This is a genomic window from Streptomyces sp. NBC_00536 (assembly GCF_036346295.1).
In the GTDB taxonomy this organism is placed as follows: Bacteria; Actinomycetota; Actinomycetes; order Streptomycetales; family Streptomycetaceae; genus Streptomyces.
Genome location: NZ_CP107821.1, coordinates 57,672 through 110,614 on the forward strand (window position 1 = coordinate 57,672; position 52,943 = coordinate 110,614).

A 52,943-nucleotide genomic window follows, 5' to 3' on the forward strand; every position below is an offset into this window, starting at 1 on the left:
CGCTTGCGGTACGCCTTCTCCACGGCCGCGCCGGTCTCCGGGTCCGTGGACTTCCGCTTGGCCCACTCGAACCGGTTCAGCGACCCGAACTTGGCGTGGTACTTGTCGTAGCGGGCCTTCAGGTCCCCGCGGAGCGTCTCGATGAGCTGCTCGTCGGCGTCCGCCCGGCCTTCCTCGGCGACCAGGGCCTTGAACGAGTCGCGCAGGCCCAGGAGCTGGCGCGCCTCCTCCGCCTGGGTGCTCGGCACGTCGTAGGGGCGGATCATGCCGTCGCGAACCTGCGTGAACGTGCCGTCGGGGGCGACCTCTACGTGCCCGTCGATGCGGTTGGACCCCTCGGGCAGCAGCTCGACCTTGCGGCGCTCACCGGTCTCCGGGGTGTACGACAGCCCGGAAGCCTTTGCCCGGCTGACTGCCTTCTTGAGGGCCTTGTCGAGGGAGGCGTCCAGGTCACCATCGCCGACGACGCGCAGCTCGCCCGGCCCGTACATGCCGTGGCCGACTTCCATCTCGCCGAGCACGTTCTGCGGGTTGTCCAGGAAGTACGGGTTGACGTGGACGTCCGGCGCGAGGAGCTTCTCGGCCTCATCGTCCGGCTGGCCGGGGAGGTCTTCGACCTTCACCGAGTGGACCCAGACCGGCGGGTCGTCCTTCTTGCGCTGCTCGGGCGGCTTCACCTCGCCGTTCCGCAGGCGGCCCGACGTGTACTCCTTGTCCTTCTCCCGGCGCCGGAAGATGAGCAGGTCGGTGACCACGTCGGTGCCGGCCGTGCGACGGTGCGCGCCGGTAGGCAGGCGGATCGCGCCGACCAGGTCGGCCTTACGGGCCATCTCCATGCGGGCGTCTTCGGCACGGGGCGTCGAGCCGTCCATGGTGTAGCGGGAGGTGACGACGGCGACCAGGCCGCCGGGGCGGGTCAAATCCAGGGACTTCAGGATGAAGTGGTTGTGGATGTTGTGGCCGCCCTTGTTGTGGCGGAGGTCCACGACCTGGTAGTCGCCGAAGGGGACATTTCCGATGGTGAGGTCGAACGTGCCGTCGGCGGCCCGGGTCTTCTCGAAGCCCTCATTGCGGACGTCCGCCTGCGGGTAGAGCGCCTTCGCGATGCCCGCGGTGATCGGGTCCAGCTCGATGCCGGTCATGTGCGCGCCCTCAGGCGCGTGACCGATGAAGTTGCCGGAACCGCTGCCCGGCTCCAGCACGTTGCCGCCGTCAAAGCCGAGCTCGCGCACGGCCTTCCACACGGCCTGCACCATGGACGGGTCGGTGTAGTGGGCGTTGAGGGTGTTGCCCTCGGCGGCTTCCCACTCGTCGTCGGTGAGAAGGGCGCGGAGCTTCTTCTGGAGCGGCTCGAACTCCGGCTTCGGGTTCGGGACGAAGACCTGCGGGGTCGCGCCCCAGCCCGACCAACGGGCCAGGGTCTCCTGCTCGGCGGCGGTCGCGGGCCGGTTCTCGGTCTCCAGTCGGCGCAGGACTTCGATGGCGGCGATGTTCGCCTTGACGCGAGCGGCCACGCCGGAGGGGACGAGACTGCGCCCGTCCTCCGGCGGCTGGAACTGCGGGGCGGTCTGTTCCTGCTCGCGGGAGCCGAAACCTACACGGCTGCGATCCTCGGCAGGCTCACCCTCGGCATCTCCAGATCCTCGGTCCCCGGCTCCTTCTCCAGGCTGTACACCATCTCGTGCAGCGCCTTCTCCCGCGCCCGCATCGTCGCCATGTTCACGCTGCCCATCGCCTCCCGGAAGTCCATCCCCGGAGCCGTCTCCTCCCGGAAGCCGTCCCGGTACTCCGCGATCAGCTCCTCGATCTCCGCGCTGATCTGCGCGAAGAACGTCTCCGGCGGCGTCGTCTCCGCCAGCTCGGCCAGCGCCTCCGGCCGGTACGTCGTCCAGAACGCCTTCACCAGCGCCTTGTACCCGCTCACCCTGCTCCTCCTGGTTGTCGCGCGGCTGGCCGGCGGCCTGCTGCGGGGTCACATCATCACTCGGCGCGGGGGCGCCCGCACTGTCCCGGGTGCCTTCGCGCTCTTCCGTACCGGCGGCAGGCGCGGGCCTGCCGAACCGTGCGGCCTGGCTGTCGTTCATGCCGCGCTCGCGGTCGAACTGGCCGGCGAGCAGCCAGATCGCAACGTTGGAGGGCTGCCCGTCCTTGTCACGGAAGGCGGCCAGCTCCTTCGCCACGTCCGGGCTGCCCCAGTCCAGGGTCCGGCCGTCTCCATCGCGAAGGTTGCTGCCCAGGTAGAGGGCGAAGCGGTCCGCGGTCTCCTGGTCGGGGAAGTTGCCGTAGCGGCCGAGGCGGTGGGGACCCAGCCCGGACATGCGGCGCCCAGAACCGGCCGTCATCACGGTGAAGCGCCAGTCGTCGCTGCGGCTGGTGTCCTCCACGATGGCGAAGCCGTGGTGACTGGCCAGGTGAATCCGCAGTTTCGGATCGTTCGCCATGCGGCGCAGTGCCTCGGCCTGCGCCTTCTCGGTGTCCTCCCCAGCGGGGTTCTGGTCGCCGCCGCGCTTCCAGAACTCGCGGAGCTCCTCGGAGTTGCGGGGGCGGCCGCGCTCGTCGCCGGCCGCCTGCTTCGGGCCGACGTGGCCTACGGCGACGTTCCCGGCCGGGGCGCCGGTGCGCTCGGTGACCTGCCGTGCGGCCTGTGCCTCCGGGGACGGCGAAGTTGCGGGCTTCGTCCTGGCGGTGGCCCCCTCGCGCTTCTTGGCGGCCCGCTCGGCGAACGCCTGCGAAGACTCCTTGGCCAGGCGCCCGGCCATGGCCCGGCCTTCGGGGGTGGCGAGGCGCTTGAAGGAGTCGGGGTTGTTCCAGTCGATCGGTTCGCCGTCGAGCTGGGCGTCCTCGATCCGGTTGGCGAAGTCCGCGGCCTCTGCCTTGCGTGCCGTCAGGGTCAGGCGGATGCCGGTGTCCGTGTGTATGACGCCCCAGCCGGACTGCTCGCGGCCGTTCTTCCGGATCGTCATGCGGCCGACGACAAAGTGGCCATTGCGGCTGAGCTGCGGCTTTTCGAGCTCGTCAATCAGCCCGGCCATGCGCTGGTTGTGCGAGGCCTGAGCCTTCTCGTCATCGGTGGACGGACGGAGCTTGCCGCTGGCCCAGTGCGCGCGGACGTCCTCCAGCGTCTTGAAGCGGCGCTTCGGGTCGCGGCGGGCCCGCTTGGGCGCGGGCTGCTGCTCGTCAGGCTCGTCGTCGTCCGGCTCGGGCCCGGCACCGTGGTCCTCGCCGTCGGCGTCGTCCCCGATGCCGTTGCCCTCGTCGTCCTGGGCGTGGGGGTCGTCGGGGGTGTCGCCCTGGTCACCGGCGTCCTCGGCGTCCTGGCCGGTGCCGCGCCGGCCGTCCGCCTGGCGGCGCTCGTCCTCGTCGCGGACCTTCTTCTTGCTCCGAGTCGGGGCGGTGCCGTCGGGGCGGGCAACCATCGTCAGCCGGGATGCGTGGATATTCGACCGCTCGTGGGTGCTCAGGTTCTCCACGAGTACCTGGCGGCCGCCCAGGGAGCGCAGCACGCGCGCCATGCCGCCACCCCAGAGACGGGCGATGCCGCCCGTCTCGATGAAGCGCCCCTTGCTGTCGCGGGGATGCAGATCCGCGTTCCAGGGACGACGGGCCCGCTTGGCTTCGAGGCGGGCGGCGATACGGTCAGCGGCGTTCGTGATCTGCATGCGGCGGACCATGCACACCGCAGGGGGTTAACGTCGCGGGCTCAAATTCACGGCCCGGAAACGGGCTCGGCCTGCCCCGCAGACGGGGCAGGCCGAGATCACGACCGAGGAGGTAGTCAGTCCGACGACTGACGATGTGGATCTACGCGGTTCCGTAGTGGTGCTGCGCCCGGGAGCGCAGAGATGGTGGTGCTCAGGTTGAACCGCCGTGCGGGCGTCATGTCCGCGGTGGTGCCTCGGTCGTACACCTTCACCCTGCCACGGACCGCGGGGCGGAGCGCGACAACACGCCGACTCCTACATGGTCTCGGTGAGGATGTGGAGGAGGAACCACACGGAACCGCCCGCCAGCGCAATCGTGAAGATGGCCCTTCCGGCTTTCGAGGTGCGGATGCGGAACAGCCGGCGGGTGTTCTCGCTGAGGGTGTCGTCGTCACGCCGGTTGAGCAGGGTGATCGTCTCGTAGACGACGAAGAACGCCGCCCACGCGGTCCAGAGAAGCGCGTTCATGTGGGAACGGAGGAAGCGGGCTACGCCTCTCACGAGGGTCTCCTTGCTGGTCGTGGCGGCTGGCGCGGGCGGTGGATCACGGGCGGGCGTCGAGGCGATAGCGAAGGCGGCATCGGCAGTTGATGGTCAGGTGGAGGGGGGCCAGCTGGTCGGCGGGGAACCTCATGGGGTAGCCGTCCACCTGGAATGGGGTGCCGACGGGCAGGGTGGTGCCGTCTACGGCGGCGTGTGCGGCACGAACCCGGTCGTCGCGCCGTGTGACCCAGGTGCGGACGATGTCCGGGCCGAGTGCCGCAGCGGTGGAGTCGGCTGCGCCATTGACGGTTGCGACGGCCGCGGTCTCGGCGATGGTGGCGGCGGCCCGCGGCCCCAGGTCGGTGAAGGTGGTCCGGACGAGCGCTACGAGATCGTCCACATCGTCTGCGGCAGTCTGCCCCTGCGCGAGCAGGGTGCTCAGGGCGTCGAGGAAGCTGCGGGCCGTCTGCTCTGCTGCTGCTACGGCGTCGAGCACCAGAGCAACGATGGCCCCGGACGCCGGTGTCGGCGGCTCGGTGGCGCCGAAGGCCGCAGCGGTGCGCTCGGCCGTCGTACGTGCGACTCCGGCCAGGGCCCTGGCCAGGGTGCTGTCGATCTCCTCCAGCCACCGATCCGTGCCGACGATACGGTCGACGTCGAGCGCCGCCGTGCCACCGCGGGTGTCGCTGGGGCCGTCGTCCTTCCAGAAGGGCGTGCCCTTGCGGGCCTTGGGGGAGCGCAGGCGCGCGACGATGACGCCCTCCTGGCGGTCGAAGAGCGGTGCCAGTGCGGCGGCCACGGCCGCGTTCCCTCGGTCGAAGTCGGTATCGGTGACCTCGAAGGACGGGGCTTCGGCGGCGGGCCCCGGCAGAGCCTTTGCCTGGATGCCGAGAGCCTGCGCGACGGCGGCCGCGGCTTCTCCCGGCGGTTGCACTTCGGCCTGGCGGGCAGCGGCGACAGCTGCGGTGGCCGCCGCAGGACCCTCGTTGACGGCGCTGCTGGCGCGAGCGGCATCCACAGCGGCGGCGGCGACGCCCGGTCCGGCCGTCTGGCCAGCGTCGGCGCGGGCCTGCGCGACGGCGGCCGCGGCATCACCGGAGGCGTCGGGCGCCGGCGGCAGCGCGGCGTTCGGGTCGGCGGGTGCCTGGCCGGGCGGCAACTGGCCGGGACCGCCCGGGGCGCCGGGGCCCGCGATGCCCAGGGCCGCAGCGTCCTCAGGCCGGGCGGGGACAGGCGCCTTCTGCGGGGAAATCCACAGCGCGCGGGTATGGGCGTTGTCGAAGACCGGGAGACCGGCTCGTCTGCGGTACTCGTCGACGGTGATCAGGCCGGCGTTCCACTCCTCGCGGGCCTCGGCGCGGCGCTTGCGGCGGGGCAGTTCCAGCGCCTCGACCGTGCTGGTGTCGAAGCGGATGGACAGGTCGAGGCCGCCGAGGTCGCTGGCGAACGCATCGGAGATCAGCTTGAGGTGGGGGAGCTCGGTGTGGATCCAGAACCCGTACTCCTCCTGCTCGGCGTTGTCGAAGGTCCGGCCGGACGCGTTGCCGGTGACGGACTCGGGGACGCCGAACGCGCCCAGGATCTCGATCTTGGCGTTCTGCGCGGCGGCTTCGTAGGCCATCTCGCGAGGGCGGGCGGCCAGGTCGACGTAGTTCATGCCGCCGGGCCCGGAGCCGACGACGGAGACGTGGCCGGCGAACTCGGACCCGGGCAGGAACCGGGCCTCCAGCCGGTCCATCTCCTTGTCGCTGAGGGAGGAGGTGTCGACGGCGACGATGCCGCCGGGGCGCGCGTCATTTTTGATGAACGCCACGTTGTAGAGGCGGGAGAGGTGATCCAGCTCGATGCTGATGCCCGCGGCCTCCAGCGGGGTGGTGCCGGAGAACGGGTCGGTCGGGTGCGGGTCGCGGATCCAACGGACGCGTTCGGGGTCGAGCTCGCGGACCTCCCCGTGGAGGGTGGTGAACTCGAAGTGGGCGATGTACTCACCGCGCGGGTCCGGCACGGGGATGACGCGGTCCGGGGGCAGCAGGTCCAGCCTGGTGATGGTGCCTCGGTTGGAGCGGGTGACCTCCACGAAGGCGCCCCGCTTGGACAGCAGGATCTGCGCCGAGAGCCTCTTGCGGAACTGCGGGCCGGTCTCGACCGGGTTGGCGCGCCCGTTGAGCACGCGCAGCAGGGGGTTGTCCTCGATGACCTCCTCGAACTCGCCGTCCTCGGTCAGGCCGCGACCGACTTCCAGCGGCAGCCGGGAGGCGTGCTTGCCCATGGTGTCGATGGCCTTGTAGACCCAGACGACCCGCTCGTACCCCTCGGTGACGACACGGCCGATGTCCCAGCCGTCCGCGCGGCCTTCGGTGCTCCATATATTCGAGGTGCCCGCGTAGCTGGTGGAGGTGTAGCCGCCGGACCAGGTGATCTGCTTGGTCTCGATGTCCCGGCGGCCGGAGGTGACCAGCGAGCGGAGGGAGGGAAGCCAGCGACGCTTGGCCATTTCACGCCTCCTCGCTGCTCAGGAACACGCCGATGGCGAGGAGCAGGAAGAAGAGCAGGGACCAGGGCGTGAGGTAGAAGGCGAGGCCGACGAAGATCCACAGGCCGATTGCCAGCGCGGCGTACCCGCCGATGAGGCGCACCGCCGGGTGCAGAGGCGGCGAGATGTAGAGGACTCCGCCCCCGCCGACAACGAGTACGAAGCCGGCCAGCGCGAGAGCGGCCAGCGGCGCGGCGCTGTACAGGGCCCCGAGCAGACCGACCGTACCGGTGCTGACCAGGAACAGGCCGATCAGGTCGCGGGCGATGCGACGCTTGGGCGCCCGGTGGCCGGGGGGCGGGAGCTGCGTTGGAGGGTTCACGCGGCGGACCGTAGGGTCCGGGCCCGCTTGCGTCTCGGGCTGCCGAGCAATGCCTCGGTCAGTCGGTGTCGGGCACGATGATCGTCCAGACCCGAAGCCAGGCCAGGGTTATGACGACCACAGCCACGACGGCGGCCAGTGCCCCGTCTTCGGTGACCAGGAGGGTGCCGACCCCGGAGACGGTGCCGAGGGCCAGCCCGACGATCAGGAGGGGCACGGACGGTCCCTTCACCGGGCGGGCCGGGAGACGCCGGAGACGTAGGCGCTGATTCCGCGCCGCTGCATCCGTCCGCCGGGGATGACGCGGGCGTTCGACGGCATCTCGGGGATCTTGCGCTTTGCCCGCTGGCTCTGGTCTCCGCCGATCAGGTGGCGGTTGTCGAGCTGCGCCTCGCAGTCGACGTCCGCGACGTCCTCGAAGGGCCGCCGGCAGTTGCGGCAGTAGACCTCTAGCGCGTCGATCCGGGTGCCTTCGACGGTTGTGAAAGAGCCGCGGAAGTCTGCGAGCTTCGCGATCCGTTCCTCCACCTTGATCTCCGCAGCCACGATCCAGACGTGGGCGAGCGACAGTTCGGGCTCCTCGTCCACGGTGGTGGGCGGGGTGGCGTCCAGCGGTTCGGCGAACAGGTCGGCAAACGTCTCGAAGGAGAGCTGGTCGCTGACTACAGAGGTCGACACGTGATGAATCCTCCCGGCGGCGGTACCCCATGACGTGACCCTGCGTCAACGTCTGGCCGCCTATATGGACGGAGTCACGTGCCCAAGCGTTACACCTTCAGTGAAGCCAGCTCTGGGTGGGCGGTGACTGCATCCCGCAGGAAGCTGCGCTTGGAGTAGAAGGTGCGCTGGTCTGCCAAGCCGTTCAGGGTTAGGTAGCCCAACAGCAAGCTGTCGATGCGCTCCATCTCCCTCATCACCCCCTCAGGGTCCTGGTCGACAATGCCGCGCGTCCGCCGATACTCCAGCTCGCATTGCGACAGCACCACGTGGGGTGCGCTCATGAGCGAGCAGTGGTCGAAGAAGATGCCGTACACGTGGCCCGTGGCCATCGACTCGCAGTGGACGTCGTAGCGGACACGCCGGAACGGGGGCATCGCCCGTACCTTCAGGCCGAGCTGTCCCCGCAGGTGTTCCTCGAAGCCGGATTGCGCGACGTCGAGGACCGGGGAGAGCTCCTCGCGGCGGGCGAAGGCGTCCTCGGTGTACCACTTGCGCTTGAGGACGTGGCCGCCGCTCACGGTTCGGACGAAGGAGGCGTAGCCCACTTCGGTCTCGGGGCCCATGACGTCGAACAGGTGGTTCTCGGTGAAGTTGGCCTGGAACTCATCTCGGAACTCTGGCCGGCAGCCGTCCAGGCCGCCCGTTCGCAAGGTCTTGAGCAGGTCCATGGAGGCTGCCCAGATGTCTGTTCCGGCCGTCAGGTTGTACTTGACTTCCAGCTCGGTGCCCGCGAAGTGGGTGCGGTAGTACCGCCTGTGGTTGTTGAGCTGGAGCACCGAGGCGTTGTGAGCTTCGAGTACAGGTTCCAGCCAGCGGAGATCTTCGACGGGGCCCGTCCCGACAGGGGAGGGTGTGGAGCGGACGAAGCAGGCGTCCTCGGGGAAGAAGTGGATCGGGGCGTACGCGTGATAGCCGCCCGGGGCTTCGGCCAGGTAGCAGAGCGGAACGAGGGCGGCTGTCACGGTCGTGCCGATCGTGGCGTGCAGGGCAGGACCAGCGATGCCGTGGAAGAAAAGGTCGGCGCCCGCGATCACGCGCGTCTGCGACAGCTTGTCGCCAGCGACGGTCAGCGCCTGGGCGGGACAGGCGCCGAGGTCATCCCATCGCACGATCACCGTGTTGCCCGGCACCGCGATCTCCTGAGGTTCGACTCTGACCAGGACGATCGGGTCATCGACGCGGCGGGGCGCGGTCTGATTGAGCAGGTGAACCCCTCCCAGGACGACCCAGGCGTTGCGTTCCGCGAAGCGCGCAGACATGGCAAATCTCCTTTCACGGTGCGAGTCGGCGAGGATGTGCTTCGTGCTGTCTCCGCGCCGCCGGAATCAGTTCGGGCATAGGGTGGGCGGAGTGATCCACGGTGAAACCGAAAAGACGATCTTGGACTCGGCAAGTGCCGATGTCCGGCTGGCAGCCCTGGAGTTCGATGGGGCGCGAGCATGGTGGGACCACGCGCGTCAGCTTCCTCTGGAGCCGCTGTCGGCCGATGTCTGGGTGACTGATCCGGCCTTCGAGCACGTGCTGCTGGTGAGGCACCGGTGGCGGGGCTGGGTGCCGCCGGGCGGCAAGGTCGAAGCTGGGGAAACCCCGCGTGCCGCGGCGGAGCGCGAACTGGGTGAGGAGACCGGTTTGCGGGCTGAGCTGTTGGAGGTGCCGGCGGCCGTGTCCGTTCGTTCCTACCGAGCCGACTGGTCGCCGACGCTGGGCCTGTCGTACGCCGCGATCGTACCGATGACCGTGCAGTTGGGCGGGGAGACCGGGCAGCCGCCGCAGTGGTTTGCCCTCGGTGAGGCCTGGAAGTCGGTCTTTCCGGAGGACCGCGAGCGCATCCGAACGCACGTGCGCCGGCTGGCGGCCGAGCGTGCTGTCGGGGCCCGCTGACCTGCGGAACACGGTCAGAGCACCGCCTCGATCTGGTGGAGGGTCTGGCTGGGCATCGTGATCAGTTGCAGGTCGTGGAGGAAGCGGACCCAGACCGGTTCCAGGCCCGGCAGGGCAGAAAAATCGGTGTCGCTGATCTCTCCGGCAGCGTAGGCCGCGGTGCGCCGGGCGTACTGCTGAAGCTGGTCGGGGTGAACCCAGCGAGGCGTTCGCACCTCGCGGGCCGAGGGGCGGATGTGGCCGCTGGTCTGGGCCTCGAAGATCGTCCAGTGATGGCCGACCGCGCCGTCGGTCAGGCGGCGGCACCGATTGGCTCTCCAACTCTGCTGGAGAGGATGAAGGCGGGTCACGGTGAGCCCGACTTCCTCGGCGACTTCCGCGGCGGCGGCCTTCTCCGGACTCCCGTGGGAGTCGACGTGCCCGGCCACCGGCGCAAGACCGGCCGGCGCGGTGGCCCTCTCGAAGACGAGAAGGCCAGCCGTGCCGGAGATCAGCACGCCAACGCTGGCGTGGTCGCACCGCGGGACGCTGGAGGCCGGTCTGATCACGGCCGAACCTTGGGGCGCTCGGCCACGACGACGAGCCAGCTGGTCACCGTTTGGGCGTCCGGGATGGTCTGGGCGTAGGCCTTGGCCAGCATCTCCATGCGCTGAGCGTGGGTGAAGTCGCCGTCGGGTCGGGCAAAGACGGGAATCGACAGCCACGCCATCTTCTCGGCGACCGTGCCGTGCTGGGCGACGACCTCGGCGTCGACCAAGTCCATCCCGGCGGAGGAGAGGTGCGCGGTGACCGCCTCCAGCGGCAGCTTGGGAGCAGGCGGTCGGGTCGGGGGCGGGGCGTATCCGTAGTCGCGGGCGGCGACCTGGTGGATCAGCCGGTTCAGTGACGGCCCGGGGTGGGCGCTCTTCTCGTCATCGTGTTCAACACCGGCGAACCCCCCGCCGATGTTGAACACGAACCGGCCGCCTGGACGCAGCACCGTGTGGACGGCGGTGAAGACCCGCGGCACGTCGGTCTTCCAGATAGCGGAGTTGCACACCACGGCGTCGACCTCAGCGGTCGGTGCGTGGCGGTCCAGGTCTTCGGCTGCGGCGGTGACCCAGGTCAGGCGCGGGTCGTCCAGGGTGCGCCGGCCGACGCGCTGCATGGCGGCGGCGTTGTCCAGGGAGATGACCCGCGCTGTAGCAGGGGTGAGTTCGAGGATCGCCTTCGCAGTCGCTCCGGCTCCGCCGCACAGGTCGAGGACCAGACGGCTGTCCCCGAGGCGGGCACGACGGCCCAGGTCGCGGCTGGTGGTGCCGTACATCGGGAACGCGCGTGTGAACGCCTCGTACGCCTCAGCTGTCGTGTCCTCGTCCCAGCCGAGGACGGCGTCATGGGGTGCCATTTGGGTGCCTCGCTTCGCGGAAGGGAGACCCCGGTCCGGGCCGGAGCGGGGGTGGTCAGAACAGGGACGCCTGGACGGCGGTACCCGGGGACGTGAACGGGCCGAGGACGATCCGCCGGCCTTTGAGGGCGCCGAGGTCAAGCAGGTAGCCCGTCTCGTCGTCGTTCTCCAGGACGGCGAGGACCTGGGTGCCGATGCATGAGCGGGGGGTGAAACCGTGTTCCCCTTCCCGGAGGTCGTGCGGGTACAGGACGCGTTCGGTGTCCGGAGTGCGCAGCTGGTTGCCCTCCTCGGGCGGCGTCCACTCCTCCAGTACGGCGGGGACGTTCATGTCGGCCAGGTCCGCGGCAGCTCGGGCGACAGCGTGGTCGTGGCTGGTCCGGGCAGCGGTGAGGGTGCGGAGGTCGGCCAAGGCCCGGAGTTTGGCCGCCGAGCGCACGGTCTGCGCCAGGTCCAATCGGCGGGTAAGGGCGTCTTCGAGGTGCCGTACGGCCTGGCCGTCAGGGCTCTTGGCGAGGTAGGTGGCGAAGAGGGCCCCCTGCTCGTCGAGGCGGGAACGCCGGCGCGGCTCCGCCGCCGTGCCGACCTTGGTGGTGCCGTCCGCGAAGGTGGCCAGGTACAGCCAGTGCGGCTGCGCCATGTACGCGATGAGGGTGTCGGGGGCGTGGCCGCCCTGGTGGAACTGGTGGGCGAAGCGGAACTCGTCCCTGCTCGCGCACGCGAAGCACTGGCTGTTGTGATCGGTGGTCGTACGCTCAGGGCAGGCGACGGCTTCGACGTTGACGGTGTCGGTGAAGGCGTAGCGGCCGGTGCACCACCGGCCGCTACGGCCCAGCCGGTAGCCGAGACGCTGGTTCATGACCTCGGCGTAGACCAGTGGCCCGCCAGGAAGCGGGGCGAGCAGGAGCTGGGGCTTACCGCTCGCCCAGGTGACGCCGTGGCACACGTACTCGCCATCGGTCGGTCGGGTCACTGGCATGGTGCGTTCCTCGCGGTGGGGGGCGGTCAGACGGTCAGGTGGAGGAGGTCAGACAGGGCCCCGGCCGCGGTCTTGAAGACCGCTTCCTCGTCCATGTCGGTGACGTCGATCGGTAGCCAGCCGCCACGATGCTGTTGCTCGCGCAGCTGGGCCAGGACGGTGTCCTGGTAGCGGATGAAGTCCTTGTCGCCGCCGCCGGAGTGGCCGGCCTCCAGAGAGGTGAACGAGCCTCTGCGGGCAAGGGCTTCGCGGGCCCCGATCTTCAGGAAGAACACGACGTCGGGCTCGGTGAGGTGCCCGAAGACCTGTTCGGCCAACTGGCTGCTGACAGCCGGGTTGACGGCGTACCGGGCGAGGATCTTGTGGTGGCTGTTGTCGAGGACGACGTGCGTTCCCGTGGCGAGCGCGGGCTGGATCACCAGCTTGTCCTGGAGGGAGTACCAGGCAGCGAGCGCCAGCAGCCAGTAGTGGTCACCGCAGGCCTTGGCGACGCGGGCGTCCCGCCGGTACACCAGGGCGTTGAGACGGTCGACGTAGGCAGACAGTTCGTCGTCCATGGGAACGGTGGTGCTGTGCTTGCCGACGAGGATCGCCGGGTGTCCGGCATCGTTCAGGGCCTTGTGCAGGCGGGTGGCAAGGGTGGACTTGCCGGCGCCGTCGCCCCCGACGAAGGCGATCTCCCGACCCCGCACGGGATAGGCCCCGTGTTGTGCTGCGACCGTCATGGCCGGTTCCTCCTCAGTTCGGGTGTGCGGCCAGGCGGCCCGCGATGGTGTGGCGGATCTGGTCGACCAGGGCGGCCCGCCGCCGGAGCACGTCGCGGTGTCGTTCATTGGACAGGTCCGCGGGGTAGTGCCGGGCGAGATTGTTGGAAATGACGTGCAGGTAGCCGAAACCGATCCCTGCGTGGCGCGCAGCGGCCCCCATGGGGCCGATCTCCGGGTCCACGAAGGCGTAGTCGGCGTGCTTGGCCAGCCAGTCGCGGTTCTCCAGCAGGATCGACGGTGAGGTCACGTGGACGCCGGTGTGCACGCCCGGCTGGCCGGAGGCGAACCCGCCGAAGAAGTCGTTCCAGGTGACCAGCCTGTCGCCGACGAGGCTCTCGTTTCCGGTGGCCAGCAGGGTGTTCGGTTCGATCTCGGGGGCCAGGGCGCCGACCTTGCCGACGTAGACGACGTCCATGGCGCCGAGATCGGCCAGGCGGCCGACGACCCGGCCGGCGACGTCGCCCCAGATGCTGTGGCGGAAGCCGAGGTAGACCACCCGGCGGCCGTGAAGCGTCGTTCGCTGCCAGGAGTAGCCCGAGCCGTGCGTCCACACCCCGTCGGCCGGGGCCAGATGTTCCAGAGCCCAACCGACGACGACCAGGTCCCCGTCGAGGTCGAGTCGGAGCCGGTCGACGGCCGCGCTGCACAGAACCGGGTCGGGCGGCATGTAGGTGACGGTCTGGGCGGGACGCCCGGTCATCGCCAGGTAGGTGGCGATGATCAGGCCGTAGTGCTGAACGTAGTCGGCGCCGGGGTACACGTTGACCACCAGGTCGCGGCCGACGGCTTGCGCGGTGGGTCGCTCCCAGTTGAACAGCTTGCCCGTCTTCTCGTGGCGGGAGACCACGGCCTGGCGGTCGTAGTCGCCGACGACATGGATGCGGTCCCAGTCGTGTTCCTGGATCAGGTGATGGACCTTGATCTCCAGGTAGCGCAGCAGGCTGTCGGGGCCCATGGTGTGGCGCGCGGTCTCGATGGGTGCCGCGGGGAGGGCGGCGCTGAGCGGGGGACCGGAGATCAGCGTCATGATCGGGCCTGCGCGATCTGCACGTCGCTGCCGGCCGCGTGCCGGACGACTGCGATGTTGCGTCGGATCAGGTCGAACCGGTCCTCGGGGATCGGGTCGAGGTGCTCGATGCGGGGTGTGCTGGGCTTCTCGTACGGGCCGTCGGGCAGCAGGGCGATGCCCATCGCGCCGAGGATGACCGGGGCGGCGCCGTCCACGGAGGCGATCCACTCGTGCTCGCGCTGTCCGACCAGCTCCAAGTGGCCGGTGCGCCCCAGCCCGAGCAGCCGGTAGACGATCCGGTCCTCGACCAGCCCGCGCTCCTCCAGGTAGCGGGTGGCCGCCCACCGGGTTCGGCACAGCTGGTCTTCCGGCGCGGGCCGTCGGGAGGCCGGCAGGGCGATGGCGCCGATCTCGCTGTTGGAGACGAGGGCGTCGTACGTGCGCTTCCACTCCTCATCGTCCGCCGCATGCAAGACGGCGCACAGCCGGAAGTCGGCCCCTGCAAGGTCGCGGATCTCGCGGGCGGCACGCTCGCTCGCCTTGAGCGTTGCGGGGCCGTCCCGCATGACGTCCGGAAGGATGATCTCCCGCGCCTTGACCGCGTGCCCCGCCTTGACGAGGTCGGCCGCGGGCAGGGCGTGCCCGAGGTCGAAGACGCCGTTGTCGACGATGATCTCCGCGCCCCGTTCCGTCTCGCGGCGGAAGAAGTCCCGGTATGTCTCGTTCGACAGGACGTGCTGCGCGGCGACGTGGTGGACGCGGGCCGGGTCCTGCCCGACGAACGCCTCCAGGTAGGCGGGCGGCGCGATGGCGGAGAACTCGATGGCCATCACTTCACCCCCCACTGCGCGGACGCGGAGGCCATGAACTGGGCGGCAAGCACCGGGTCGGTCAGGAAACGGCCGCCGGACTCCACGGTGGTGGTCCGCGCCGTCTCCATCCGTACCCCGCGCATACTCATGCACAGGTGGGCACCGCGGACCGCGACCGCCACGTCCTTGCTGCCGATCACGCTGGCCAGTTCCTCGGCGAGCTGCTGCGTGAAACGCTCCTGGACCTGGAGCCGTGCGGCGACTCCTTGCGCGATCCGCCCGAACTTGCTCAGGCCGACCACTTCGCCGTCCGGCAGGTAGCCGGCCGCCACCTGGAGGTTCATAGGCAGCAGGTGGTGCTCGCACAGGGTCCACACGCTCATGTCGCCGACCACGACCAGCTGGCCGGACAGAGCGGGCTCGGGGAAGCAGGTGGCCGTGGCCTCGGAGTCCGGGAAGAGGAACGACTTCCACCAGGACGCCACGCGCAGCGGCGTGTCGGCCAGGCCCTCGCGGTCCGGGTTCTCGCCGAGAGCGATGAGCAGTTCGCGGGTCAGCGCGGTGACGCGCTCGACGTCAACGCTTCCCGGTTGGCCTGCCGGTCCGGGCTGCGCCGGGATGGGCGGGGTCTGGCTGTCGACCGTCGTGACCGTGGCGTTCGTCATGGGCTTGGGTCTCGCTTCCAGGAGTAGGAGACGGGGGAACCGGGCAGGCGGTCAGCGTCCGCGGGGATCGGGGAACGCAAGGACGTGAAGCCGAGTGGTGAGGTGCCAGCGGTGGGCCGCGACGGCGTCCGCGAGGACGCGCGTGGTCGCGATGACCGCCTCGGGTGTGGCGCCCTCTGGCATGACCCACACCGGTACGAGGTCGTACGCGCTGACGAGCTCGGCGATCCGGTCGAGGTCCGACACCGAGCTGGCGACGAACTTGAACACGGCTCGCCCGGAGGCGGCGAAAGCCTGGAGGGCGGCCGGCCTGATGCTCTTTTCTTCGGCTACGCCGAAGCTGTCGAGCTTGGGGGAGACGTTGAACTGGACTCCGTAGACGACCAGTTCCGGGAGCGGTGCGAGAGTACCGTTCGTCTCGAACTCCACCCGTTTGCCGGCCGCGAGCAGGCCCTGGACGAGGGGAATCAGCTTCCGCTGCTGGATCAGCGGCTCGCCGCCGGTGATCACGACGAGTTCGACCGGCGAGGAGGTGGCCCAGGCGAGCAGGTCCGCCACCGTGTGGCTCGTGGACTCCTTGCGGGGGTCGAACTGACTCCAGTCCCAGGTTTCCTTCGTGTCGCAGCGAGTGCACGTCAGGTTGCATCGGGACAGCCGGATGAACAGGGCCGGGTGCCCGCAGCTGGGCCCCTCGCCCTGAAACGTGGGCTGCTCGATGCCGAAGCGCTCGGCAACAATGAGCCGCACGTCTTCTTCGGCTGCGACGAGCGGCAGCGGTGCCGCTTCGGGAGGCATCAGGCTTCCACCAGGTCGAAGCGGGCCCAGCTGCGCGCGGTCTCGCGGACGCGGACGGCCACGAGCTTGCCGGGGATGCCCGGCTGAACGTTCTGGACGAACCAGCCGGCCAGGAACCGGGCCAGGAGTTCGGAGGTCGGCTCGAAGGGGAGGACCTCGTGGAGGTTCTGGTGCTCCAGCTCGGTGTCCAAGAACCTCTTGAAGGGGGCGAGGTCTGCGAAGTCGGTCACGAAGCCCGGCCCGTTCAGGGAGGACCCGGTGAGGATGACCTCCACCTGGTAGCTGTGCCCGTGCTGCCGGTTGCACTTGTGGTCGGGCGGGAGACTGGGCAGCCGGTGGCCGGCCTCGAAGTCGAAGGTCTTGCCGATGGTGAACGTGCCGGCCGGAATAGGTACGGGGCTGATCATTGGACCCCCTGGGAATCGACAATTAGAGCGATCGGAGAACACTGCCCATGGGCAGTGGAGGGAAGCGTTCGAATCTGGCCCGCTCTCGGCCGGGCTGTCGTGGAGCACCGGCCAAGAGCGGGGGCTCGGGACCACCGAGATCGTGGTCAGGCGGGTACCGTCTCGGCAGCGAGCTTGGAGAGATCGACCGTGGTGCAACCGTGGAGGGAGATCACGGTGCGCGCCGCGAGCGTCCAGCGCAGGCGGGCCTCCTCGGTGTACGAGACGAAGGTGAGCTCGTCGCCCTCGATGGGGCGGATGGTCTTCGCGTCGTACTCAATCCCCGCAACACCCCACAGCGGGCAGTGCTCCACGAGCGCCGCGGTGTGGCCACGCTGGAGGTGGCGGCAGTGCTGGACGGACTCCAGGGCGCACGAGACGTGGATCGGAGGGCTGAGAGTGGTCTCGTTCTCCTGGATCGGTTCACCGTCCTTCGCCGCGAGAAGGAACAGGTGCCGCTCGTCGGACCCTCGGCAGCCGATGGTCGACTCGCCGCACACCTGGCACAGCATGTGGGCGATGGCCTGCCGCTGCCGGAGGGCGTGTACCCCCGCGAGCTCGGGCCGGCCCCATCCGGGGGTGGCGGACGTCCGGACCCACAGCACCCCGTCCCTGCGGTCGATGGGGTGCTCGTCCTCGTACCCGATACCCTGGCCGCCGACCCCCTCCCGGCGAACGATCCGGCCGGGTCGGGACTTCTCCTCCGACCAGGGAGCCACGAACGGGACACGGAAGCCCTTCCAGTACAGCTGCCTGCGCGGGCTCACGCTGCAACCTTCCTGGCGACCGGCCTGTGAGGCGCCACGATCTGGCCGTCCGGCAGGAGTTCACCGGTGTCCTCGAAGGACAGGACGCCGTTGCACAGCAGACTCCAGCCCTGCTCCGGGCGGTGCGCCACTAGGCGCGCGGCCTCCCGGTCGGATGCCTCTGCCGCGGGGCAGGGCGGTACGTGCTGGCACATGCTGGGCGTCCTCTCGAAGGGTGTTGTTGCGGTCCAGGAGGTTCAGAAGGCGGGTGAGGGCCGGCGGCCGGGGTCTCTCTTGGCGGCGATGACCATGGCGATGGCGCTGTGCCGGTAGCCGTAGAACTGGCCCAGCGTGGGATCGTCGGCCAGCGGCGCTTGGCCGCCCCACTCGACTACCTGGCAGGTGCTCGGGGTCAGGGCGTGGCGGATGCGCAGGTCCGGGAACCCCGGAACTTCCGCCAGAAGGTCACGCACGGCCAGCGCTACGCCGCGGTGATGCACGGCGTAGAACCCGCCACGCCGCGTCCTGCTGACGGGGACGGCGAGCATCGGAATGCGGAACAGGCAGATGGCGACGCCTTGATCGACAAGCTCGGGCTCGGCGAGCCGAAGCCGGTGCCATTCGTAGTCGACGGCTTCGACCGGCGGGAGGAGAGTGACGGACAGCGGCTGTCCAACGGTGTTCTCGGTCGTCGTCATGCGGCACCCGCCTGAGGCGAGCCATCGAGAAGGAGATCGAGCACGTCCTCGGTGACCAGGGCGAGACGACGTAAGTGCGCGATGGGCGTCACGTTTGCAGGGGCGTCTTCCGCGCGGAGCTCCCGTGCTCGCTCGACCAGCGTCTCGGTCTTGCTGCCGGGCCGGTAGCGAATCCGGTCCACCACCACCGCCACCAGCTGCATGAGGACGCCACGGAACCGTTCGGTCAACTCCTCGATCTCGACGTCACCCGGGCGGGCGTCGGCCCCCAGCACCTGGTCGAGCAGGTCGTACAGGGGCTCCACCGGCTGCCCCGCACGCAGGATCTCCGCCATGCGTGCCAGCTCGTCATCGGTCTGGCGAGGCACCCAGTCAATGCCCTTGACCTTCGGACTCGTGCGGTCAGGTGTGCGCCGCGGGAACTGCTGGACCGGGCTGGCTACCGTTTCGGGTTCCATGGGTCGGTCCTTCGCGAGAGGGGACGTTGCGGAGGTCGACCTCCGGTCCCGGACCTCCAGTCGACGTGATCAGTGAACTCCCGTGTGCGGAGGGTGACCAGGTGTGGTCAAGGTTCAATGCGTACAACGCGTACAACCGACAACCCGCGCACCAAGCAGTAGCGTTGGGCCATGGACCGGGCGCGAAACGAGAAGTTGGCGCGAGTCATCGCACGCGCCGAGCTGAGCTATGAAGCAGTCGCCAAAGGGGTACAGGCCGTGGCAAATGCCTCTGGCAACAGCACCCTCCGTACCAGCAAGGGGACCGTCGGGTTCTGGGTCGGCGGCAAGCAGCCCAATCCGACGACGGCTCGGTACCTGTGCGAGTTCCTGTCGAGGAAGGTCGGCCAACCGCTAACCCTGCACGATCTCGGGTTCGATTCAGCTGATGCCCATTCCGGTGAAGCCAACTTGGGGCTTACCGTCGAAGACGACCCAGTGGAGACGCTGGGGCGGATTGGGAGAGCTGACATCGAGCGACGAGATTTCTTGACGCGAGCCGCGTACTCCGTGGCCGCCGCCGCCTTGCCCCTCGGCGTAGCCAGCGAGGCGCAGGCGCGCACCGCCCGCGCGATTGCTGGGGGCGTGGCGGGAGCAGCTGAAGTTGCGGCCGTCCGTGACATGGTGGCCATGTTCACGGCCATCGATGAGCGCCATGGTGGACAGCACGGCCGCAGCACCGTTGTTCAGTACCTCACCGACGACGTGCGACGCCTGTGCCAATCGCGGTTCGAGAGCGACGAACTACGCAAGGAGATGTTCTCCGCCGCCGGATCGCTCGCCTACCTCGCCGGATGGAAGGCGTACGACGCCAGCGAGCATGGGCTCGCCCAGCGCTACTACCTTCAGGCGCTCAGCCTCGCACGCCGTGCAGAGAACCAGGCAGACCAGGCATATGTCCTGCGGATCCTCGCCCACCACGGGATGGACAACGGGCGGCCAGAACACGTCCTCGGACTCGCCGACACTGCTCTGGAACTGAGCCGCGGGGTAGACCCGGCCACCGAGTCCCTGTTCGTCATCTGCCGGGCGCGTGCCCTTGCTGAGTCCGGCCGGCACGTCGAGGCGCGAAGAGAGGCCGAACGGGCCCGTGAACTCGCGCTGCGGGGAGAGACCGGCGAGATGGTGGGCTGGGCGACCATGTGGGGAATGCCCCTCGCAACCGTAGATTCCCACACGGCCAAGATCTGTACCCGGCTGGGCGACCACGCCGCCGCCGAAGCCCACCACGCCGGTGCGCGTAAGCGCTACGCCTCCACCGAACACCAGCGCATCGCTGCCCTGTCAGCCGCTGCCGAGGGTGGTGCCCAGCTCAAGCAGGGACAGATCGAAGCGGCGTGCGCGACCTGGGACAGGGCACTCGACACCATGACCGGCATCCGATCATCCCGAACCGTCAAGTCCGTACGCTCCATGCGCACCGACCTCGCACCGTTCCGGGCGCGTGGCGCCCGCTCGGCACTTGAGCTGGACGAGCGGGCTCGCACGTGGCTACGCCAGGCGGTCTAACCGTTCGGCAGCCGAGTGGTGCAAGGGCAGCCGCGGTTGATGGTTACTGTCCAGTGCTGTTACCGGCCTGCGGTTCCGTGGGAACGGCGGCATGCCGGGCCTCAGCGACGGCTGCGTGGGCCGGGCCGCCGTACAGCGGCACGTTGGCGAGCGGGTCCCGGGCACCGCGGCCGTGCCGGCGGTCGTACCGCGTATCGGCGGTGTGCGACTCCTCATGCCACCGGCCTGCGATGTTGCGGTCGAGCAGGGGGACACCAGCCTCGATCATGTCGGTGTTGGCGCCAGCCCGCCATCCGTGGGACGTGACCTTCTTCCCGTCGATGTACGGGACGCCGGCGCGCTCGGCGAGCTCCTGGAGCCGGGCGTCCAGGGACCCGGGCCGCATGCGGACTCCCCGTTCGCGGTCGGCCGGGTACTTCCGCAGCGCGCCCTTGACGGTGAGGGCGCGGAAAACCGGCAGGTGCGCTGCATCGGCATCCAGTTCCCGAAGGACACCCAACCAGGCACGGGCCCGCCGCACCAACTGGAGGTCTTCCCGATCTTCGAGAAACCGGCCGGAGCCCTTGCCGGACTGGTCAGTCTTCGACGTGGCGGTGACGACGTGCAGGCCGGTGTCGTAGACCTTGATGCGCCCACGGAGCAGGTCGGTGAGTTCGGACTCCCGGTGGAGGTTGCAGTAGGCGAGCGCGGCCAGGAAGGCGTCCCGCTTGCCGATGTTCGTGGACTCGTCGATCGCGGCGATGATGCGCAGGTTGTACTCGATCGTGACGGCCGGGGCCCGCCTGACCTCGCCGCCGGCCTTGGCCCACTCCTTCCTCCAGACGCGCAGGCGACCCTTGAACCGGCTCGGATCGGGACGGAGGTCGACGGGTTGCCAGTTCCAGATCCGGGACATGAACTGCCCGACGCTGTCGGGCTTGTACTCGCCCGCCTTGCCCCTGCGGATCAGGTGCAGGCCGTAGGAGGTGTACGTCGCGGTCGTGCAGGGATGCGCGAGCCGGGGCGGCTCCTGGGCTGCGCACCACGCCTCGAAGGCCTTGGTGGTGGAGTCGCGATTGGTGATGGTGTTCTGGGCGAGGTCGGGCTCCTCCAGGTCGGCGATGTCCTCCTCGGACAGTCGGAAGTCCTCGTCCCTCCAGGCCGGCTGTTCGTCGGCCAGCGGAGGGAGCTGCCCGGGGCCGAGCATCGTGTGCTGCGTGACCACGTACCGCGGGCTCGGCCGGTCGGCCAGCGGTCGGACGACGATGTCGCCTTCGACCAGCTCGGCATTGATGACCTCCACGTCCGTGCTCATGGCGCCTCCGGGGTGCGTACAGGGTGGTCGGGGTGGTCGTGGAACGGCTCCGCAAACTGGCGGACGATGGCGAGGAGCTGAGGGGGGATCGCGGTGCCGAGGACCTCGCAGTAGTCGAGGAGCTGTTCCTTCGCGTCCAGGTCTTCGAGGACGCGGCCGGGCTGGTGGCTGAGGATGTGGCGGGTGAGCTCATGGTCGGCCTTGACGCCGCGGCCGGTCAGGACGGAGACGACGAGCCGGCCAGCCGCCTCGACGCCGAAGCGCCGGGCGCCGGGCTCGGTCGGGTCCCACCAACCGTCGGCGGCCGCCGCGTGGGCAAGACGCTTCTCCTCCTCAACTCGGGCACGGAGAAAGGCGATCCAGCCCACGGGCGACGTCACGGTTTCGCTCTCCATCTTCCGAACTTCAGTCACTTCAGTCACTGTCTGGCCGTCACGGGCGGATGCCGCAGCTCTCCAGGAAGTCTTCGTCATACACGCGGCCCGCAGCCTCGTACAGCCAGCTGCTCCACTGCTCAGTGGTCCGGATGGTGCCCTCCAGGGCGGCCGCTACGAACACCCGCTCGGTGAGGTTCGCAGCCTTCTCCGGGTTGCCGGTGCGCCCGGTCAGGAGCCCCAGGATCGGCCCGTAGGCCATCTCGAACAGCTGCTCCAGGTGAGAGCGCAGCGCGTCGCGCTCAGGGGTGACGCCAGACATCAGTGACTCCCGTCCGACGCATCCGCCGGAGCGCCGCCGGGGAAGTCCGGGTGCCGCTCCCAGCGGTCCGCCTCGTTGCGCATCCACTCCAGCTTGCGCACTGCGCCGACGATGTCCGCATGCTCCAGGAACGCCTCGGCGGCCCCCATTGCGTACCCCAGGGACTCGTGGAAGAGCGGATTCACGACCGGTGTCTCTGCCGCCCGCGCTCTCAAGAAGCCGTGCCAGAGGCCCAGTTGGGCGATCATCTCGGCATGGGCGTCGATGCTCGGGCCCGTGGGCGGTGAGACCGGCGGGGGAGTGGCGGGAGCCGTCGTCGGCTCCGGCCGCTCGCCGCGGGGGCTGTATCCGCGCGTGTGCGTCACGAGCGGTCCCCCGGCTTGACTGCGCCGTCGACCGAGGAGTCGGCGGCCGGGCCGGTGGGCTCCACGGCGATACCCTCGGTGCCGGCGGTGGAGGTCTTGCCGGTGCCGCCGCGGGTGACCCACCCGTTGATGCTCGGCTGCGGGTCGAAGTCGATCGTCAGCGGCACGTGCCGCGCGGCGGCCGCGAACGACGCCGACCACTGCTCGGTGTCGGCCGGTTCCGGCAGGCTGTTCGGCACCGGCTTCATGATCGCGTACACCTGCTCGGGGCGCTCGACGTGCCCGAGGTGGCTCAGCCGGTCGCCCGGGGATACCGGTTGCTGCTGTCGCGCGATGCGCCCGTCGCGCTGCTCCGGCTCGGCCGGTCGCCAGGTCGCCAGCGGGTGCTCCCACTCGCTCGCCCGGTCGGCGCTCATGCCCCTGCCCCGCGACTGCTCTCCGCCGTCATGCTCACCCTGGCCGTGCTCGTTCTCGGTCACGCGTTCCCCGCCCCAGTAGGTACCGGTTATTCAAAATAGAATAACCGGTAAGGCGAACCTAACCAGTCGTCAGGGCCCCTTCGAGGGCGCGGGAGTTCACTCAGAGGGGTGTTCTCGGCCGCGCGAAGTGATTCACCCGCAGACCCACCCTATGATCTAGGTCTCTCACAGTTCACAGGGTGAGCTCTGTCGGAAGGAACGAGATGCCGATCACGATCAAAGGGTCACCGGAGTTCGAGGCGAAGCTGCTCGCCCTCGTCGCCGAACACCTGGACGGCCTGACCATCGAGCAGCACGCCGAGTGGACGGTGGAGCGCGCGGCCGCGTTCCACCGCCTGGCCACCCCCACCGCCCGCACGCTCATCAACGACGTCCTCGCGGGCGGCGGGTACCGGGCGGCCGCCGACCTGCGCGACATGGGCCGCGACCTCGCTGGGCCCTCCATCGCCCTGACCAAGACCCTCACCGCAGGCGCCCGCGACGGCCTGTGGCCGGCGAACATGCCCGCCCCCATCACCCCGGAGTACGACCGCGAGAAGCCCTCACACAAGAAGGTTCAGGGCTACCGGATGGACCCCGCCCTGGTCCCGCTGTTCACCACGGCGACGGAGGCGTGAGCATGCACGACGACGTCCTGGCCGTCCACGAATACGAGACGCAGCAGTTCACCCCCGCCGAGCTGGAGGCCATCGCCCGATACCGCGAGGCCACCGCCGGGATCCCCGACACGTTCGACGGCTTCGACCTCGCGCATGTGCACTGGCACGTCAGCGAGTTCGGGCCCACTCAGACGTACCCGATGATCCGATCCCTCGCGACGACACTGGGGAACTGGTACCTCGCGCTCGACGCCGCGATCGGCGACCTGCTGACCTGCACGACGGAGTCCAGCACGTACAGCACGGCGGCCGCACGCTTCCTGAAGGCCGAAAGCGAGACCTACCACCAGGTCCGGCAGGACTTCGAGCACACCGTCACCGTCTGGTCCCTCGGACTGGACACCAGCGCGACGGGGGACTACCCGCCGGCCACCCGCACCCTGAACCTGCCCGGCCAGAGCCTCGAACCGTAGGCTCCTCACACTTTCACCAAGGCCAGGGGTCACGAGCACGCCCCGAGCCCGCAACGCTCCGAAAGGACTGCACCACCATGCAGCACTACACCGAGGATCCGCTGATGGACGGCCCTCGCCGCGAACACCGTCTCCTGCTGGAGCCGGTCGGCACGACGAGGTCCCTGTTCGGCGCGGAGGCGGCCCTGTTCGCCGCGGCCTGTTCCGCCGGGGACTGGATGGACCCGAGCCGGTACGACAGGGACGGCCACTTCGAGGGCTTTGACCTGCACATGCAGGCCCTACAGCAGCAGCTCCGCGAGACCGAAGCCCCTGGAGAAGCACACCATGACCGCCCCGACCTGGAGGCATGACGTGGTGATCCGCATCAGCGCAAGGGAGGCCGCGCGCTACCCCGGCCTCCGAGCGCGGCTCGGTGCCGGGGCTACTGCCGTGACGCACCCGGCAATGGGGCGCCGTACCGCTGCCAGCCTGAGCAGCACCACGACCTACGTCGAGTGGGATATGGACGCCGAGGTCGGCGGGGCGCCCCACTGGGTGCTGAACCTGCCGGACATGGAGTTGATCAACGCGAACGAGGTGCGACGCTGGCACTGGTCGAGGGAGCGGAAGGCCGCGGCCGCGATCCGGGAAGCCACAGCAGTGCTCGCGCGTACCGCCGCGATCCCGCAGCTGACCCAGGCCCGCGTGCTGTACGTCGTGCGCCCGAAGGCGCGCACCCGCGTCTTCGACCCGTCGAACTGGGCGCTGTCGGCGAAAGCCGCCGTGGACGGTTTGGCCGACGCAGGGGTGTTCGAGGACGACAACGCGAGCATCGTCACCGGCGTCGACCCGAGAGCAGGCGAGCGCCAGAACGGCGCCCGCATCAGGATGTCGCTGGTCATCGTGGACCAGGGGAGAGGGGAAGGCCTGTGAAGGCGATGGAACGGCGGCCGGCGCCGCAGAGCATCAGCGCGGACGGGGAGCCCGTCGCGCACGGAGCACCGGCGCTCTACAGGGGGCAGCTCGCCGCGAGCTCTCGGGACGCAACGTACCTGTCGTCTCCGAACGTGCACGGCGACAAGTCGAGCCACGTCGCGGTGTTCACCGAGCGGTACCTCGTGGGTGGCGGCATGCACGGGATCGGGGCCGCGTGCGACCCCGTCCACATCCTCATGGACACCGGCGCGGCCGTCGGAGCGCACGAGATCACCCCCGGCGCCCGCTGCCGACGCCCGGCTTGCAGAAGCCTGTACGCGACGGCGGACCGGCAGGACTCCGACCTGGACCACATCCGGGCCTACTACGGGCTGGCCGCCCGCATCGGCATCACCGTCGCGCTGGGCCTCCGTGTTCGGCATCACGATCGGCCCGGCACCATCATCGACACCGCGGGCCAGTACCTCGTTGTGCGCCTGGACGACGAGACCGTACCGGTGACGGTCCACGCCACCTCGGGGATGGAGTACGAGGGTCCGGACGGCTGGGTGCGAGCGGTCCCGCTGCCGGATCCGTCCGCCGCGGTGTAACGAATCCGGGGCCCGCTCCGTCTATCCCGTGCACAGCCCCCTGCGTCGGCGCCCGCCGACCTCGATCTTCAGGCAGGGGGCTGTGCCCTGGGGGAGAGACATGAGCACAATCACCATCCCGAGCCGCGTCGACCTGCTCCGCGAGGCATCCCTGACGATCTGTGGGCGCCGCGAAGGGAAGACGAAGGCCTGCAACTCGTGCCTGCGGAAGGCCGACGCGGCCGTACGCCTGGCCCGCGGTGCCGAACAGAACCGCGACCTGACGTCGCGCCTCGCGGACATCATCTGCGGTTCCGCTGGCCAGCCCTGCGGAACCTGCTGGGACAAGGCCACCACCCTGCTGCTGGAGCTCCGCGGATGAGCAGCAGCTCGTTTCCCACCCTGCTGATCGTGGCCGAGGTCATGCACAACGGCCGGATGTGGCGCAGCCAGGCGGGGATGGACCCGGTCCACTGGAACGCCTTCCCGGACCTTCGCAGCATGAAGGTCGGCTACGTGATGCACCATCTCCAGTCGCGTCTCGGCCCCGTGGAGGAGTCGGACGTCCGGGTGTTCCTGTGGGACGGAAAGCGTGAGACACCCCTGCCCCAAGATCTTTTCTCGGTGTCTGCTGATCAGCGCCGGTAGTCTGGCCCCATAACCGCATACCGGGTCTCGGCCCGGACCCCTGCTGTGGCGCACGAGCAAGCGCCCCGGCTTCAACGCTCCGAACCCCACCAGGAGGGCATATCCATGCCTTGGCTCCTCGCCTTCTCCGGTACCAGCGTCTCCGTCCTGATGTGACGTGACGAACCCCTGACCTGGGGTTCCTTCCCGCACCCACGTCACGTCACTTCCCAGGAGACTGCTGTGCCCCCGCACCCCTCGCATGACTCGATACTCGCCCGCGCGGCGCTGGGTGCCGCGAGCGCGTTCGGCGCGGCCTGCCGTTGGTGTTCCCGCCGCCGCTACGAGCTCGCCCCCGGCGCCGCAACAGGCGGCCTGACCGGACTGTCCTGGCTCCACCACCTCGACGGCGTCAGCCTGCCCGAGCACGGCGTTTACGGGCTTGCCCTGGCCGCCACGGGAGCCCTCGCCGCAGGGGGCCTCAAGCACAAGAACAAGACGATCGCGGCGGCCGGCACCGGCGGCCTGGTCATGATGGCCGACGCGTGGATCGGCGCCGGGCTCGGCCCGTCGGTACCCTCGCTGATCGCCGGCGCAGTCGCGACCGGCGGAGCGTACGCCGTCTACGTACCTTGGCTCGTGAAATCGCGTCAGGACCGCCTTGCCCTTCAGGTGAAGGCGGCCAAGGCCGGGGTCACTGCGCGCGGGCTGGGTGACAACACCTTGGCGCCGGGCATCACCGGCTCGACAGCGGAAGAGACCGCGCTACTGCGGGCACTGGTCGCCATGCTCTCCGTCCCCGCAGTAGACGTGACCGCCCTCGACTACACCCCCTTCGGGTGGCGCGCGGTCGTCGTCCTGCCGCCCGGCCGAAACACCGCGCCGCAGAAGGTCATCGCCCGCAAGGAACAGCTCGCTGCGAACCTGGGACTTCCGGGAAAGCTGAGGCTCGCCAAGGGGATAACCGACAACGAGCTCGTCGTCACGCTGTACGAGTCCGACCCCCTCGCGGCCACGCTCCCCTGGCCGGGTCCGTCCACCACGACATGCCACGAGCCGGCCGCTCTCGGCCTCGACGCCTTCGGGCACCCCGTGCTGGTGCCCCTGCTGTACAACCACGTGCTGATCGGCGGGGCCAGCGACAACGGCAAGTCGAGCCTCCAGTCCGTCCTGATCGCCTACGCCGTGGCGTGCAAGGACGCCGAGGTGCTGCTGGTCGACCTGAAGCCGGGCGCGGTCGAGCTCGGCCCATGGCGCAGCTGCGCGCTCGGATTCGCCGACAGTCCGAGCCGCGCGATGCAGTTGCTCAAGTTCGTGTGGTCTGAGGTCGAACGCCGCGGAAAGTACCTGTCCGCCCTCGGAGACAAGCTGGGCAAGCCGGTAAAGAAGTGGGTGCCGGGGGAGCACGGGCCGGCATGGTTCGTGTTTATCGACGAGCTTGCCGAGCTGATGCGCCAGGTCCCGGCCACCGCCAAGCTGATCGAGTCGCTGCTCCAGGTGGCGCGGTTCGTCGGCATCACCCTGGTATGCGCCACGCAGTCGCCCTCAAACCGAGTATTCGGTGGAAACACCGACGGCCGCCAGCAGTATCAGGTGCGCATCGGTCTCGGCGCGAAGGAGTCCACGACCGCCAACTTGATCTTTGGGCCCGGTGCGTATGGTGACGGCTGGTGCCTGGACGAGCTAGACGCCCCGGGCAAGTTCCTGCGGTGGGACCGTCAGCACGGTGTGCCAGTGGAGTCCCGCGCGTACTGGATGACCGACGACGAGATCGGAGCGATGAACCATCGGTACGCGTGCGAGGAGGTCGGCAGCGAAGCCCGGCCACACCCGCAGGTGGAGCCCGAGCCCGAGGACGACCCGACTCCTCCGCGGCCGCCCACGCCTCCCTCTGGGGGGCCCGGGGGCGGCCGTCCGCTGCTGCGCGCCGTACCGACTTTCCCCGACGGGACGGAGATCGCTGACGAGCGACACCTGGCGCTGTGGCAGGCGGTCGAGAAAGCGGGCCCCAGCGGCATCACCGTGGACGACCTGGTGGCAATGGACCTGCCGCAGTTCGCCGCACGCTCCTCGGTGAACGGCCCGCTGGGGCAGTGGCGGCGGAAGGGCTGGGTGGAGGAGGCCGGCAAGCACGGCCGGGCGATGGCGTACCGGACCGTGCCGCGCTCCCTCCCCGCGTCCGGACCGACGAAGGGTGCGGACGCGACCGCCGCGGCGACAGTGTGAGCAACTCGTGGGTCCGGCATGGCCGAAGGGCTCAGCCATGCCGGACCCACGTGACATGATCTTCGGCATGACAAAGGGGTGGGGGGCCGCCGCGAGCCTGCTGGTGCTCGGCGCGGTGACGTTCGGTATGACGGGATGCGGCGGGGCCGAGGCGGCGGCGAAGGCGCCGGCCGCGAGCCCCAGCGAGAAGCCGCCGTCGGTGTCAGCAGCGGGTAAGGCCTACGCGGACGACCTCAACAAGCTGGCGTGGGGCGGATGCCCGGACGACTGCGATCCTGATCTCAACGAGATCGTCGCGAACGCCCGAACCCTGCGGAAGGCGATGAACACCGACCCGGCAGGGGCCACGTTCTGGTCCCCGGCGTACCGGCTGATCGACCGGATCGAGGAGGGGCGCGCCAAGGTCCAGGGCGACGCGCGTTGGAACCGGGCACTGATCCTCGGCCCGGCCCACGAGCTGAACGACTGGTTGTCGCAGCACCCCACGCAGTAGCTCCCGCCCCGTCTCCTCGTTGAACACGAGGGGGCGCAAGACGGTCTCGTCTATCAACCTTGATAGATGAGTATCAAGGTTGATAGATGAGAAAGGGCCGACGGATGAAATCCGAAAATTCGATTGAAAAGATCACGGCCGCTATTGATGTAGTCCACGCTGCGCGACTGAAAGCCATCAGTAGAAAACATCGACGGGAAATGGCCGATTATGCGAAAGAACTCCAGGACGAAGGGCTCTCCGGGAGTGCAGCACGGCTCACCGTCAGGCGGATGCGCAGCGCCGAGGTCTGGCCGACGCTGAACCTGATCGTCCAGAGTGCGATCGAGTGCCGGCTTGCAGAGGACGACCTCGCCGGACCCTGGGCGCCTCTCACCCAGGACGAGGAGGAGCTGGCCACTCTCTCGGGCCGAGGAGTCGGCCGGCACTACCCCGGCTCGCTCGTCAGCAGAACCTACGAACTCCCATATGAGCTGGTCAAGGCGCTGAAAACTGCCGCCGTCCGCGTGAGCGAGGCGCCCCTGGCCAAGCTGGAGGAGGTCGGGCTGACTTACCAGAGTCTCGACTACACGGCAGAGCAGCAAGAGCAGCGGGACGAGCTGCTCACCGCCGTGCACTCCGTGGCGCGCATCGTCCGGCAGGGGCTGGAGCGGTACGGGCCCTGGCCCAGGGAGGAGATCCCGCCGTCCGCTCCGCAGCCACCCGACGGGGAAATTTCTATCAACCTTGATAGAAGATAAACGCTACCCCGCCAAGCCGGAATGGGCCGAACTGACGAATTCTTCATTTGCTTTGAATTTCCCTTCGCTTGTGCGCTATCAATGAGACGAAGGAAATCGGCTACATGAGGAGGAAGCTGTGCCTGGGTCCGTACCAGCTATCGAGGGGCTCCCGCGGTACACCACGTGGGGCGCCGTACCCGCCGAACTGCTCACCAAGACGCAGCTCGCCCAGCAGGACCCGCCGCTCAAGCCCGGAGGCAACCCGGTCGGCCAGGTGCTCTACCACGGCAACTGCTACGCACCGCTGTACCCGCTCGGCGAGGCCGTGCCGAAGCGCGGGGCCACCCCGGCGCAGCGGGCCGCCCTGGACCGAGCCCGGGAGTTGCAGCACCAGTGCCGGCGGTGCGGCGCCCACGAGCGGAACCCGCTCGGCAAGGGCCGGTTCTGCGACCCGTGCCGGTACGCGATGACGATGTGGGAGCAGCACGACCAGGCGCAGGCCCTGGCGCGCGAGCTGGTCGCGGACCCGGCCGCCGTGCTGCTGGTCGTGGACGTCGAGCCGGACTTGCTGCCGGAGACGCAGGGCGTCGCCGTGGTCGCCGTGCACGACCGCCACCTCCTCTACGCCGCCCCTGCCGGGGAGCACGGCAGCCCCGAGCGCTGCGCCGTCCTCGACCGCCTCGACTCGCTCCTGGCGGACCGCCGCGTGGTCGAGGAGCCCGACCACATGGGCCCCAGCCGCCGCTACCCGCAGGCCCTGCTGCTCCTACCGAACTCGGGGCCGGTCGTCTCCGGCCGCGACCCGCTACACCCGTGGGCCGCGCACGCCTCATCGGCCAACGCGTCCGTCGCGCGGGTCTGGGCTTCCTGGTACGGGTTCACCGACCACCCGTCCAGCACGCACCCCTGCATCCCCGAGTACGGGGCGGCCATCCCGTGGACGCGGTCCCTGGATGTGGCGGCCGACGCGCAGTCGATGGTCGGCCTTCTGCACCGGATCGCGGACGGCACCGAGCCGGTGTGGGAGCGGGCGGCCTGGACGATGGACGGCTACGGGGTCGGAGAGCCGGGGCCGGCCCGGGGCCGCGCGGCGCTGTCCGGAGGGAGGAACTGATGTCGCAGATCCGGCTCATGGACTCCGACCCGGACCGGGCCCGGCGGACCGCGGAAGCTCTCATGCGGGCGCTGGAGGCGTCGGGGGAGGTCGTGGCGACGAACATGTCCGAGCCGGTCCCGAACCGGCGTGGAGCGGGCGCCCGCGTGTACCTGGAGGTGCTGCTGCTGGAGCCCCGCAGCCGGCCGGTGGAGGAAGAGGTGACTCTCGAACGCACCGACGCCCCGCAGACCGGTCCCGTGCGCGGGGCACTGCCCAGAGGCCGGCGCGCGATCCAAAGGTGAGGCGGGTACCCGCTACGCTCCCGCCTCATGGATGCCTTACCCCCCGCCCCGCAGCACTTCATCACCGGCCACCTGGAGGCCGCCGGGTTTCGCTCGGGCAACTCCGTAGGTTGGGTTCCGCCCTCCGAACGCGGTAACACATGGCGGTTGTACCCCATCGAACCCGAAAGCTGGCCCGAAGGCGCCGTGGAGTGCACGCAGGTCCACTGGACGGTCCGCGACTCCTGGCAGCGTTTCCAGGCGGCCCGGCACGACTGGGACGCCTCCCACGCGCTGGGCGCCGACCTGCGCGAGGCCTACCGGCTGCTCACTATGGCGCTGGAGAAGCTCGGCTACACCGTCACCTACCGGGAGAAGCCCGACCGTTGGGGAACGTACGAGTGGATCGAGGTCTACGCCATGGCCGGACAGGTGACCGAGCCGTCGGCCACCTGAACGAAGCCGCCCGCAGACTGTCTCTCGCGGCATCCGCCGGCGGCTCAAGGCGCCGTCGGGACCTCGTGATGGGTAGCGCGGGCGCGAAGTCTGTCCGCCGCGGCGTCGAGCGCCGCATGCAGCTCGGGCAGGAGGGCGAGCGCCGCCTCTACAGCGGCCGCGGGTGGCTGCTCGTCCGCCTGCACGGCGCTGAACGCTTCCAACGGGGTCAGAGGGGCCATGCGGCGGCGCCACGCTCGTTCTGCATCGCCACTGGCGTAGCGCTGGGTCAGGGCCTCGACCTGCGTTAGCTCGACTCCGGTGAGGAACCCGGCGATCCCCTTCTTCTTGACGTGATCGCAGATCACCTGGGATTCACCGCCCCATCCCGGGCCGCCGGAGGCTTCGGACATCGCGACGATGTTGGCCACGATCGCTGCCTCGCGCCCGCGGGCCTTGGGGCTCTTCGTCTTCTCGAAGAGCTTTTCCACGTGGGAGGGCAGAATCCACGGGCTCTCGAAGTCCTTGTTGGCAGGGTCTGAGGCCACGGTGATGCGCAGCACCCCGAGCGCATACGTCTCGGCGGACAGTGTCCGCCGGTACAGCAGCCCCTCGGTCGCCTCGGGATCGGCCGCGTTGGCGGCGCGCCGCACCTGCGCCACGGTGGGGCCGTCCGGCCACTCGAAGCTCCACTCACGACGGACGTCGTCGTAGCGGGGATCGATCGCCTCGGGGCCCCAGGGCAGACCGAACTGGCTGGTGAGCTTACTGGCCAGCTTCCGGAGGCGGGCGGAGCGATTAGCGACCGCCATCGGGGCCCTGCACGATGGTGACTTGGCGGCCGGTGAGCCGGGAGAGCGCTTCGGCGTCCCCGGCATCCATCGCGGCACGCAGGGCAGCTGTCCGCTCCAGGTCTGCGAGGAGCCGGGCCTTGACCTGGTCGTCCTCCAGGCCGTCGATCGGGAACAAGGCCCGTCCGGCCTCGTACGACTGCACGTACGCGGTGGTGGCCTGATGGACCCGCTTGCCGTCGGCGTTGGGCGGGGCAAAGCGGCGTACGGGCCGGCCGTCCTCATCGCGCTGGACGTCGCCGCGGCCGTCGGGGACTGTGTCCGTCAGCCGCCGCTGAAACTTCTCGATGCTCTCCCGAAGCTGGTCGGCCTTGTCGTTCGCGTAGCGCCAGTTCCCTTCCTCGGCGGCACCGAGGAAGCGGCTGAGGAAATCCATGACCCCGGCGAGGTCTTCGGCGAGGTTCTTCTCCTCGTCTGTGCCGTCCAGCAGGTCGTGCACCGAGGGTCCGTCAGTCATGTCGCGTCCTTGGTCGGAGCCTGAAGTACATCCAGTCTTCCACGACTACGGTGCGCGTTGGCCCGGTATCGCATCCCCCGCCGATATCGGGCCGAAGACGCACGGCGGCCCGCCGGAGGCAACGTGCGAACGGTCTCCGGCGGGCTCCAGCGTCCACGATGCCAGCCGGGGCCCGGCCGAGCACTGAGGCGCGGCGGATGCCCCCGCGGCTGCTCAGTGCTTCTCGGCCTCGCCGTCGCTGAGCTCGCCCACCATCCCTGGGATGGCGTGCTGCACGGTGTCCACGACTGCCCCCACGAGAGTCCATACGGCGTCGGAGAAGTCGGGGGACTTGGTGTCGTGAACAGTGACGACCTGGTGGGGGCCGAAGCGGACCGTGGCCGGGGTGCTGAGCAGGGCCCAGCCGCCCGGTACGTCGGGCGGCTCCGGGAAGTAGTTGGGGACGTTCCACTCTCCGAAGGCGACCACCCGGCGGCGGAGGGTGTTGTCGTCCTCCGTGCCCTCCAGGTAGTCGGGCGGGTCGACGCGTACGCGGATGAGGAGCTTGCCCCATCGGAACTCGGCCTCGCGCAGGTCGTGGGGGAGCAGCACGCGTTGGATCTTGCGCCGCATCCCGAAGGGCATGTTGGGCTCGGTCGCGGGGGATGTCTGCTTCAGCGCCGGGTAGCGGGCCTTGACGGCTGTGCCGGTACGGCGGGGCGGCACGGTGTCCCACTCGGGGTGTTCAGGCAAGTAGTCGTCATTGCTGGCCACTGGGGTCTCCTCTGCACACGGAAGGCGCCGCGGGGTGTCCGCGGCGGGGCCGAAGAGAACGGCCCGGCATCCCCGCGGGGCGGGGAGGGTGCATTCCCGCGTGTGCGGGCAGGGTGAGACGTGATCAGTATGGGGGAGCCGGAGGCACGCCCGCAGGCGATTGGGGCAGCTGCTCGCCTGGGCGAGGTGGTGGGGATGCGGTGGTCAGCTGGTGGTACGCAGGGCCCCGGGGCGTAGGGGGGTGCCGAGGACTCCGAGGACCAGGCGCCGGTGGGCGTCGTGGAGGGTGCGGACTCGGGCGGGGTTGAGGCCGGGCGGCGGAGGCTCCTGGCCGGCGTGGGGTCCGCCCGGCTTGGTCGCGATCCACAGGTGGCCGGGGTCGGTGCCGTCGAGGGCGGAGGTGATGCCGGCGCGCTGGCGGAGCCAGCGGCGGACGATGTCGACGGTCTCGATGTCGAGTACGACCGGTCCGTCTTCGAGGAGGAGCCGCGGCGCGGGGCGGTGGTCGAGCTGGAGGTCGGCGAGGCGCAGACGGGCCAGGTTGCGGACGGTGCGGCCGGTGGCGGCCACGAGGGCGGCCAGTGCGGCGGTGCGGATGCTCGTGGCGGCGTTCGCGCCGTTGGGGCGCTTGACGGCCAGGGTGTGGATGACGGTCTGGGCCTCGTCGGGGTCGAGGTGCTCGCCCGTGGTGTTGGGCGGGACCTCCAGGCGCCAAGGGGTGCCGAGGTACTCGGCGAAGACGTTGTAGGTGATGACCCGGGACCGGCCGGTGGCCTCAGCGGAGGGAGCATCAGGACCGCGGAGGGTGTTGCGTGCCCGGGTGAGGCCGGCCGCAGCATCTTCGAGCCAGGCGTGGACGCGGGGGAGCTCCATCAACTCGGCGGCGGACAGGGTGGCCGGGGTGCCCTCGGCGTTGAGGGCGTGCTCCAGGTACTCGGTGAGGTACCGACCGCGCAGGCGCCGGGTGCCGGGGGCGAAGCGGCGCTCCTCCAGGTCGTTGAGGAACGCGGTGATGGCGTCGAGGGCGGTGGTCACGCCCGTCAGGGTACTGGGGCGTCCCGTCCTCAGGGTGTGATGACGGAGGCCTTGGCCATCACGCCGAGCCCGTCCACCAGGGCTTCAAGAGTCGCCCGCTGGTCAGGGGCGTAGGCGGGAAGGAGCACCAGGCCCACCCAGCGGTATCTCCGAATCAGCTCTGCCCAGCGTGGATCACGGAGCGGGCCGGACTCGAAGAGGACCGCTCCCTGCTCCATGCCTTCCAGGTGTGGCCCGTAGTAGTGGGCCGTGATCTGCCCAGACTTGCTCTGTACCGCGCGCACCCTGTTGCACGCCGACGCAGCCGTCAGGCCTTCGATGAGCGGGGCAGAGCCCTGGCCGGGTAGGCGGGTGAAGCCCACCTGCTCGATGTGGAATTGTCGGATGGCCTTCCGGACGTGTGGTGAGGCGTCCGAGGGGACGGTGGCGGTCAGCAGAGGCACAGCGGTGTCCATGCTGCGCCCGAAGGGCATCTGGCCGAATCCCAGGCGCAGCTCGGAGATCGCCTTGATGTCGTTCGCGAACTGGTCGGCTGCATCCACGCGTTCTCTCCTGATGGGCTGCGGGGGACGCTGCCCATCATGCCCTTAGACCCTGAGTGCTCGCGGGCGATCTCGTGCTGTGGGTGCCGCGCGGAGCGCGTCTGTTCAGGATGTGGCACGGTCTGCGGCCTGCCGACGGCGGGTTGGGGGGTGCTCAGGGATGCAGCGCGGTCGGGCGGTACGGGGCCCCTGCGCGAGCCGAGGGCCGGCCCGCGGCCGCGAGGTGGCGGGAGCGCCCCCGGGGCCCCGTACCGGCTGGCCGCACCCCTTTGCGCGCCGCAGGCGCGCTCTCTCCGAGGGCATGGTTACAGCGGAAAGCCTGCCTGAGCCAGGCCCCCGTTCGGCTGCTGCTGGTCTTGTGGTCCGTGTCGGAACGGTTCGATACGGCCCGGTCCGGTACGGTCCGACACGGACCCATGACGGGCCGCAGGGGCCCAGGGGGCTGCCCTAGTGGGGATGTGCTTTCCGCTGTAACCCATGATCCAGCTCCTCGGGCAACGGCGGGTGGGGGCGGCCCGCTGGGTCTGTGCCGCTTGACCAACGAACGCTCCCCCCAGCGGGCCGCTCACTCCATAGACGGAGTGGGACGCCTAGGCGTTACACCCATCCGTCCGCCCGGTCAGTTCGAGTACGGTCGGAGGGTGAGCAGGGAATTGACGGAGCCGGTGGAGACCCCTCCGTGGAACGCGGAGACGGGGCCGGCGCCCGTCGTGTGGAGCTGGCCAGCCGGTGACCGGCCCGCGCTGAAGGTGTGGTCCATGGGCCGGTGGCGGTACGCGCCCGTGCGCGCCCGGCAGGACTGGCCCGACGGAACGGTGGTCTACCAGGTCTCCGTCGACCTCGACGGCTCCACGAGCGTGGTCCCCCGCTCCTACGCCTGGCCTCAGCCCGGCCTGCGCGTCGCCCATGGCTCGCAGTCCCAGCCCTCGGCTTCCGGGCCGCCGCTCCTGGCCCGCGCCAGCCGCGCCGTCGCAATCGAGTCAGGCGGGGCCTGAACAGGCGCCAACCCGGCCTGCGGGGTCCACTGGAGCCATGGGTCCTTCTGTACGGCTGGTTGTCTACCCGCCTGACGAGAATGGGTGGCGGCGTGTCCGCTGGGACGGCACCTCAATCGGCGTCGCGCACCGCCCGAGCGACATCGTCGTCTTCCTGACCGCCGCTGGTCTGGAGAACTCCGAAGAACTCGATCTAACCGACCCTGCGGTCGTGGAGTGGCGCGGCGGCGGCCCGGAAACCTGGGCCGAATCCCCGCCGTAGATCGCTACGCCTGGGGGATGATCGCCTGGTAGCCGCGCCACTGGTAGTGGTAACGCCCCTCGTCGTCCTTCGCCGGTTCTCCGTTCTTGCTCCAGTTCCAGTGCGTCCGCAGGTAGATCTCCGGATCAGGCGCCAGAGGCTTGAGGAACTCGGCGATCCCCTCGGTCGAGATGGGCTCCACCACCAGGTGGTCCGGGGGCCACCCAAACCGGTTCAGCTCAACGTCGATTACCCGGCCAGCTGCCGGACCGCCCATCAGAATCGCCTGCTTGGTCATGCCCGGGAGCCTACCGGGGCGCCGTGCCGCAGCGTCCGGCGTACCGGCTTGGTTCGAAGCCGTCCAGAGCCGGGCCAGCCCGGAGGCGGTCTCGGGGCGCGCCGTTGCGGCGGCGCCGCGCCATCCCCGCGGGGATGCGGGGAGCAGGAGTACGGAGTGCTCGTAACGAGGTCCATCCCCGCATGCGCGGGGAGCAAGGGCCGGCTGGCCGGCCTGCCGGGATGCTATCGGGCGGCCACGCGGCGGGCTACCGGTTCCCGGAACTGGCGCGGGCCTGCTGCCGTACGGGCTCCATGTCGGCGACAGGGATCATGCCGCGCTCCGGCAGTCCGGCGTCCCTCCACAGCCGTACGGCAAGTGCTGCGTCGCCGCCCGCGTCCGCGGTGATGATCTCCTGGGCGACGGAGAACGCGAGGGCGCCTTCGCCAAGGTCCATGAGCCGGGCAACCATCCGCACGTTGCCGAACTCGCCCCGCTGCTTGCGGCTCGCGGCCGTGGGCTCGTTGTGCCGGTAGACCAGCACCCATCGGCCCTTGAGCTCGCGGGCTCGCGCGATCATCGCGGCGCCCCGGACGGTGTCCTCCTGCTCGGTGCGGATCGTCTCCTGGGCGCCGCCGGACGGGCGCAGCGTCAGCAGACCGCGGCGGCTGGTGGGCTCGATCTCCACGTTCTCCAGGTACGCCGAGAACGGGTGGGTGTCGTCCAGGGTCTTCATCGCCTGGTCGACCTCGCGGGCGGTGAACGCGAGGTCGACGGCGAGGTCGCGTACGCGGGCCTGCCAGGCTGCTTCCTGGCCTTCGGGGCAGGGGCCGGCGGCGTGGGCCGCGGCGGCCACGAGGTGGGTGTAGTCGCTCACCGCTCCATCATCGCCCGGGGGGCAGTTGAGCTAAGAGGGCTTCGCTGGGGCGTTCGACACGGGACAATGTGTAGACGGATTCCAGGAGGGCACGCATGGGCTTCATTCGGATTTTTGAGACCAGCGAAACCCCGTCGGGTTGGCGGTCGGTGTGGGAATCCGGCGACCCGCAGGGGACCGGATGGGAAGCCGTGCGTCGTAACAGCACGCGTTGGGAGGTTCGCCAGGGCGGTGTCGTCCGCGGATGGATCTGCGCTCCGCGGAAGAACTGGGCCTTCCAGGGCTTGGTGCGCGTGGGCAGGGACACGGTGCCGGTCGGCGACCTGAGCATCTCCGGTTTCCCCTCGGCCGAGGCTGTGGCCGAGCACTGTGCCCGTATGGATTCGGCGGCCGCAGCAGGGGTGTAGTCGGACATGGCCACCATCGTCTCGAAGTTCAGCGCGGGTCTTGCCAATCGGCGGTAGACCTCAGCCACAGGGGGAATTGGGCACGGGCAGCAAGGTGCTGGTCACGGGCCTGCACCGACCACAGACGACGCGCTCCTCAGCCCCAACGAGACCTGCACCGACGCGGAGCGACCACACCGGCCTCAGCCACATCGCGGCAGCAGCCAGCTCCCCGCCAGCCACGGCATCAGCGTCCGTGCCCCTCACGCGCCTTTCGGGTCGACGGCGGGGGAACGGCGCCCAGCCCCAAGACCGGGGCGGTACACGGCCGCTCAGAGCCACCGACCCCCCTCCCTCCGCCGCTGGCCGTTTTTGCCTCGCCCGAAATACCCGCAGTCGCCAGCGCGGGTGGCCACGGAGGCTTACGGACAGTGGGCGCACCCCGTTGGAGGGGAGGGTGCCCACTTGTCGTAGGGCAGAGGGTTGTGGCCTGGGTGGGAGTCAACGTGCAGGTAAGGGATTTAGATTGGGGGCGCGTCGCATCATCGCAGGTCAGATGGGGTGCAACGCCGAAATAACGTACGTCCAAAGCAACGTTCGAGCCGAGATATGTAGCCTTGGGCGTCACATTCGCGAGTCGGAATGTGACCAGTGGTCACAAAATTTGGGCCTTCATGAGGGGCTCGGGAGAGCCAATGTGACCTATGGTCACATTGCGGGCGGAGTGGCGAGCGTCGCCGGGGGTTCACGTGGGCGGTGGGGGAGGAGACCCCTGGAGAAGGTACGTCCAGAGCTACAGTCGGGCCGCGAACGTACGTCAGGCGCTACCTTCGACACGCGAAAAGAGACCATGGGTCACATCTTTGGGACTCATGGTCTCTTTCAGTAGGCTCAGCGCGTCTTGGATACGACGTGAGGAGTTCAACTCGTGGAAGTGCCTGTACAGGGCGACCGGCTCCAGCCTCAGGGTGAGCCGGCGCGGAAGAAGGCTCCCCCACCGCTCAGTCCGTACCGCAGGGGTGACCAGGCGACCGTCTTCGCGGTGCCGGCGGGACACACCCTCACGGTCAAGGCTGAGCCAACATCGACCGGTTTCGTGGGGCGCAGCTTCGCCATGGACTCGCTGGAGTTCCTGCGGTGGGCCGCGGTGTACTTCCACGACGACGCTCTGAGCTTGCGGGTCGTGATCTTCCTGATGGGCTCGCAGGAGCCTGGTGGGCTGATCAAAGCGACCCAGGAACAGTTGGCCAAGACGCTCCAGGCGCACCGGGTCCACGTGAACCGGTCGATGCGTCTCCTGGTCGGCCTCGGACTCGTACACATGGTCAAGCGCGGCGTGTACCAGCTCAACCCGCAGGCATCGCTGCGCGGTGGGGTGACCGAGGTCGAGGAGGCCGAGCCACGAAGGTCCCACGAGAAGCTGACTCGTAAGATTGATCAGCTAGCGATCATCGACGCCTTCCGACATGATCCGAAGGCGCTCGAAGAGTTCAAGTGGCTCGAACTTCCTAAGCCAGCACCCCGAAGGCCGCGCAACCGCAAGAAGCCCGCAGAACCGGACACATCGGAGGAATAGATGTCGGCTCAGCCTGCTGAGGTGAACGCCCCTGTGTTGCTGTGGGGTTCGTTCAACGTCTTCGCGTACCTCCCGAACGTTCCGGGGCCCGCTCTGAGGCTGCTCGTGCACCTCATGGGAACGCAGGAGGCCGGAGGCCGGATCGTGCAGACTCAGCAGGTGATCGCCGATTATCTGGGAGTCGACCGGGCGCTGGTCAGCCGGGGACTGAAGCACCTGGAGCTCGCACGGCTCGTGGTGAAAGAGGGGCAGGGCATCTACCGGCTCAACCCCATGGTGGCGGCATTCCACACGCCGGCGGAGGCGCAGACCGCGTTCAATGCGATGAAGCCTGAGGATTACCTCGACGTCCCGGACTTCGAGGAGCGGTATCAGGCCGCTGTCGCGGATGATGAGCTCGCCCGGAAGAGGAAGGCCGCGGAGCGGAAGAAGACGGCGCCCGTGGGTGACCTCACCGCGCACCGCCGACGCAGGAACCAGGCCGCATCCTGAAGTACCGGTGAAGCAATGTGGGCCCCCGCCACTGGCGGGGGCCCACATGCGTCTTGGATACCCCTCCACTCTAACCGCCCGGGGCGGAAGGCGAAAGCGCAGCTTCTCCGGCAGTCAGGCGATTAGGCCGCGGCGCCGTACGTGGGGCTCGTAGACGGCGAGGAGGATGCCCTCAGCGCGGTCGGGGCTCTTCATTCCGCGGGCCTTCATCTGCTTCTTGGACTCCACCACGGCGTGGCCGCCGGCGTTGTTGCCGAGGTTGGGGGTGGTGAGCTGGATACCTGCCTCGCGGTCGACGCGCAGCCGGAGCCGGCCGGTGCCGGTGGAGGGGTCGGGCTGGAGCAGGGAACGGGTGGCGAGCCACATCTCGTCCCTCTTGCGGTAGGGGCGCATGACGGCGCCGGGATCGTCGCGGTCGGGTGACTCGGAGACCATGACGCCGACGATCTCGCTGTTGTGCTGGCCGTTGTCGCCCCAGACCTCCAGCATGCCGACGGCGCCGTGGCCCAGGCCGTTCTTGTCGATCTTCACGTGGATCTTCGCGGTGGAGCCGAGGGCTTTGGCCAGGCGTTCGGCGGCTTGGACCTCTTCGAGGATCTTCTTCGCGACCTTGACCTGGTTGTCGTTCACGGCCCCCGAGGAGTGGTGGCGGTGCTCGATCGCGTCGCCGACGATTCGGTAGATCGTGAACTCATCGCCCCCGTCCGCGGCCACGTCGATGCCGAGGCGGATCCAGGACCCGCGTTTGACCGTGTGGGTGGCGCGTTCCCCTTCGAGGCCGAGGTCACACAGCCGGACCCAGCCGGGGCCGGTGGGGTCGTCGTTGCGCTGGGCGTCTTCGACCCAGGTGACGGGGATGACCTTGCCGCCGCCGCCCTTCGGGAAGCGCGCGTACACCTTCGCCTGGACGTACGGGTGGTCCTCGCCGTACTCGCGGATCGTGCGGTTGACCCAGTCCATGTCCGGGAGGTGGAGGGCGAGGGAGTGCTTGGGGACGCCCGGGGGGCAGTCGTTGCAGAAGGGGACGCGTTCCTTCGTGATCGCGGGGGAGTCGAAGGTCGCGATCGGCACGGTGACCGATGAGGCTTCTTCCGGGTCGTCGCCTTCCTCGCACAGGCCCTCGAACCAGCTCCTCGGGTCGTCGGCCGGCGGGTTGCCGATGGCGAGCATCCTCGCATCGCCGGTCAAGAGGTTGTTGGTGCCGTTGCCGATGCCTCTCGCGATACCGCCGGCCTCGTCCACGATGATCAGGAGCTTGGGCGTGCCGTGGATGCCCTGCATGGCCGCTTCGTCGCCCTCGGGGGCGGTGAAGCCGTACGCCACGACCACGTCGTTGCCCCACTGATCCGGCATCTTCCACTGGGTCGTGTCACACCAGCCGGGCAGGCCAGAGCGGGCGACGGTCTTCCTGATGTGGGGCCACAGCTGGTTGCGGACCTGCCGGAAGCGGGTCGCGGTGGTGACGATGACCATGGTCCCCGGTGGGTTCACGGCCCCGGCCCACGCGACGAGCCTCCCCGCGATCCAGGTCTTGCCCACGCCGAACCCGGCGGGACAGGCGACGCGCTTGTGGAAGGGGACGGCGTCCACGATGTCGCGCTGCTTCGACCAGATCGACTCTCCGAGCACGTCCTCGATGAACCCGCTGGGGGTGTCGTGCCAGAGTCCGTACATCGTGCCGGTCTCCCGCTCGACCTCGGTCAGCACGTGGGCCAGGTCGGTGGGATCGAGGGACTTGATCGCGGCACGGCGTACGGGAACCGAGGCCCGCAGCAGCATGTCGGCGATGCTGCTGGCGTCGGAGGAGCGGACGCCCTGGCGCTGCTCCTTGGAAGCGTGGGCGGCCGCCACGACGGGCGTGAAGGTGGTGGTCGGGGCGTCCATGGGGCGCACCGTGCGCGACCTGCCCCTTTACCGTCCCGGGCAGCGTCGGTCAGCAGTAGCCGCGGTGGATGCCGCGGCACTCCTCGATCAGGTGGAAGTCGCCCCGGCATCCGCAGTCGCAGCCACCCAGGATGCCTTTGGCGAACAGCCTTCTGATCTTCGCAAGGAACAGCTTGTCGGGGATGGGTCCGGTCACCGTCTCCAGCTCTGCATGCACGTCCCACGACATCCGCGTGGGCACCGTTCCCGGACGGAGGGGCCAGCGCTGGGGGGTGCGGCGTACGGCGTCGCGCAGCGTGTCGTCGGGAATGTCCTTGCACTGCATGCGGCGGCCGGCGATGAGTCGGATCGTGGGGCGCTCTGCGGTGTCCATGGGGCGTCCTTGAGACGTCAGCGGCCCCCGTCCGTCTCGCGTTCCTCGGCCGCCGGGGGGTGGTGGCCGAGAAGCGAGTGGGGAGGACGGGGGCCGCTGGGGGGCGGGGCGGCCCCGGGGGGATGGGGCCGCCCCTTGCGGGATGGGTGCTGACCTACCTCGTTGAAGGGATGGAGTGGACCCCTTCATGGCCATAGACGGAGTGAGTCGTCCAGGCGTTACAGGTCGGCGGGAAGAAACTTCAGGGCTTCGGCCGCTTGGTGCCCCAGCGGCGGTCCGCGTTGACCTCGGGATCCACGACTCGGCGGACGACCTTCGCGTCGCGGTCGATCGCTTCGGCGATCTGGTCGGGGGTCCAGCTGTACGGCTCGGCTGCGAGGACGAGCATGGCGGCGTCGCGGATCTCGACGGCTGCGGCGTGCCTGGCCCTGGCCGCCTCCATCGAGCGGGCGATGTCCGGCAGCTCCTCCGCGGCCTCCTTGAGGTACTTCACCCCGGCGGCGCGGGCGGCGGCCGGCTGTTCTGCCCGGGTGGGGACCTTGGCGTCCCGGGGCAGCCCGAGAGCGCGCTGCTGGACACGGACCATGCCCTGGCGGGTGATGCCTGCGGAGTCATAGACGCCGCGGGCGGTGGTGTAGAACGCGAGGCTGTTGAGGGCGGCGTCCCGCTCGGGGAGCAGCGCGGCAGTTTCTTCCTCAGCCTGGTCGGCGGCCTGGGCTGCGCGGCGCAGGCGCTCGTCGGGGGCGACGGCGAGGGTCGCGAACTCCTTGCGGAGCTCGGTGACGGCCTGCTCGCGGACCTTGTCGAAGTCGGGGCGCTCCAGCGCGCCCACCTTCATGCGGCCGCCGGCGGTGCGCACCGCTTCCTGTGCGGCCTCCAGGTGAGCGAGGGCGGCATCGCGACGTGCCTCGGCTGCCTCGTACCGAACGGCCACGGTGACGGCTTCATCGTGGACGTCGGGCCGCTGCCACAGGGTGTTGTGCGACCGGGCGGCTTCCAGGTTTGCCCCGGCCCACCATCGGGCGTGGGGAGCCAGGGTGGCGCCGTTGTGCGCTGCGGCGATCTTCATCGCGTAGCTGTAGGCGACGCCGAGGTTGGCGGCGAGCGCGGGGGTGACCTTGCCGTCCGCTAGGGCGGCGGAGGCGAGGAGCTGATCCCGCTCGGGCCTGAGGACGGACAGCTCCATGTTGGCCTGGTCGCGCAGCTCCTCGGCCTTGATGCGCCGCTGGAAGGGGTCGCTGATGCCCTGGAGTTCGGTCTCCACCTCGGTGGAGGCGTCGGTGCGGATCTTGTCGTAGTCGATGCTGCTCATGGTGTTCCCGTTTCCGGGCGCGCGCCCTGGGGCGCTGGTGGCAGGGGCCTCCCCTAGCCATTCATCCTTGGTCGGAAACTGTACACCACGTCCACCTGGTGGTTGTCGTGCGCGAGGTCGCGCATGGCAAGGAACAGCAGCTCGTCGCCGGTCGGCTGCTCGCGGGAATCGAAGTGGACCCGCGGCGGGATCGTGGGGGCCGGGGCCTGCTCGGGGGCGTTCATCCGCGCCGCTTCTTCCGCCCGCGCCCCGTGTGCGGCCAGAAGAGATCGCCGTGGAGCGCGCGCTTGCGCTGGTACTCCTGGTACTCGGCGAGACCGAAGAGGCGGACCAGGTAGACGGACCGCGAGGCGAGGGTGAGGGACACCCCGATGCGTTTGTCTCCGCCGTCGAGCATCCACCCGGTGCTGACCGGGACGCTCCGGCCGCTCGTGCTCCAGCCGCCGATGCTGAACCGGCCGAAGTCGCGGTACCAGTTCTCTCCTGTGGTGAGCGCGTCCCCGAGTCCCAGGCGCGCGAGGCCGACGGTGAGGCGGAAAATGCTGAGGGTGGCGCCGATGGTGCGGGGACGGCCGTCCTCGTGGGTGCGCACCGGTCCGGCTGCGAGGCGGGATCCGCCGCGCCAGGCCATCAGGTGCCAGCGCAGGGTGAGGGGGATGGTGCGAACGTTCATCGGGCGCCACCCTCCGTACGCAGGACGGCGGCGCGCCGGGGCGGCACGACCCGGGCCCGGGTGCCGTCGGCGTACAGGACGTACTCGGAGCCACCCGGGTAGAGGACGGTCATCTCGCCCGGCAGCATGGGCCGACGGACCTTCCAGCCCGAGCTGTACGACTCGCGGGGGTGGTCCTCGAACCAGGAGTTGCAGGTGGTGCACACGAGGAGCAGGTTCTGCGGCTGGTTAATCCACTCCTCCCGGGAAGAGCCCATCCCCCTGTTGACGCGGTGGTGGATGGTCAGGTCCCGCAGGCTGTCGCAGCGCACGCACCGGCCGCCGTCACGCTGATGGACGACCATCCGGACCGACTCCGAGGGGCCTGTGCGGCGTCGAGAGGCCACGGCGCAGTTCTCCGTCCTGCTCCCGGCGCCGGACCGGTGACGGCCGCGGGGGAGCGCCGGGAGCGAGGACGAGAACATGCACGTCGGGAAGGGCTAGCGTCCCGGGCCGGCCGTCAGCCGGTCGCCACGGCTTCCTCCTCCTGCCGCTCGCGGGCCGAGCTCAGGGCGTCGAGGAGCTCGGCGGCGAACCCGATCGGCAGGCAGTCGACGCCGACGGAGCCGATGTCGTCCTCGCCGAGCTGGACGACGTACTCAGCGCGCGGCTGCTCGCTGTCGTAGTAGTAGGTCCCCGGGTCGGCCTCATCAAGGGGGCCCTCGGCTCCGTCGAACCAGCCGACTCCGAAGAGGCTGTCGATCGCTTCGGCGATGACGGCGTTCGGCAGGGCGCTGAGCTCGATGGTGGCCAGCCCGTCTTCGTCAATGCAGACCTTGCCCTCGCCGAGGACGTTCGGCTGGTCGATGACGAGCGTGGTCGGGCAGCAGTAGGTAGGGGTCTTCGTCGGCTGGAGGCCGGGCAGGGCGATGCTCAGCGTGTTGACGGCCCGCGAGCGGGCCAGGTCCCAGGCTTCCTTCCACTCTTCGAGGGCCTTGAGGACGGCGGGCTTCATGGTGGGCTGCATGGTAGGAGTTCTCTCCGTTCGTGCGTACCGGGCGGACCGCAGGGGCCGCCCGGCCTGGAGCGGGTACGAACGGATGAAGGTGTCGCGGCTCGACTCCTTGCGTCTCGGCGAGGCCGCGTCAGCGGCCGAGGAACCCCGAGCACAACGGCGCCCGCAGCAGCCCCAAGAGGCTGGCCACGGGCAAACTTCGTCTTCTTCTTTCGGTTGTGTTGGGTTGTTCTTGTTTACGTGCGCCACAGCGCATCAGGCCACATACGCCACAGCGCATGAGGTCACATACGCCACAGCGCATGAGGATTTCACCACGTGCGCTGTGGCGCATGAGGAAACCCTCATACGCCACAGCGCACCTGGATATGACATTGCAGGTCAGACCCTTGCGAGGCGGCGGAAGCCGAGCCGGTCAGCGAACCGGCGGCCCAGCAGCGCCCACCGCTTCGGCGACCGGGCCCCGGTACGGGTGACGGCAACGGGGCTCGGGCTGGGCAGGACGTGGCCAGGCTTCTCCCCGAGCTTCCGGGCGAGGCCCTCCGTGTCGACGGTACCGCCGACGGCGAAGAGGCCGGGTGAAGCGTCCGGGCCGGCTGCCCGCGCGTGGTCTGCCTCGGCCACCTTGTTCTTCAAGACGCCGCACAGCCGCTCGTGCTCGCTCGCGTGGGCCCCGGCCGCGTTGACCCGGGCACCGAGGGCCAGCCACCGGGCGAAGGTGCGGTAGGACACTCCGGCGCGGCTGGCCGCCTCCAGCCGGTTCGCACCGTCCGCGACCGCGCCAACGAGCTGCTCCACCCGGTCCTCGGTGAGGACGATGAACGTGCTCCCCGTACCGGCGGGGACCTTCGCGGCGGGGGCTTCCTCGGCAGGCTCCGGCTCGGCCTCCCCGCTGGCCGCCTCCACCCGGGCGTACAGGACCCCGCACAGCCGCTCGTACTCCGTAGTGGCGCCGCCGGACAGGTGGACGTTCCGGCCCCGCGTGAGCCACCGCTGAACACTGCGCCGATCCACCCCAGCCGCCGCGGCCGCCTTGTCGAGCCTGTTGGCCGCGCACGGTCCGGCCACGGCGTCTACGAGCGACTGCGTCAGGATCGCCGGGCGCCCGATCGGCTTGACGCCCTTGGGCACTCCCCGCTCCAGCTCCTCGCCGGACAGGATCGCGTTGATCCCCCGGCGCTTGCGGTCGGCGACGTCGAGCGCGACGGCCAGGTGCAGCGCGAGCTGGTCGACGGTCTGCTCCTGGCGCTGCGCCCCGGCCGGCCCGGTGGCTCGCCCGCCTTGCGCCAGCACCTGCTCGCGGGCCTTCCTCCCCTGAGCGATCCACGTCTGCAAGGTCCGCACCGCAACGCCGGCGTGCGCGGCCATCTCCTCGCGGGTCTTGCCCGACTGCGCGGCGTGCGCGAGCTGGTTGATGATCCGGCGGTTGAGGAGGGTCGGGCGGCCGCGCTTCTTCGAGGTGTTCGTCATGGCGCGGAAGGTAGGCACCCGTCGGGCTTTGTGTCCTGGGGTGCCGATCGGGGTCCCACCGCCAGATCACGACGGGGACGGTAACCGCCCCGCACCCCCATGGTGCCCGCCTCCGGGGCGCAGCGGAGCGCCCCCGCCGCATGGAGCATCCCTTGCCCCGCACACACCTCGGCGCCGATCCGGGCTCCCCGAGACTGCACGTCGTACCTGTACGGCAGAAGGACGCCAAGGAGTTCGTCGCCGCCTGGCACCGCCACCACCGGCCGCCGCCCGGGGCCGTGTTCTGCCTGGGCGCAGCCGACGAGGAAGGTGTCCTACGGGCGGTCGCCATGGTGGGCCGCCCCGTGGCCCGGCTCTTCGACAACGGCCAGACCCTGGAGGTCACCCGGACCGCCACCGACGGCACGGGCAACGCGAACAGCCTGCTGTACGGGGCGGCGTGGCGGGCGGCGAAGGCCCTCGGCTACACCCGGCTCATCACCTACACGCAGAGCGGGGAGACCGGCGCGAGCCTGCGCGGCGCCGGGTGGCGCGTCCTCGCGCAGCGCTCCCCCCGGCGCGGCTGGAACAGCCCCAGCAGGCTCCGTACGTCCCGGGGCGTCGATCACATCGCGCGAACCCTGTGGGAAGCCCCCACGACGCCGTAACAGCGCCCCACGCGCCCCACCAGCCTCAACTTGACGACCGAGGACAACGGAGACCGACGTCACATCGGCAGCGCGCTTTGGGAGCAGAGCGGACAGCCCGTCCGCACCAAGGTGGAGGCGCCCGGCACTGGCGCCTTCCACATCCCTTCCGAACCGGAGGTCAACCCGCCATGTTCGCAACCCTGTTCATCCTGCTGTACGTCGCACATCTGGTGTCCGACTACGTACTCCAGACCGATAGGCAATCGGAGCTCAAGGCCCTGAGGAGCGCAGCCGGCTGGCTGGCCAACCTCTCCCACGCGGGGACGCACGTGGCCGTGTCGGCGGTCGCCCTCGGCGCGGGCGTGATCCTGCTCGACGTTCCGCTCCAGGCGCCGGTGGCCGCCGGTGTGCTCGCCTGGGTGGGCATCTCCCACGGCTTCATTGACCGGCGCTGGCCCATCCAGTGGTGGATGGACAACACCGGCAGCGCAGACTTCGCGCAGCGCGGCGGCGCCGCCTTCGTGGACCAGACCGCCCACGTCACCGCCCTGCTGATCGCCGCCCTGGCGGCGGCTGCATGACCCCCTGGCCGCGCAGGCGCCGGTACTCGGCAACGAGCTCGGCCGTCTCAGCCCCGAGGAATCCGTCGACCTCTTCGAGTGCCGCGTTCGGCAGCGGGTCGTCCTCGGCGCACCCGAGGACCGGCCGCCCCGCCAGGTGTCCACACAGCGCGTCGAGCCGGTCCAGGAGAGCCGCGTCCCGGGCCTGCCCCTCGCTCAGGGACCGCCACCACTCGAACCGCCCCTGGACATCGTTGGGACGCGGGGGAAGAGCGCGGCGCAGCGCGTCGGCGCGGTCGGCGAGGGCGTTCCACACGGGCAAGCGCAGCTCGGCGGCGAGGCCGGCTGTCGGACCGGCCGCGCGGACCGTTGCAGTGTCCAGAGCCATGCCGCAACTGTGGCACCGGGCTCTGACAACGCAGGAGCGCCCCGGGCGGCCAGGTAGGCCGTCCGGGGCGCCGGGTCGCTCGGATGGGTCAGCGGCTCTTCGGGGCCGGAGCGGGGGGCCGGGGCGCAGCCGGGGCGGGGGGCGCCTTCGGCGGGGAGAGTTCCTTCCGGGGCGGCGCCTTCGGCCCCGTCGGCTGCTTCCCGCCGCCGGATCCCTGGACCCCGCTGTTCTTCTGCCCGGCCGGGGCCGTCTCGGTGGCGCCCCCACGGGGCACCGTCAGGCCGTGGAGGACGCACGGCCGGGGTCCGGCCGCCACGATGTCCAGGCCGCTGGTGCGGGACGCCCGGCAGGCCGGGAGGTCATCGTCATCGGCGAGGAGAACCACCACCAGGAGCACGATGAACACCACCAGTGTGGCGGCTATACCGGCCGCCAGACGGCCGGGCACGGGACGGGAGGTGTACACGGGGGCCTTTCACGGGGCGGGCGAGAACGGGCGGGGAGAGGCGCGCCTACATGAGCGGCTGCGCATCGGGGTCATCGCTGTACCGGCTGTCCCCGGGGTAGAACCCCCACTTGTCCGGGATGAGGATCTGCCACATCGGGACGTCGGCCCCCCCGAGCACACGGGCGTAGGGGCAGTCCGAGGTGTCCTCGGCCCGGCGCAGGCGGACGAGGTAGCCGCCTTGCAGCACCTCATCCAGCTCCAGGCCCTCAGCCGGGTCGAGTGCATCGTTGACGAGCTGCTTGGCGGCGCCGTTGATGACGGCCTGCGCCAGTCGGCCCGGCAGCCCGGTGACGGAGAGCTCGTACGCGCGGCCGGGGCGCAGGGCCAGGCCCGCGCTGTACGCGAAGGGCGGCTTCGGCCCGGTGGCGTCGAAGACGTGGTGGACGGTGTGCTGCGGGGTGATGGCGCTGGTCACGCTCACGGTGAGGGTCCTTCTCGGGATGGGGGAGCGGTCAGGGGGTAAGACAGCCGGCCCGCTGGCTTACCGTCCACGACTGCGCGGCGCCATGACGCGCGCTTGGGGGTGTTGCCGCGTAGACGGAGTGGCGGGCCGATGCGTTACACCCCGCCGCGCGCTGCGGCGGGGTGCGGCCCGGATCAGGTCCGGGAGTACCGGCTGGACTGCTCGAACTCGCCCGTGGCCAGGTCAACGATGAGGTGGTCGCCCTGGTTGGGTGGATTGGCTCGGGCGTAGTCGGCGAGCAGGTCTTCGTACCGACTCACCTTCTCCTCCCACTCGGCGTAGAACGGGTCGTCGTCGCTCACCCCCTCCGGCGGGCCGACTTCGGTCTCCGACACGTGTCCGTTGGCGTGGTGCAGGTAGACCTCTTCGTTCGCCCAGAACACGCCGTCCTCGTAGGGGGAGTCGGTGACGAACTCGACCTTGACCACGGGCGCGTCCTGCGGCTCCTTCGGCACGTCGCGCAGGTCCGGGCCGGTGGCGCCGGGGGCGGGCAGGAACAGCCACCGCAGGATCTCCATCAGCTCCACCGCACCGAGCCGTTCACCCTCGCCCATCAGCAGGTTCCCGACGGTGTACAGCTCGTCCATGCTCCAGTGGCCGACCAGCGCGCGGAGGGTGTCGGAGTCCGTGAGGGCGGCGGCGTCCAGCCTCGGGGCGGAGGTCTCAACCCGGGCGGGCTCGCTGGACGGCGGCCGGTTGTGGCAGTAGTGGCACTCGTCGCTGTCGACTTCCTCGCCCCGGTTGTCGTCCATGATCGCCATCTGGCACGTGACGCAGCGCTGGAGGCCGCCGCACGTGCCGCAGTTCTGGTTCCCGTCGCAGTCCGGGCAGTCCGAGCAGGGCCAGCAGCCCCTCTTCCCGTCGCAGTCGCAGGGTGCAGCGGTGGCCGGGGAGGGGTTCGGGCCGGCTGCGGGCCCGGCGACGTGGGGGAGACGGGTGACGCCGACTTCGATGGTGCTGGTGTGGTTCACGGGGTTCCTCTCGGGGGTGGGCGGGGGCCGCGCGACGTGCACGGCCCCGGGGCGGGGATGGTCAGTTCACGAACCGGTTGACGATGAGCAGCGCGAGCCGCTTACCGACCTTGCGGAGGTCGTCCTTGTCGCCGGGCGCGCCGTCGGGGAGCTCCACGAGGTGCCTGGTCGCGAAGGGGTCGTCCTTGCGGTAGATCACGAGGTCCTCCTCGTCATCCAGGGCCAGGCGCAGCGTGGGCACGTTCGGGCCCCAGATCAGGCCGGATCCGCCGAGGTACCCGTAGTCCCCTCCCCATCCGGCGCCCAGTACCTCGACGGCGGCGAGGGCGTAGTCACCGATCACGTACCGTCCCTCGGAACCGGGGGCAGGGGTCGACGGATCGGGCAGGGTGCGCGTGCTCATGTGGAGTCCTTCTCTCGGAGGCCGCCCGGCGCGGCGGCCGGGCGGCGGGGGTCGAACGTGGTGGGTGCGGCTAGCTCTTGCGGATGCGGCGGCTGGGCGTCGTGGTCTCGTCGATGAGCGCGCCGCCTACGGTCTTGCCGTCGTTGTCCTCCTCGTGGACGTACTCCTCGTAGGCGGCCTGAATGGCTTCGAGGTGGGTGGTGGGGTAGGCGTCGGCCCACGCCATGCCGTCCTCGTCGTCCTGGCCGTCGACCAGCGCCTGCATGGCGGCGGCATCAGCGGCGGCGTCTTCGAACAGGTGCGACTCCTCGATCACGAGGTTCCCGCCGTGGTCCCAGCGGCCGAGCAACAGCGTTTCCATGTGGTGTTCTCCAGGTGCGGGGCCCGGCGTGTACCGGGCTTGGGTGGCGGGGTCAGGCGTCGATCGGCTGACGGGCGTCGGTGAGAGCGGCGAGCAGGGGCGCGACGAACGTGCGGGCAAGCGGCATGTCCGCGTCGCGCCACGTGGGCGTGGACTGGATGACCTGCCAGTGGGCTTCGGTCATCGCGAGCGCGGGAGCGTCCTCGCAGTCCGGCACCGTGCCGGGGACGTGGGCGCCGTTGATGTCGACGTGGGCGCCGTCGGGCCGCGTCACCACGACGTGGCCGATCCGGCACGGGCACTCGTCGTCGCTCTCGTCGTCGGCGCACAGGGAGTCAATGCCGTAGCAGTCGGACGTGAGCAGCGCGGTGGTGGGCCAGCCGGTGACCTCGTTCAGCGCGAGCGCCAGGGCGTGGCACTGGCCCCGGGTGAACGCTTCCCGAGCGGCGTCATCCAGCCGGCCCGGGGTCACCTCGAACGTGCGATGCCACTGGCCGAGCACGGTGACCGGCTGGTCGGTGGGCAGGCCGAACGCTCCGGTGAGTTCGGCCATCACCGCGTCGAGCTGTTCGTCGGCTTCCAGGGCGTAGGTGAAGCGGTCTTCGTCGTAGGCAGGCAAGGCGTACTCCGGTACGTCCCCGTCCTCGTCGGCGTGCTTGTTCAGGGCCACGCGGTGGCGGGCGTCCAGCGCGCGGTACGCGGCGATGGCGCTGTGCACGACGGCGACGGGGGTCAGGTTGCTGGTCATGGGGGTGGTGGCTATCCGGGCCCGGGGTCTTGCGTCCGGGGCGCTGTTGGCCCCGGGCCCGGCGGGGAGAGGGTCAGCCGCCGTCGGCCGCGAGGCGGTCGGCGAGCTTCCCGGCGGACTCCGCGTACCGGGTGAGGGCGCAGCGCGGGGACCCGTACTTCCAGAAGTCCTTGACGGCCTGGCGGGCTTCGAGCTCGGCGGCCCACGCCTCCGACGCCTCGTCGGGGAGCGCGGCGATCAGGATGGCGTTGATCTCGGCGAGCAGCGTGTTCAGACGCCGCAGCACGGCATGTGCGACGGTCCCGAGGAACCGGCCGTGCTGTCCGGTCTGCCGGAAGAACTCGGCGCTGGCCGCCTCGCTGAACACGGAGGTCGGGCCGCCGTCGGCGTTGGTCAGGTCGGCGAGCACGTCCGAGGGGGCGGCCAGGAGCTCGGCGGCCATGGTGTTGATGACGGGGTGGTCGGCGAGGTCGCGGATGGACTGGTCGAACGAGGGGGCGTAGGTGGTGGTGGCCATCGGGGATCTCCGATTCGGGCAGGGCGCAGCACGGCGCGGGCGCGCGGCGCCGGAAGTGGGGTGGGGAGGATGGGGGGCGGGAGCGGCTACGGTCGCGCGCTCCCGCCCGGGGGAAGGCCGTCAGGCGAGGGGGTGCTGACCGTTCGCGATGGCGTGCAGGTCGGCGGGGGTCAGGCCCAGCGGCGGGTTGGCGACGGCGGCCACGGCGTACTCGTACGCGGCGCGCTCCTGCTCCGGCGTCGGCTCGTACGTGGCCCGCATGTTCTCGATGTGCGGTGCGTCGTCCTCCAGGAACGCCCACCAGCCCGAGAACGGCCCGTCCTGCTCCCAGCGGGCCCGAGCCTGCACGAGGGCGTCTCCGGCGCTCACCGCGCGGATGCCGTACCGCTTGAGACCGCGAGCGTCGAGCCGCCCGTCCACGACGTTCCAGTCCTGGCCCGCACGCAGCTGCGCGGTGCGCACGATGGAGTGCACGGGCAAGTCAGCCCACCTCTCGCCGCTGAGCGGGGACTCGGCGTACCAGAGCACCTGCCACGACGCCGGCTGTTTGGCCAGCGTGACCGGCGCGACGCGGGTCGACGCGGCGGCGAGGATGTCGCGCGCCTCGGTGACCAGCTCGTCCCACCGGGCCACGTCCACGGGTCCGGCGGCGGCGAGGCGGTTGATGTGTGTCCACGCCGTCGTGAAGCCCTCGGCGGTCGCCCACTCCTCCGGGTTGTCGTCGGCGTCCCAGGCGAGCCGCTGGCCAGGCTCCTGGCCGATCTGGCCCCAGACCTCGGCGGCCGTGAAGTGCGAGCCGCCCTCCCGGACGGTGTCCCGGGCGTTGTCCTGGAGTCCCCGGGTGAGCTGTTCGGCGGCCGGGTGGAGCGCGGCGAAGAGCTCGGCGGCGTCCTCGTACCGGCGCTCGGTGTCCGCCGGAGCGGCCGGGCGGGTCTCGTTCAGGTTGTCGGACACAGGTGTCCCCTTTGGTTGTGTTTCGGAGCG

The 52,943-nt window shown here is 70.0% G+C and carries 71 protein-coding genes (1 of these 71 only partly in view); 22 read left to right on the forward strand and 49 right to left on the reverse strand.

The window, feature by feature from the left end:
• The 7 genes from OHS33_RS38790 to OHS33_RS38820 all read right to left on the reverse strand — a co-directional run.
• Positions 1-3,659: the start of a DEAD/DEAH box helicase family protein gene (locus tag OHS33_RS38790; RefSeq protein ID WP_330335729.1), read on the reverse strand. 12,085 nt of this gene lie to the left of the window's left edge; 3,659 of the gene's 15,744 nt are visible here — the first part of the coding sequence; it begins with the start codon at positions 3,657-3,659; its stop codon lies off the left edge, out of view.
• A gap of 297 nt (positions 3,660-3,956) precedes the next feature.
• Positions 3,957-4,169, reverse strand: coding sequence for a hypothetical protein (locus tag OHS33_RS38795; RefSeq protein ID WP_330335730.1), 213 nt, complete (start codon positions 4,167-4,169; stop codon positions 3,957-3,959).
• A gap of 76 nt (positions 4,170-4,245) precedes the next feature.
• A complete protein-coding gene (locus OHS33_RS38800; protein WP_330335731.1) occupies positions 4,246-6,678 on the reverse strand; it encodes a phage portal protein in 2,433 nt (810 codons plus the stop codon).
• Between the two features lies 1 nt (position 6,679).
• A complete protein-coding gene (locus tag OHS33_RS38805) occupies positions 6,680-7,039 on the reverse strand; it encodes a hypothetical protein (protein ID WP_330335732.1) in 360 nt (119 codons plus the stop codon).
• Between the two features lie 58 nt (positions 7,040-7,097).
• The gene (locus OHS33_RS38810) at positions 7,098-7,256 is read right to left on the reverse strand and encodes a hypothetical protein (RefSeq protein ID WP_330335733.1); all 159 of its coding nucleotides are present in this window, start codon (positions 7,254-7,256) and stop codon (positions 7,098-7,100) included.
• 11 nt (positions 7,257-7,267) lie between these two features.
• Positions 7,268-7,717: a hypothetical protein gene (locus OHS33_RS38815; protein WP_330335734.1), complete on the reverse strand. Its 450-nt coding sequence runs from the start codon at positions 7,715-7,717 to the stop codon at positions 7,268-7,270.
• Between the two features lie 89 nt (positions 7,718-7,806).
• The gene (locus OHS33_RS38820) at positions 7,807-9,018 is read right to left on the reverse strand and encodes a hypothetical protein (protein WP_330335735.1); all 1,212 of its coding nucleotides are present in this window, start codon (positions 9,016-9,018) and stop codon (positions 7,807-7,809) included.
• Positions 9,019-9,109: 91 nt separating this feature from the next.
• Between OHS33_RS38820 and OHS33_RS38825 the strand changes: the two genes are divergently transcribed.
• Complete coding sequence (locus OHS33_RS38825; RefSeq protein ID WP_330335590.1) at positions 9,110-9,640, forward strand: NUDIX hydrolase; 531 nt, start codon at positions 9,110-9,112, stop codon at positions 9,638-9,640.
• Between the two features lie 14 nt (positions 9,641-9,654).
• On the opposite strand, the gene OHS33_RS38830 is transcribed toward OHS33_RS38825, so the two are convergent.
• The 13 genes from OHS33_RS38830 to OHS33_RS38890 form a co-directional block, all read right to left on the reverse strand.
• Positions 9,655-10,188 carry an NUDIX domain-containing protein gene (locus OHS33_RS38830; protein ID WP_330335591.1) on the reverse strand — a complete coding sequence of 178 codons (534 nt, stop codon included), beginning with the start codon at positions 10,186-10,188 and terminating at the stop codon, positions 9,655-9,657.
• Positions 10,185-11,027 carry a class I SAM-dependent methyltransferase gene (locus tag OHS33_RS38835; protein ID WP_330335592.1) on the reverse strand — a complete coding sequence of 281 codons (843 nt, stop codon included), beginning with the start codon at positions 11,025-11,027 and terminating at the stop codon, positions 10,185-10,187. The genes OHS33_RS38830 and OHS33_RS38835 overlap by 4 nt, the downstream gene beginning before the upstream one ends.
• Before the next feature lie 55 nt (positions 11,028-11,082).
• The gene (locus tag OHS33_RS38840; RefSeq protein ID WP_330335593.1) at positions 11,083-12,006 is read right to left on the reverse strand and encodes a DUF2797 domain-containing protein; all 924 of its coding nucleotides are present in this window, start codon (positions 12,004-12,006) and stop codon (positions 11,083-11,085) included.
• A gap of 26 nt (positions 12,007-12,032) precedes the next feature.
• Positions 12,033-12,731 (reverse strand): dTMP kinase, encoded by a 699-nt coding sequence (locus OHS33_RS38845; RefSeq protein ID WP_330335594.1) that lies wholly within the window; start codon positions 12,729-12,731, stop codon positions 12,033-12,035.
• Positions 12,732-12,744: 13 nt separating this feature from the next.
• Positions 12,745-13,800: a hypothetical protein gene (locus OHS33_RS38850; RefSeq protein WP_330335595.1), complete on the reverse strand. Its 1,056-nt coding sequence runs from the start codon at positions 13,798-13,800 to the stop codon at positions 12,745-12,747.
• Positions 13,797-14,612 carry a hypothetical protein gene (locus OHS33_RS38855; protein ID WP_330335596.1) on the reverse strand — a complete coding sequence of 272 codons (816 nt, stop codon included), beginning with the start codon at positions 14,610-14,612 and terminating at the stop codon, positions 13,797-13,799. The genes OHS33_RS38850 and OHS33_RS38855 overlap by 4 nt, the downstream gene beginning before the upstream one ends.
• Positions 14,612-15,259, reverse strand: a complete 648-nt coding sequence (gene folE, locus OHS33_RS38860; RefSeq protein WP_330335597.1) for a GTP cyclohydrolase I — start codon at positions 15,257-15,259, stop codon at positions 14,612-14,614. Before folE ends, OHS33_RS38855 begins: the two co-directional genes overlap by 1 nt.
• Before the next feature lie 51 nt (positions 15,260-15,310).
• Positions 15,311-16,054 carry a 7-carboxy-7-deazaguanine synthase QueE gene (locus tag OHS33_RS38865; RefSeq protein ID WP_330335598.1) on the reverse strand — a complete coding sequence of 248 codons (744 nt, stop codon included), beginning with the start codon at positions 16,052-16,054 and terminating at the stop codon, positions 15,311-15,313.
• Entirely contained in the window at positions 16,054-16,461 is a 408-nt protein-coding gene (locus OHS33_RS38870) for a 6-carboxytetrahydropterin synthase (RefSeq protein WP_330335599.1), read from the reverse strand. The genes OHS33_RS38865 and OHS33_RS38870 overlap by 1 nt, the downstream gene beginning before the upstream one ends.
• Before the next feature lie 146 nt (positions 16,462-16,607).
• Positions 16,608-17,267 carry a hypothetical protein gene (locus OHS33_RS38875; protein WP_330335600.1) on the reverse strand — a complete coding sequence of 220 codons (660 nt, stop codon included), beginning with the start codon at positions 17,265-17,267 and terminating at the stop codon, positions 16,608-16,610.
• Positions 17,264-17,461, reverse strand: a complete 198-nt coding sequence (locus OHS33_RS38880; RefSeq protein ID WP_330335601.1) for a DUF5999 family protein — start codon at positions 17,459-17,461, stop codon at positions 17,264-17,266. The genes OHS33_RS38875 and OHS33_RS38880 overlap by 4 nt, the downstream gene beginning before the upstream one ends.
• A gap of 42 nt (positions 17,462-17,503) precedes the next feature.
• Complete coding sequence (locus OHS33_RS38885; RefSeq protein ID WP_330335602.1) at positions 17,504-17,944, reverse strand: DUF6302 family protein; 441 nt, start codon at positions 17,942-17,944, stop codon at positions 17,504-17,506.
• Positions 17,941-18,402 (reverse strand): DUF6415 family natural product biosynthesis protein, encoded by a 462-nt coding sequence (locus OHS33_RS38890; RefSeq protein WP_330335603.1) that lies wholly within the window; start codon positions 18,400-18,402, stop codon positions 17,941-17,943. The genes OHS33_RS38885 and OHS33_RS38890 overlap by 4 nt, the downstream gene beginning before the upstream one ends.
• 171 nt (positions 18,403-18,573) lie before the next feature.
• Between OHS33_RS38890 and OHS33_RS38895 the strand changes: the two genes are divergently transcribed.
• Positions 18,574-19,950 carry a hypothetical protein gene (locus OHS33_RS38895; RefSeq protein ID WP_330335604.1) on the forward strand — a complete coding sequence of 459 codons (1,377 nt, stop codon included), beginning with the start codon at positions 18,574-18,576 and terminating at the stop codon, positions 19,948-19,950.
• A 43-nt stretch (positions 19,951-19,993) separates the two neighbouring features.
• Here OHS33_RS38895 and OHS33_RS38900 read toward each other — a convergent pair whose 3' ends face one another.
• From OHS33_RS38900 to OHS33_RS38920, 5 genes are read right to left on the reverse strand one after another with little or no spacing between them, the layout of a single operon-like run.
• The gene (locus OHS33_RS38900; RefSeq protein WP_330335605.1) at positions 19,994-21,244 is read right to left on the reverse strand and encodes a hypothetical protein; all 1,251 of its coding nucleotides are present in this window, start codon (positions 21,242-21,244) and stop codon (positions 19,994-19,996) included.
• A complete protein-coding gene (locus OHS33_RS38905; protein WP_330335606.1) occupies positions 21,241-21,624 on the reverse strand; it encodes a DUF6221 family protein in 384 nt (127 codons plus the stop codon). Before OHS33_RS38905 ends, OHS33_RS38900 begins: the two co-directional genes overlap by 4 nt.
• Positions 21,625-21,676: 52 nt before the next feature.
• Complete coding sequence (locus OHS33_RS38910; protein ID WP_330335607.1) at positions 21,677-21,940, reverse strand: hypothetical protein; 264 nt, start codon at positions 21,938-21,940, stop codon at positions 21,677-21,679.
• A complete protein-coding gene (locus tag OHS33_RS38915) occupies positions 21,940-22,305 on the reverse strand; it encodes a hypothetical protein (RefSeq protein WP_330335608.1) in 366 nt (121 codons plus the stop codon). Before OHS33_RS38915 ends, OHS33_RS38910 begins: the two co-directional genes overlap by 1 nt.
• The gene (locus tag OHS33_RS38920) at positions 22,302-22,784 is read right to left on the reverse strand and encodes a hypothetical protein (RefSeq protein WP_330335609.1); all 483 of its coding nucleotides are present in this window, start codon (positions 22,782-22,784) and stop codon (positions 22,302-22,304) included. Before OHS33_RS38920 ends, OHS33_RS38915 begins: the two co-directional genes overlap by 4 nt.
• Positions 22,785-22,987: 203 nt before the next feature.
• On the opposite strand from OHS33_RS38920, the gene OHS33_RS38925 reads away from it, so the two are divergent.
• From OHS33_RS38925 to OHS33_RS38985, 13 genes are all read left to right on the forward strand, one after another.
• The gene (locus tag OHS33_RS38925) at positions 22,988-23,401 is read left to right on the forward strand and encodes a hypothetical protein (RefSeq protein WP_330335610.1); all 414 of its coding nucleotides are present in this window, start codon (positions 22,988-22,990) and stop codon (positions 23,399-23,401) included.
• A gap of 2 nt (positions 23,402-23,403) precedes the next feature.
• Positions 23,404-23,856: a hypothetical protein gene (locus OHS33_RS38930; RefSeq protein ID WP_330335611.1), complete on the forward strand. Its 453-nt coding sequence runs from the start codon at positions 23,404-23,406 to the stop codon at positions 23,854-23,856.
• Positions 23,857-23,933: 77 nt separating this feature from the next.
• The gene (locus OHS33_RS38935) at positions 23,934-24,209 is read left to right on the forward strand and encodes a hypothetical protein (RefSeq protein WP_330335612.1); all 276 of its coding nucleotides are present in this window, start codon (positions 23,934-23,936) and stop codon (positions 24,207-24,209) included.
• A 1-nt stretch (position 24,210) separates the two neighbouring features.
• Positions 24,211-24,771: a hypothetical protein gene (locus tag OHS33_RS38940; RefSeq protein ID WP_330335613.1), complete on the forward strand. Its 561-nt coding sequence runs from the start codon at positions 24,211-24,213 to the stop codon at positions 24,769-24,771.
• Positions 24,768-25,364 (forward strand): hypothetical protein, encoded by a 597-nt coding sequence (locus tag OHS33_RS38945; protein ID WP_330335614.1) that lies wholly within the window; start codon positions 24,768-24,770, stop codon positions 25,362-25,364. Before OHS33_RS38940 ends, OHS33_RS38945 begins: the two co-directional genes overlap by 4 nt.
• 100 nt (positions 25,365-25,464) lie before the next feature.
• Positions 25,465-25,725: a hypothetical protein gene (locus tag OHS33_RS38950; protein WP_330335615.1), complete on the forward strand. Its 261-nt coding sequence runs from the start codon at positions 25,465-25,467 to the stop codon at positions 25,723-25,725.
• Positions 25,722-25,991 (forward strand): hypothetical protein, encoded by a 270-nt coding sequence (locus tag OHS33_RS38955; protein WP_330335616.1) that lies wholly within the window; start codon positions 25,722-25,724, stop codon positions 25,989-25,991. Before OHS33_RS38950 ends, OHS33_RS38955 begins: the two co-directional genes overlap by 4 nt.
• A gap of 222 nt (positions 25,992-26,213) precedes the next feature.
• Positions 26,214-28,196, forward strand: coding sequence for an FtsK/SpoIIIE domain-containing protein (locus tag OHS33_RS38960; RefSeq protein WP_330335617.1), 1,983 nt, complete (start codon positions 26,214-26,216; stop codon positions 28,194-28,196).
• 67 nt (positions 28,197-28,263) lie between these two features.
• Entirely contained in the window at positions 28,264-28,689 is a 426-nt protein-coding gene (locus tag OHS33_RS38965) for a hypothetical protein (RefSeq protein ID WP_330335618.1), read from the forward strand.
• Between the two features lie 200 nt (positions 28,690-28,889).
• Complete coding sequence (locus OHS33_RS38970; RefSeq protein WP_330335619.1) at positions 28,890-29,429, forward strand: hypothetical protein; 540 nt, start codon at positions 28,890-28,892, stop codon at positions 29,427-29,429.
• Positions 29,430-29,547: 118 nt separating this feature from the next.
• A complete protein-coding gene (locus OHS33_RS38975; RefSeq protein ID WP_330335620.1) occupies positions 29,548-30,525 on the forward strand; it encodes a hypothetical protein in 978 nt (325 codons plus the stop codon).
• A complete protein-coding gene (locus OHS33_RS38980) occupies positions 30,525-30,809 on the forward strand; it encodes a hypothetical protein (RefSeq protein ID WP_330335621.1) in 285 nt (94 codons plus the stop codon). Before OHS33_RS38975 ends, OHS33_RS38980 begins: the two co-directional genes overlap by 1 nt.
• Positions 30,810-30,956: 147 nt before the next feature.
• Entirely contained in the window at positions 30,957-31,244 is a 288-nt protein-coding gene (locus tag OHS33_RS38985; RefSeq protein WP_330335622.1) for a hypothetical protein, read from the forward strand.
• 44 nt (positions 31,245-31,288) lie between these two features.
• Here the strand turns inward: OHS33_RS38985 and OHS33_RS38990 are convergent, their stop codons facing one another.
• The 5 genes from OHS33_RS38990 to OHS33_RS39010 form a co-directional block, all read right to left on the reverse strand.
• Complete coding sequence (locus OHS33_RS38990) at positions 31,289-32,035, reverse strand: hypothetical protein (protein WP_330335623.1); 747 nt, start codon at positions 32,033-32,035, stop codon at positions 31,289-31,291.
• Positions 32,022-32,531, reverse strand: coding sequence for a hypothetical protein (locus OHS33_RS38995; protein ID WP_330335624.1), 510 nt, complete (start codon positions 32,529-32,531; stop codon positions 32,022-32,024). Before OHS33_RS38995 ends, OHS33_RS38990 begins: the two co-directional genes overlap by 14 nt.
• Before the next feature lie 213 nt (positions 32,532-32,744).
• The gene (locus OHS33_RS39000) at positions 32,745-33,284 is read right to left on the reverse strand and encodes a hypothetical protein (protein ID WP_330335625.1); all 540 of its coding nucleotides are present in this window, start codon (positions 33,282-33,284) and stop codon (positions 32,745-32,747) included.
• A 204-nt stretch (positions 33,285-33,488) separates the two neighbouring features.
• Entirely contained in the window at positions 33,489-34,319 is an 831-nt protein-coding gene (locus OHS33_RS39005; protein ID WP_330335626.1) for a hypothetical protein, read from the reverse strand.
• 29 nt (positions 34,320-34,348) lie between these two features.
• Positions 34,349-34,861: a hypothetical protein gene (locus tag OHS33_RS39010; protein WP_330335627.1), complete on the reverse strand. Its 513-nt coding sequence runs from the start codon at positions 34,859-34,861 to the stop codon at positions 34,349-34,351.
• Between the two features lie 641 nt (positions 34,862-35,502).
• On the opposite strand from OHS33_RS39010, the gene OHS33_RS39015 reads away from it, so the two are divergent.
• Both OHS33_RS39015 and OHS33_RS39020 read left to right on the forward strand, forming a co-directional pair.
• Positions 35,503-35,856 carry a hypothetical protein gene (locus tag OHS33_RS39015; RefSeq protein WP_330335628.1) on the forward strand — a complete coding sequence of 118 codons (354 nt, stop codon included), beginning with the start codon at positions 35,503-35,505 and terminating at the stop codon, positions 35,854-35,856.
• Between the two features lie 37 nt (positions 35,857-35,893).
• On the forward strand, positions 35,894-36,118 hold the full coding sequence (locus OHS33_RS39020) for a hypothetical protein (protein ID WP_330335629.1): 225 nt from the start codon (positions 35,894-35,896) through the stop codon (positions 36,116-36,118).
• Between the two features lie 4 nt (positions 36,119-36,122).
• Here OHS33_RS39020 and OHS33_RS39025 read toward each other — a convergent pair whose 3' ends face one another.
• Entirely contained in the window at positions 36,123-36,395 is a 273-nt protein-coding gene (locus OHS33_RS39025; protein ID WP_330335630.1) for a hypothetical protein, read from the reverse strand.
• Positions 36,396-36,642: 247 nt separating this feature from the next.
• A complete protein-coding gene (locus tag OHS33_RS39030; RefSeq protein WP_330335631.1) occupies positions 36,643-37,251 on the reverse strand; it encodes a hypothetical protein in 609 nt (202 codons plus the stop codon).
• A gap of 95 nt (positions 37,252-37,346) precedes the next feature.
• Between OHS33_RS39030 and OHS33_RS39035 the strand changes: the two genes are divergently transcribed.
• The 3 genes from OHS33_RS39035 (at position 37,347) to OHS33_RS39045 (ending at position 39,705) form a co-directional block, all read left to right on the forward strand.
• Positions 37,347-37,658, forward strand: a complete 312-nt coding sequence (locus OHS33_RS39035; protein WP_330335632.1) for a hypothetical protein — start codon at positions 37,347-37,349, stop codon at positions 37,656-37,658.
• Between the two features lie 907 nt (positions 37,659-38,565).
• Positions 38,566-39,213 carry a helix-turn-helix domain-containing protein gene (locus tag OHS33_RS39040; protein ID WP_330335633.1) on the forward strand — a complete coding sequence of 216 codons (648 nt, stop codon included), beginning with the start codon at positions 38,566-38,568 and terminating at the stop codon, positions 39,211-39,213.
• 21 nt (positions 39,214-39,234) lie between these two features.
• Positions 39,235-39,705, forward strand: coding sequence for a MarR family transcriptional regulator (locus OHS33_RS39045; RefSeq protein WP_330335634.1), 471 nt, complete (start codon positions 39,235-39,237; stop codon positions 39,703-39,705).
• A 114-nt stretch (positions 39,706-39,819) separates the two neighbouring features.
• Here the strand turns inward: OHS33_RS39045 and OHS33_RS39050 are convergent, their stop codons facing one another.
• The 8 genes from OHS33_RS39050 to OHS33_RS39085 all read right to left on the reverse strand — a co-directional run bounded on the left by OHS33_RS39050 (position 39,820) and on the right by OHS33_RS39085 (position 46,411).
• The gene (locus OHS33_RS39050; protein ID WP_330335635.1) at positions 39,820-41,589 is read right to left on the reverse strand and encodes a hypothetical protein; all 1,770 of its coding nucleotides are present in this window, start codon (positions 41,587-41,589) and stop codon (positions 39,820-39,822) included.
• 49 nt (positions 41,590-41,638) lie between these two features.
• Positions 41,639-41,962, reverse strand: coding sequence for a hypothetical protein (locus tag OHS33_RS39055; protein WP_330335636.1), 324 nt, complete (start codon positions 41,960-41,962; stop codon positions 41,639-41,641).
• A 241-nt stretch (positions 41,963-42,203) separates the two neighbouring features.
• The gene (locus OHS33_RS39060) at positions 42,204-43,274 is read right to left on the reverse strand and encodes a hypothetical protein (protein ID WP_330335637.1); all 1,071 of its coding nucleotides are present in this window, start codon (positions 43,272-43,274) and stop codon (positions 42,204-42,206) included.
• 53 nt (positions 43,275-43,327) lie between these two features.
• A complete protein-coding gene (locus tag OHS33_RS39065) occupies positions 43,328-43,498 on the reverse strand; it encodes a hypothetical protein (RefSeq protein ID WP_330335638.1) in 171 nt (56 codons plus the stop codon).
• Complete coding sequence (locus OHS33_RS39070) at positions 43,495-43,947, reverse strand: hypothetical protein (protein ID WP_330335639.1); 453 nt, start codon at positions 43,945-43,947, stop codon at positions 43,495-43,497. The genes OHS33_RS39065 and OHS33_RS39070 overlap by 4 nt, the downstream gene beginning before the upstream one ends.
• Positions 43,944-44,291, reverse strand: a complete 348-nt coding sequence (locus OHS33_RS39075; protein WP_330335640.1) for a hypothetical protein — start codon at positions 44,289-44,291, stop codon at positions 43,944-43,946. Before OHS33_RS39075 ends, OHS33_RS39070 begins: the two co-directional genes overlap by 4 nt.
• A gap of 155 nt (positions 44,292-44,446) precedes the next feature.
• A complete protein-coding gene (locus OHS33_RS39080) occupies positions 44,447-44,953 on the reverse strand; it encodes a hypothetical protein (RefSeq protein WP_330335641.1) in 507 nt (168 codons plus the stop codon).
• Positions 44,954-45,322: 369 nt separating this feature from the next.
• A complete protein-coding gene (locus tag OHS33_RS39085; RefSeq protein WP_330335642.1) occupies positions 45,323-46,411 on the reverse strand; it encodes a hypothetical protein in 1,089 nt (362 codons plus the stop codon).
• A 152-nt stretch (positions 46,412-46,563) separates the two neighbouring features.
• Here OHS33_RS39085 and OHS33_RS39090 point away from each other — a divergent pair, with 152 nt between their 5' ends.
• Entirely contained in the window at positions 46,564-47,058 is a 495-nt protein-coding gene (locus tag OHS33_RS39090) for an XF1762 family protein (RefSeq protein ID WP_330335643.1), read from the forward strand.
• 170 nt (positions 47,059-47,228) lie between these two features.
• Entirely contained in the window at positions 47,229-47,621 is a 393-nt protein-coding gene (locus OHS33_RS39095) for a DUF3307 domain-containing protein (protein ID WP_330335644.1), read from the forward strand.
• On the opposite strand, the gene OHS33_RS39100 is transcribed toward OHS33_RS39095, so the two are convergent.
• The 9 genes from OHS33_RS39100 to OHS33_RS39140 form a co-directional block, all read right to left on the reverse strand.
• Positions 47,581-47,988, reverse strand: coding sequence for a hypothetical protein (locus OHS33_RS39100; protein ID WP_330335645.1), 408 nt, complete (start codon positions 47,986-47,988; stop codon positions 47,581-47,583). The genes OHS33_RS39095 and OHS33_RS39100 overlap by 41 nt on opposite strands.
• An 88-nt stretch (positions 47,989-48,076) precedes the next feature.
• The gene (locus OHS33_RS39105) at positions 48,077-48,436 is read right to left on the reverse strand and encodes a hypothetical protein (RefSeq protein WP_330335646.1); all 360 of its coding nucleotides are present in this window, start codon (positions 48,434-48,436) and stop codon (positions 48,077-48,079) included.
• Positions 48,437-48,500: 64 nt separating this feature from the next.
• The gene (locus OHS33_RS39110) at positions 48,501-48,917 is read right to left on the reverse strand and encodes a DUF4262 domain-containing protein (RefSeq protein ID WP_330335647.1); all 417 of its coding nucleotides are present in this window, start codon (positions 48,915-48,917) and stop codon (positions 48,501-48,503) included.
• Between the two features lie 176 nt (positions 48,918-49,093).
• A complete protein-coding gene (locus OHS33_RS39115; RefSeq protein WP_330335648.1) occupies positions 49,094-49,930 on the reverse strand; it encodes a hypothetical protein in 837 nt (278 codons plus the stop codon).
• A 61-nt stretch (positions 49,931-49,991) separates the two neighbouring features.
• A complete protein-coding gene (locus OHS33_RS39120; protein WP_330335649.1) occupies positions 49,992-50,333 on the reverse strand; it encodes a hypothetical protein in 342 nt (113 codons plus the stop codon).
• 70 nt (positions 50,334-50,403) lie between these two features.
• Positions 50,404-50,694 (reverse strand): hypothetical protein, encoded by a 291-nt coding sequence (locus tag OHS33_RS39125; protein WP_330335650.1) that lies wholly within the window; start codon positions 50,692-50,694, stop codon positions 50,404-50,406.
• 52 nt (positions 50,695-50,746) lie between these two features.
• On the reverse strand, positions 50,747-51,442 hold the full coding sequence (locus tag OHS33_RS39130) for a hypothetical protein (protein WP_330335651.1): 696 nt from the start codon (positions 51,440-51,442) through the stop codon (positions 50,747-50,749).
• A gap of 73 nt (positions 51,443-51,515) precedes the next feature.
• Positions 51,516-51,959, reverse strand: coding sequence for a hypothetical protein (locus OHS33_RS39135; protein ID WP_330335652.1), 444 nt, complete (start codon positions 51,957-51,959; stop codon positions 51,516-51,518).
• Positions 51,960-52,079: 120 nt separating this feature from the next.
• Positions 52,080-52,913, reverse strand: a complete 834-nt coding sequence (locus OHS33_RS39140) for a hypothetical protein (protein WP_330335653.1) — start codon at positions 52,911-52,913, stop codon at positions 52,080-52,082.
• Between the last annotated feature and the right edge of the window lie 30 nt (positions 52,914-52,943).

Excerpts from the sequence above, each read along its gene's own strand:
- OHS33_RS39135 (WP_330335652.1), bottom strand. The coding sequence starts at position 51,959 with ATGGCCACCACCACCTACGCCCCCTCGTTCGACCAGTCCATCCGCGAC.
- OHS33_RS38870 (WP_330335599.1), bottom strand. The coding sequence starts at position 16,461 with ATGATCAGCCCCGTACCTATTCCGGCCGGCACGTTCACCATCGGCAAG.
- OHS33_RS39125 (WP_330335650.1), bottom strand. The coding sequence starts at position 50,694 with ATGGAAACGCTGTTGCTCGGCCGCTGGGACCACGGCGGGAACCTCGTG.
- OHS33_RS38895 (WP_330335604.1), top strand. The coding sequence starts at position 18,574 with ATGGACCGGGCGCGAAACGAGAAGTTGGCGCGAGTCATCGCACGCGCC.
- OHS33_RS38910 (WP_330335607.1), bottom strand. The coding sequence starts at position 21,940 with ATGTCTGGCGTCACCCCTGAGCGCGACGCGCTGCGCTCTCACCTGGAG.
- OHS33_RS38900 (WP_330335605.1), bottom strand. The coding sequence starts at position 21,244 with ATGAGCACGGACGTGGAGGTCATCAATGCCGAGCTGGTCGAAGGCGAC.
- OHS33_RS38850 (WP_330335595.1), bottom strand. The coding sequence starts at position 13,800 with ATGACGCTGATCTCCGGTCCCCCGCTCAGCGCCGCCCTCCCCGCGGCA.
- OHS33_RS38930 (WP_330335611.1), top strand. The coding sequence starts at position 23,404 with ATGCACGACGACGTCCTGGCCGTCCACGAATACGAGACGCAGCAGTTC.
- OHS33_RS38885 (WP_330335602.1), bottom strand. The coding sequence starts at position 17,944 with ATGACGACGACCGAGAACACCGTTGGACAGCCGCTGTCCGTCACTCTC.
- OHS33_RS39095 (WP_330335644.1), top strand. The coding sequence starts at position 47,229 with ATGTTCGCAACCCTGTTCATCCTGCTGTACGTCGCACATCTGGTGTCC.
- OHS33_RS39025 (WP_330335630.1), bottom strand. The coding sequence starts at position 36,395 with ATGACCAAGCAGGCGATTCTGATGGGCGGTCCGGCAGCTGGCCGGGTA.
- OHS33_RS38845 (WP_330335594.1), bottom strand. The coding sequence starts at position 12,731 with ATGACGGTCGCAGCACAACACGGGGCCTATCCCGTGCGGGGTCGGGAG.
- OHS33_RS38865 (WP_330335598.1), bottom strand. The coding sequence starts at position 16,054 with ATGCCTCCCGAAGCGGCACCGCTGCCGCTCGTCGCAGCCGAAGAAGAC.
- OHS33_RS38970 (WP_330335619.1), top strand. The coding sequence starts at position 28,890 with ATGGCCGATTATGCGAAAGAACTCCAGGACGAAGGGCTCTCCGGGAGT.
- OHS33_RS38795 (WP_330335730.1), bottom strand. The coding sequence starts at position 4,169 with ATGAACGCGCTTCTCTGGACCGCGTGGGCGGCGTTCTTCGTCGTCTAC.
- OHS33_RS38990 (WP_330335623.1), bottom strand. The coding sequence starts at position 32,035 with ATGGCGGTCGCTAATCGCTCCGCCCGCCTCCGGAAGCTGGCCAGTAAG.
- OHS33_RS39080 (WP_330335641.1), bottom strand. The coding sequence starts at position 44,953 with ATGCAGCCCACCATGAAGCCCGCCGTCCTCAAGGCCCTCGAAGAGTGG.
- OHS33_RS38840 (WP_330335593.1), bottom strand. The coding sequence starts at position 12,006 with ATGCCAGTGACCCGACCGACCGATGGCGAGTACGTGTGCCACGGCGTC.
- OHS33_RS39100 (WP_330335645.1), bottom strand. The coding sequence starts at position 47,988 with ATGGCTCTGGACACTGCAACGGTCCGCGCGGCCGGTCCGACAGCCGGC.
- OHS33_RS39050 (WP_330335635.1), bottom strand. The coding sequence starts at position 41,589 with ATGGACGCCCCGACCACCACCTTCACGCCCGTCGTGGCGGCCGCCCAC.
- OHS33_RS38965 (WP_330335618.1), top strand. The coding sequence starts at position 28,264 with ATGACAAAGGGGTGGGGGGCCGCCGCGAGCCTGCTGGTGCTCGGCGCG.
- OHS33_RS39055 (WP_330335636.1), bottom strand. The coding sequence starts at position 41,962 with ATGGACACCGCAGAGCGCCCCACGATCCGACTCATCGCCGGCCGCCGC.
- OHS33_RS39130 (WP_330335651.1), bottom strand. The coding sequence starts at position 51,442 with ATGACCAGCAACCTGACCCCCGTCGCCGTCGTGCACAGCGCCATCGCC.
- OHS33_RS38950 (WP_330335615.1), top strand. The coding sequence starts at position 25,465 with ATGAGCACAATCACCATCCCGAGCCGCGTCGACCTGCTCCGCGAGGCA.
- OHS33_RS39075 (WP_330335640.1), bottom strand. The coding sequence starts at position 44,291 with ATGGTCGTCCATCAGCGTGACGGCGGCCGGTGCGTGCGCTGCGACAGC.
- OHS33_RS39020 (WP_330335629.1), top strand. The coding sequence starts at position 35,894 with ATGGGTCCTTCTGTACGGCTGGTTGTCTACCCGCCTGACGAGAATGGG.
- OHS33_RS38980 (WP_330335621.1), top strand. The coding sequence starts at position 30,525 with ATGTCGCAGATCCGGCTCATGGACTCCGACCCGGACCGGGCCCGGCGG.
- OHS33_RS38955 (WP_330335616.1), top strand. The coding sequence starts at position 25,722 with ATGAGCAGCAGCTCGTTTCCCACCCTGCTGATCGTGGCCGAGGTCATG.
- OHS33_RS38935 (WP_330335612.1), top strand. The coding sequence starts at position 23,934 with ATGCAGCACTACACCGAGGATCCGCTGATGGACGGCCCTCGCCGCGAA.
- OHS33_RS38835 (WP_330335592.1), bottom strand. The coding sequence starts at position 11,027 with ATGGCACCCCATGACGCCGTCCTCGGCTGGGACGAGGACACGACAGCT.
- OHS33_RS38855 (WP_330335596.1), bottom strand. The coding sequence starts at position 14,612 with ATGGCCATCGAGTTCTCCGCCATCGCGCCGCCCGCCTACCTGGAGGCG.
- OHS33_RS38890 (WP_330335603.1), bottom strand. The coding sequence starts at position 18,402 with ATGGAACCCGAAACGGTAGCCAGCCCGGTCCAGCAGTTCCCGCGGCGC.
- OHS33_RS38800 (WP_330335731.1), bottom strand. The coding sequence starts at position 6,678 with ATGGCCAAGCGTCGCTGGCTTCCCTCCCTCCGCTCGCTGGTCACCTCC.
- OHS33_RS39060 (WP_330335637.1), bottom strand. The coding sequence starts at position 43,274 with ATGAGCAGCATCGACTACGACAAGATCCGCACCGACGCCTCCACCGAG.
- OHS33_RS38995 (WP_330335624.1), bottom strand. The coding sequence starts at position 32,531 with ATGACTGACGGACCCTCGGTGCACGACCTGCTGGACGGCACAGACGAG.
- OHS33_RS39065 (WP_330335638.1), bottom strand. The coding sequence starts at position 43,498 with ATGAACGCCCCCGAGCAGGCCCCGGCCCCCACGATCCCGCCGCGGGTC.
- folE (WP_330335597.1), bottom strand. The coding sequence starts at position 15,259 with ATGACGAACGCCACGGTCACGACGGTCGACAGCCAGACCCCGCCCATC.
- OHS33_RS39085 (WP_330335642.1), bottom strand. The coding sequence starts at position 46,411 with ATGACGAACACCTCGAAGAAGCGCGGCCGCCCGACCCTCCTCAACCGC.
- OHS33_RS38820 (WP_330335735.1), bottom strand. The coding sequence starts at position 9,018 with ATGTCTGCGCGCTTCGCGGAACGCAACGCCTGGGTCGTCCTGGGAGGG.
- OHS33_RS39070 (WP_330335639.1), bottom strand. The coding sequence starts at position 43,947 with ATGAACGTTCGCACCATCCCCCTCACCCTGCGCTGGCACCTGATGGCC.
- OHS33_RS38880 (WP_330335601.1), bottom strand. The coding sequence starts at position 17,461 with ATGTGCCAGCACGTACCGCCCTGCCCCGCGGCAGAGGCATCCGACCGG.
- OHS33_RS39035 (WP_330335632.1), top strand. The coding sequence starts at position 37,347 with ATGGGCTTCATTCGGATTTTTGAGACCAGCGAAACCCCGTCGGGTTGG.
- OHS33_RS39120 (WP_330335649.1), bottom strand. The coding sequence starts at position 50,333 with ATGAGCACGCGCACCCTGCCCGATCCGTCGACCCCTGCCCCCGGTTCC.
- OHS33_RS38925 (WP_330335610.1), top strand. The coding sequence starts at position 22,988 with ATGCCGATCACGATCAAAGGGTCACCGGAGTTCGAGGCGAAGCTGCTC.